Raw genomic sequence first — 56652 nt, forward strand, 5'->3', positions numbered from 1 at the left:
CCCCCCCCCCCCCCCCCCCCCCCCCCCCCCCCCCCCCCCCCCCCCCCCCCCCCCCCCCCCCCCCCCCCCCCCCCCCCCCCCCCCCCCCCCCCCCCCCCCCCCCCCCCCCCCCCCCCCCCCCCCCCCCGAGGCCGGGGTCAGGGGGTGGGGGCGAGGTGCAAGGGGCGCCAGGTCACCACGGGCACGGCGGGCCTCGGGGTGGCCTTGCGGGGCAGGATGGCGACGCTCGCGCGCACGGCCGTGTCCAGCCGCAGGTCGGCCAGGGCATAGGTCGGCGCCGCGAGGGCCTCGACGTCGGTGGCCCGGCGGGGCGCGCCGGGTGCGCTCGCGAGCGCCGGGTTCGGCGGGCCGTCGATGACCGCCGACAGCGCGCCCGCCTCGCGGCGCACCCGCACGGCCGCCGGGTCGACCCGGAGGCCGCGACCGTCGGCCTTCAGCACGGCCTCCACCCGGGTCCAGTGCTGCACGGGATCCCAGCCGGTGCCGGCCGGGCGCGAGGCCGGCGGAACCAGCGCTGCGATCGCCGCCATCGAATCCACCGGCGCATCCGCCAGCTCGACGTCGATGCCCACGATGCCCGACCAGCTGGCCGCGACCGCGACCCCCGCCCGGCAGTGGGCGATGCTGATGCTCAACGACCGGCCCTTGGGCTTTCGCACGTCGACCTGCGGGCGGCCGTGCGGCCCGCCGCAGTCGGGGCAGAGCGCCCACACCGTGACGTCGTCGGCGGTGAGCGGCTCGCCACCCGCGGCCGGCGGTGCGAGCTCGGCCGCCAGGTGCCGGACGGCGATGCGGCCGTACACGAAGCGGGCCGCTGCGGCCGGGTCGGACGTTGTCTCGGCGCGCATCCGTTCGTCGGCGGTGAGCCGGGGCAGGAGTGCCGAGAACCCGTCGTCGACGTCGTCGCCGAGGGCCAGCGGCACCCAGCGCACGTGCACCTGGGGGGTCATCGTGCCCCGTGGTTCTCGCCGCGCTCGTACACGTCGGCCGCCGAGCCCACGATCAGCGGGTCGGGCCGGCCCACGATCGACTCGTCCTTCCCGTCGTAGTCGAACAGGTCGAGCACGTACCGCATGGCCTCGAGGCGGGCGCGCTTCTTGTCGTTGCTCTTCACCACGGTCCAGCGGGCGTCGGGGGTGTCGGTGGCCGCGAACATGGCCTCCTTGGCCTCGGTGTAGCGGTTCCACTTGTCCAGCGACTCGAGGTCCATCGGAGAGAGCTTCCACTGCCGAACCGGGTCGACCATGCGGATGGCGAAGCGGGTGCGCTGCTCCTCGGCCGACACCGAGAACCACAGCTTCACCAGGTGGATGCCGTCGCCCGTGAGCATGCTCTCGAACAGCGGCGCCTGGCGCATGAACTCGTCGTACTGCTCGTCGGTGCAGAATCCCATCACGCGCTCGACGCCGGCCCGGTTGTACCAGGAGCGGTCGAACAGCACCATCTCGCCGGCGGCCGGCAGATGCTGCACGTAGCGCTGGAAGTACCACTGCCCCGACTCGCGCTCGGTGGGCTTCTCGAGTGCCACCACGCGGGCTCCGCGGGGGTTGAGGTGCTCCATGAAGCGCTTGATCGTGCCGCCCTTGCCGGCGGCGTCGCGGCCCTCGAACACGATCACGAGTCGCTCGCCGTTCTGCTTGAACCAGTTCTGCAGTTTCAGCAGCTCGATCTGCAGCAGGCGTTTGCCGGCCTCGTACTCGGCGCGGTCCATCCGCTCGTCGTAGGGGTAGCCCTCGCGCCAGGTGTCGACGGGGGCGCCGTCGGTGCGCACGAGCACCGGGTCGTCATCGTCGTCGTCGAGCACCGAGTAGCCGAGCAGGTCGTCGAGTTCGGCGGGAACGGTCCGGCCGTTGAACAGCGTCACGGTCGCCACGGTACCGCCCGGGGGAGAACGGCACGTGAACGGCGGGCATCCGGATGCGCGAGGGTGGGCGGGCGGTGCGCGCCGGCGGCGGCATGGGCGGGCGTGCATCGGCGGCGGGGGCCTGGCGGCAGCCCGGCATCCGGATGCGCGGTGTCGGCGCCGGGCGCTAGCCTCGCCTCATGCAGATCCTCCGTCGCGCCGACGTGCTCGAGGCCTGCGCCGCGCTGCCGGCCACCACCGACGAGCGCCCCTTCGGCCCCGAGACGGCCGTGGCGAAGGTGGTGGGCAAGGTGTTCGCCATCACGCCGCTGGAGTCGGAGGTCGAGAGCGTCACCCTGAAGGCCGCGCCCGACCACGGCGAGGCGCTCGTGCGCGACCACTCCTGGATCACGCCGGGGTACCACATGAACAAACGCCACTGGGTGACGGTGCTGCTCACGCCCGAGACCGACGGGGAGCTCGTGTTCGACCTCGTGGTGAACTCCTACGACCTCGTGGTCGCGGGGCTCCCGCGCGCCCGCCGCCCCTAGGGAGCTCCCGCCGCGCGCCACAGGCGTCGGCAGACCAGACCCGTCACTTTCCGCCCCAAAACGAGCCCTATAGGGCGGAAAGTGACGGATCTGGTGTTCAGAGGCGGTGGTGGGTGAGGGTGCCGGGCACAGCGCCTGCGGCGGCCAGTCGCCCGTGCGCGAAGTCGCCCCAGACCTGACGCACCCCGCGGCCGGCCTCGGCGAGCGACGACTCCGTCGCGCCCGCCACGAGCGCGGCGCGCGACCACGTCGTCCCCGTGCCGAACAGCAGGGGCAGGTCGATCGTGTGGCACGACCCGTAGGCGTTGCCCGGCGCCGCCCACGTGATGCGGTACCGGTGCGCCACCCCGCCGGCGCGCCGGTGCCGCCGGGCGAAGCGCGCCGCCGGCCGCCCGTACACGATGCCGGTGAGCGCCCGCACGAGCCCAGACACCACGGCCGCACCGAGCACAGGCACCGCCGCGAGCCGCGCCGCCGCCGGAACCCGGGCCACGAACAGTCGCGCCTCCTCGGCCGTGTTGCCGATCAGCACCTCGATCGAGGGCGCCGTGGCGTTCCACGCGGCGTCGATCTCACGCTCCGACGGCAGCGGGGCGTGGCCGTACTGGGTGCCGAAGGGCATGCCGCCGAGCAGTCCGTAGCGCTTCGCGGGCGCGGTCACCTGCTCCTGCAGCGCCACCACGTCGAGGGCGGGCATGTCGTCGGTCACCACGGTGGCGGCGCGGCCCATGGCCGCGCTCATCCGGTGCCGGCCGCGGGAGATGCCGAGCGGGGCGCTCTGGATGATGGCGCGGGTGAACAGCGCGGGCGCATCCGGGGTGGCCATGATGTGCGCCACGGCGTCGCCGCCCGCCGACTCGCCGAACGCCGTGACGCGACCGGGGTCGCCGCCGAACGCGGCGATGTTGCGCTGCACCCAGCGCAGCGCCTCGATCTGATCGAGGAGCCCCAGGTTCGCCGGCCGGTCGCCCGAGGCGAGGTAGCCGAACAGGCCCAACCGGTAGGTCACCGACACCACGATCACGCGCTGCTCCCGCACGAGCGGGGCCGGATCCATGATGGCCAGGTCGCCGGCGCCCGAGGTGTACGAGCCACCGTGGATCCACACCATCACGGGCACCGTCTCGTCCGGCGCGAGATCGCCCGGCAGCGTGATCGAGAGGTTCTGGCAGTTCTCGTCGCCCGGCAGCTCGCCGGGGCGCGTGCCGAGCACGGCGTCGAGGAAGGGCACGGGCGCCTGCGGGCAGGCCGGCGCCGGCGTCACCGCGTGCAGGATGTCGCGCCGGTCGGCTGCGGGGGCCGGCGGCTCGAACCGACGGGCGGTGGCATAGGGGATGCCGAGTGCCCGCACGACCTCGCCGTCGCGGAAGCCCTCGACCGGGCCGCTGGGCGGGGAGAACGCGGTTCTGGTCACCCGTCCATCATTCCGGATGGCCGCTGAGAGCGGGCCCCGGCCGCCGAGAGGCCGTCACCCGCCCCCGAACGCCCGGCTGGGCACTCGCCCAGCCGCATCCGGTACCCTTTCGGGCATGGACGACCCTCCCCATCACAGACCCGTGCCCCTTGCCGACCAGAACCACGGCGCCCACCACCATGCCGGTGCCGCGCGTGTGATCACTCGCAGGGGGCTCATCCTTGTATGAGTTGATCATGCTCGGCGTCGGCCTCGTGCTGACCGTCGGCACCGGGCTCTTCGTGGCGAGCGAGTTCTCGCTCGTCAACCTCGACCGGCACGATCTCGAGCAGCGCCAGGCGCGCGGCGAGAAGCGGCTCGCTCCCACCATCTCGGCCCTGCGCATCACGTCGACGCACCTCTCCGGCGCGCAGCTCGGCATCACCCTCACCACGCTGCTCACCGGCTACACCTTCGAGCCCGCCATCTCGTCGCTGCTGCGGGAGCCCCTGCTCGGCCTCGGCCTGCCGGCGGCCGTGGTGCCGGGCGTCGGCGCCGTGGTGGGCATCCTGCTCGCCACGCTGTTCTCGATGGTGATCGGCGAGCTCGTGCCCAAGAACTTCGCGCTCGCGCTGCCGCTGGCCACCGCGAAGCTCGTGGTGCCGTTCCAGATCGCCTTCACCACGGTGTTCAAACCGGTGATCGTGCTGTTCAACAACACCGCGAACGCCCTCATCCGGGCGATGGGAATCGAGCCGAAGGAGGAGCTCTCGGGTGCCCGCTCGGCCGAGGAGCTCAGCTCGCTCGTGCGCCGTTCGGCCCTGGAGGGCCTGCTCGACACCGACCACGCCACCCTGCTCGGCCGCACGCTCACCTTCTCCGAGCGCGAGGCCGCCGACGTGATCACACCGCGCGTGCGCATGGCCACCGTCACCCCGGCCGACACCGCCGCCGACGTGGTGGCGCTCGCGCAGCGCACCGGTTTCTCGCGCTTCCCCGTCGCGGGCACGAGCGTCGACGACATCGTGGGCGTCGTGCACGTGAAGCAGGGCTTCGCCATCGATCCGGATGCCCGTTCGAGCGTCTCGGTGGGCGAATTGATGGTCGATCCGCTGTTCGTTCCCGAGTCGATGGGCATCGACACCCTGCTCGGGCTCCTCCGCCGCAACGGCTACCAGATCGCGGTGGCCACGGATGAGCACGGAGGCACCGCGGGCATCGTCACCCTCGAAGACCTCGTCGAGGAGCTCGTGGGCGAGCTCGAGGACGAGCACGACCGCACCCGCGCCGGCATCGTGCGCTCGGGGCGCTCGATCACCTTCGACGCGAGCCTCCGGCCCGACGAGCTCGAGGGTCGCACCGGCATCCACGTTCCGGCGAACGACGACCACGAGACCGTGGCCGGCTACGTGATCGACGAGCTCGACCGGCTGCCCGAGCTCGGCGACGAGATCGCGATCGACGGCGGCACCCTGCGGGTGGAGCGGGTCGACGGGCTGCGGCTCGACCGGCTGCGTTTCCTGCCCGACGACAGCGCGCTGCCCCTGGGCGGCGCGGCATCCGGAGCGGGCCTGGCCGACCGAGTGGAGGAGAACCGATGAGCGACATCGTTCCCGGAATCGTGTGGCTCGTGGTGCTGCTCGTGGTCAACGCCTTCTTCGTGGGCGCGGAGTTCGCCGTGATCTCGGCCCGCCGCTCGCAGATCGAGCCGCGCGCCGAGGCGGGCAGCAAGGCAGCCAAGACCACGCTCTGGGCCATGGAGCACGCCACGCTCATGCTGGCCACCAGTCAGCTCGGCATCACCGTGTGCTCGCTGGTCATCCTGAACGTGTCGGAACCCGCCATCCACCACCTGCTGGAGTACCCGCTGGCGCTCACGCCGCTCAGCACGGAGCTCATCGGCGGGGTGGCGTTCGTGATCGCGCTGGTGCTGGTCACCTTCCTGCACGTGGTGTTCGGCGAGATGGTGCCGAAGAACCTCAGCTTCTCGGTGCCCGACCGCGCCGCGCTGCTGCTCGCGCCCCCGCTGGTGTTCGTGTCGAAGGTGGTGCGGCCGGTGATCTGGTCGCTCAACGGGCTGGCCAACCTCATTCTGCGCGCCTTCCGGGTGGAGCCGAAAGACGAGGCCACCAGCGCCTACACGCTCGACGAGGTGGCGTCGATCGTCGCCCAGTCGACCCGTGAGGGGGTGCTGACGGATGCGTCGGGCACGTTGACCGCCGCGTTCGAGTTCACCACCAAGAAGGTGCGCGACGTGGAGGTGCCGATCAGCGAGATGGTGCTGCTGGCCGCCGGATCGACGCCGCGCGACATCCAGCGGGCGGTGGCCTCGCACGGCTTCTCGCGCTACATCCTCACCGACGAGCAGGGCGAGCCCGCGGGCTACCTGCACCTGAAAGACGTGATGGACCTGGCGGGCGACGCGTTCGACGCGCCGGTGCCGGCCAAGCGCATCCGTCGGCTCACCTCGGTGGCGCGCGACGCCGACCTCGAGGACGCGCTGGAGGGCATGCGCCGCCGCGGATCGCACGTGGCGCGCTCGCTCACGACGGCGGGCGAGGTGACGGGGGTGCTCTTCCTCGAGGACATCATCGAGGAGCTCGTGGGCGAAGTGAGCGACGCCACGAGCGTGTGATGTCTCGTCCGGAATGAGAAGACGGCCTCCGACGCCATAGTGGCGGCGGAGGCCGTCGAATCATTCCGGGGGCGCGATGCGGGTCAGTGCACGGGCAGCGCGGCCTCGGCGTCGGCGCCCTGGGGCAGCAGCTCCGACTTCGAGCCGCGGATGAGCACGGCCGCGATGATCGACGCCAGCACCAGTCCGACCGCCGCCGCGAGGAACGCCGCGGAGTACCCGCTCGTGAACGCGGCCAGCTGCGACGCGCCGCCGTCGTAGCCCGCGACGGCCGAGGCGTAGAGCGCCGTGAACACCGACAGGCCGATCGACCCGCCGATCTGCATGGCCGAGTTCGCGGTGGCCGAGGCGGCGCCCGCGTCGTGCGGCGCCACGCCCGCGAGTGCGAGGTTCTGCAGGGGCACGAAGATCATCGCCATGCCGATGCCCAGCACGATCAGCGCCGGCAGCACCTGCACGAGGTACGAGCCGTCGGCCGTGATGCGGCTGAGGTACACGAGGCCGACCGCGGCGATCAGCGGCCCGCCGATCATCAGCGGACGCGGGCCGATCACGGGCAGCAGCTTCGTGGCGATCGGCGCCACCACCATGATCACGAGCGTCATCGGCAGGCTGGCGAGACCCGCGGGCAGCGGGTCCATCCCGAGCACGATCTGCAGGTGGAACGCCAGATACAGCATCGCCCCGATCATCACGCTACCCACGATGGCCTGCACGAGGAAGGCCCCGCCGCGCACCCGGTTCGTGACGATGCGCAGCGGCAGCAGCGGCTGGGCCACGCGACGCTCGATCACGACGAAGAGCACGAGCAGGCCCACACCCAGCGCGAGGAAGCCGATGGTCTGGATCTGACCCCAGCCGCCCTCGGCGAGGCTGAACCCGTACACCAGCGCGCCGAGCCCGAGGGTGACGGTGACGGCGCCGAGCAGGTCGTAGCGGTTGTCACCCTCGGCCTTGGACTCCTTCACCAGCAGCATGCCGCCGATGAGCCCCACGATCACGAAGAACACGTTCACCAGCAGGCACCAGCGCCAGTCGGCGAACTCGGTCAGCACGCCGCCGAGCACGAGACCCACGGCGGCACCGGCACCCGCGACCGTGCCGAACACGGCGAACGCGGTGTTGCGCTCGCGGCCACCGGGGAAGGTGACGGTGAGCAGGGCCAGAGCGGCCGGGGCGAGCAGGGCGGCGAACACGCCCTGCAGCCCGCGCGCGATGATGAGCTCGGTGCCGTTCTGGGCGACGCCGCCGAAGGCGGAGGCCACACCGAAACCGAGCATGCCCACGAGGTAGGTGCGCTTTCGGCCCCAGTAGTCGGCGATGCGACCGCCGAGCAGCAGCAGCGCACCGAAGGCGAGGGCGTAGGCCGTGACGACCCACTGGCGCTCGCCGTCGCTGAGGCCGAGCTCCTGCTGGGCCTGCGGCAAGGCGATGTTCACGATGGTGCCGTCGAGCACCACCACCAGCTGGGTGAGTGCGAGCACGACTAGTGCCCACCAGCGATGGGGGGAGACGGATGACGCGGGCGTGGACGGTGCGGGCGTGGACGGTGCGGGCGTGGACATAGAGGTGACCTCCGGGCTTCGATGCGGGTGCGGGATGCCGGAGGTTTCCAGCCTCGGATCGGCCGCGCCAGGGCGCAGGGCCGACCACACCGAACAGATTCGGTCAGGGAACGATCCTAACCCTCCACCGACCACGCCCGTAAGTACGCCTGCCGCACCGCTGGCTCGAGTTCCTCCTGCAGCCGCCGCCAGGCCGGCAGCTGTGCGTCGAGGTACGCGGCCGCCTCCACCCGGAACTCGGCCAGCAGCGCCCGCTCGTCCACCAGCGTGCTCCGGCCATCCCGCAGCACGCAGCGGCCCTCCACCCACACCTCGGCGATCGAGCCGCCGTTCTCGGCGAAGACCAGCTGCTGGGCGGCGTCGTTCAGGGGTGTGAAGTTCGTGGTGGCGGTGAGGTCGTACAGTACGAGGTCGGCGGCGAGCCCGGGGGTGAGGGAGCCGGCGCGGTCGCCCCAGCCGGCGGCGCGCGCTCCCGAGACGGTGGCGGCCTGCAGCACCTCGGGCACCACGGGCCAGGTGCGGTAGTCGGGGTCGGTGAGCGTGTGGGCGAGCGCCGCCTGCTTCACCACGTCGAGCATGCGCATCGAGTCGTTGCTCGACGCGCCGTCGGTGCCGAGTGCCACCCGCACCCCGGCGTCGTGCATCGCCCGCCAGGGCAGGGTTCCCGAGCCGAGCTTGAGGTTCGAGAGCGGGTTGTGCGCGATCGTCGCCCCCGAGGCCGCCAGCAGCTCGAGGTCGTGGGGCGTGAGCCACACGCCGTGTGCGGCGGTGAGGCTCGATCCGAGGATGTCGAGCACCCCGAGGTCGTCCAGGTGCTCCACGACCGTGCGTCCGGCGTAGCGGGTGCGGGCGAGGGTCTGCTGCAGCTTCGTCTCGAGCAGGTGCGTGTGCAGCACCTCGCCGTGCTCGCGGGCCGATTCGGCCGCCCGCACGAGGAAGGCGTCGGTCACCCGTTGCGGTGCGCTGGGCGAGAGCGCGTACCGGATGCGCGGATACTGCACGGCGAGCATCCGGGCGCGGTCGCTGAAGTCGAAGAACGCCTGCTGCACCACCTGGCTCCGCGGCATCGAGCCGCGGCTGGCGGCGAGCAGGGCGGCGGGCAGCACCTCGTCGGCGAAGGGCAGTCGGTCGACCAGGGCCACGTCGATGCCGGTGCCCGTGCAGGTGGCGCGGAGGCCCGTGTGGTCGTACCCGCGGAACACCGCGTCGATGGCCCCGGGTGACTGCGCCGGCAGCTCGCCGGTGTCGTCGAGCAGCGTGGTGGCACCGCCCCGCAGCGACTCGATGGCGGCGACGACGGTGCGCAGGTACACCAGCCGGTCGGATGCCGGTGCGACCCCGGTCGGCGGCCAGCTCAGCAGGGTCCAGATCTCGAGCGGGAGCGGCGCGCTCGTGCCGCGCAGCACGATCTCCCAGGAGTGCGTGTGGGCGTTCACGAGGCCGGGAGCGATGAGCAGGTGGGACGCGTCGACGACGGTCGTGCCGTCTCCGTCCGCCGCCCGGTCTCCGGGCTCACGGGCGGCGGATCGCTCGACCACCGGCGTCACCGCCACGATGTCGGGTCCGTCGATCAGCACGTCGCCGCGGAACGGGGTCGCCCCGTGTGCCTCGTCGAGGGCGATCACGAGGGCGTTCTGCCAGAGGGTGCGCATGCCGGAACGCTAGCCCGCCTGCCGGCCGAGCCGCCCGATGCGGGCGGTCAGCTCGGCGTAGAACGGCTCGGCATCCACGTCGCGGGCGTAGAACACGTTCGCGGGCAGGCCGGTGATCTGCCACCAGTCGGCCACGAGCATCCCCATCGTCAGCTCGCTGCCGGTCTCGACCCGCGCGTTGATCTCGCGGCCGTGGAAGAGCTCGGGCCGCAGCAGGTAGAGCGGCACCACCGGTCCGTGCAGGGGTGCGCCCTCCCAGCCGTACTTCTCGAGGTCGAACGTCTCTGAGAAGGTGAGCAGCTGATCGACCGCCCGACCGCACTCGGTGCCGAGCGCCGAGAACGCGTCGAGCCTCGCACGCGTGTTGCGGAGCTGATGGGTGACGTCCAGCGGCAGCATCACGATCCGGATGCCCGAGCCGAGCACGATGGCCGCCGCGTGCGGGTCGACGTAGATGTTGAACTCGGCCGCGGGCGTGATGTTGCCCACCTCGAAGTAGGCGCCGGCCATCATCACGATCTGATCGATGTGCGCGGCGATGTCGGGCGCCTCGGTGAGGGCCAGGGCGAGCGTGGTCATGCTCGAGAACTGGGCGATGGTGATGCCGCCCGGGGGAGCGGCGCGGCAGAGGCGGATGATCGCGGCCACCCCGGACTCCTCCTCGGCCCTGCCGCGCACGGGTGGGAAGTCGTAGCCGTCGAGCCCGGTCTCGCCGTGCACGTGGGCGGCGGTGACGAGCGGGCGCAGCAGCGGGCGGGGCGCGCCTTTGTACACGGGGATGTGCGGCGCATCCGTCGTCGGCCCGGCCAGTTCGAGCACCTTGAACACGTTCTCGACCGTGTGGTCGAGGGTGGTGTTGCCGGCGCTCGCCACGATGGCCTGAACGTGGAAGTCGTTCGGCGACGCGAGGATCGCGAGCAGCGCCACGGCCTGCTCCTGCCCCGGGTCGGTGATGCAGATCAGTTCGCGCACAAGCGCCTCCCTAGCGTGGAGAAAACCAGACCCGTCACTTTTGGCCCCAAAACAGCCCTTTTGGGGCCAAAAGTGACGGATCCGGTGTGGGCGGGAGGGGTTACGGGGCCGAGGGGGTCTCGATGGGGATGTCGCCCGCGATGATGCCCGCCCGGATGTCGTCGAGCTCGCCCTGCAGTGTGGGTGCCACCTTCGACTCGAAGTCGTGGAACGGGCTCATCAGCACACCGCCGTTGTCGAGCGTTCCCACGTACTCCTCGTTCGTGAAGTCACCGGCCGCCGAGGCCTGGATGACCTCGGAGATCGACTTCGGCATGTCGCGCGCGATCGAGGAGAACCAGATGTCGTCGTACTCGGGGTCGCTGAGGTACATGTCGGTGTCGACGCCCACGAGCGCCACCGGCGTCGTCGACTCGCGGATGGCCTGCGCCGCCCCCTGGTAGATCGGGCCGCCCACCGGCACGATCACGTCGACGCCCTGCTCGAGGATGCCCTGCGAGAGCACCTTGGCCGCGTTGATGTCGCTGAAGTTGCCGGTGAACTGGCCCTCCTGGGTGTCGGCGTTCCAGCCGATCACCTTCACATCGGTGCCCTTCTGGGCGTTGTGGTACTCGACACCGCGGGCGAAGCCGTCCATGTACAGGGTCACCGGCGGGATCTGGGCGCCGCCGTACGTGCCCACCTTGCCCGTGGTGGAGTAGTCGGCCGCCGCGTAACCCACGAGGAAGCCGGCCTGCGAGGTGTCCCACACCACGGGCTTCACGTTGTCGGCGGTGATGGTGTTGTCGTCCACCATGATGAAGTGCACGTCGGGGTTGGCGGTCGCGGCCTCCTCGGTGGCGGCGGCGAGCAGGTAGCCCATGGTGACGATGGTGGTGCAGCCCTGATCGACGAGGCTCGCGATGTTCGGCGCGTAGTCGCTCTCGCTCTCGGACTGGACGTCGATGTGCTCGGTGCCGAGCGTCTCGGCCGCGTCGGTGACGCCCTCGAGGCCCAGCTGGTTGAACGACTGGTCGTCGAAGCCGCCCTGGTCGCTCACGATGCAGGGCAGGAAATCGCCGGCGGCGGTTCCGGATGCGCTGCCGCTGACGTCACTCGCGTCGCTCGGAGCGGAGGCGCATCCGGCCAGAACGAGGGCGGCGAGTGCGGTGCCGGCGCCGAGGGCGCCGAGTCGGGTGGAACGGATCATGATTGCTCCCTGAATGGGTGGTGCGGGAAATAAAGACCAGATCCGTCGATTTCGGCCCCAAAAGGGTGGATTTAGGGCGGAAAGTGACGGAACCGGGGTGGGGGATCAGCGCGGGGTCTCGACCCACGCGTAGATCTCCCAGATGTAGCCGTCGGGGTCGACGAAGTACGTGGAGCGGGCGCCCCACTCGTAGACCGCGGGCGGCCCGGAGGCCTCGAGCCCCCGTGAACGCAGCTCGTCGTACAGCTCGTCGACGCGCGCCCCCGAATCGAGTTCGACGGCGAGCATCACGTGCCCGCCGTTCCGTGAGAACGACTCCGCGCGCGGTGACTCCGTCAGCGAGGCGACGGGGGTGAGGATGATCGTCACCCCGTCCCCGTCGAACCGCGACCCACCGGGCGACGTGCGCTCGAACCCGAGCCGCGCGAGGAAGTCGGCGGTGCGCTCGACGTCTCCGACGGCGAGCTCCACCTCCGACAGTCGCGAGACGCCGCCGGGTGCCGCGACCAGCTCGGTCACGAACCCGTCGGGGTCGGTGGCGAGGCGCTCGCCGTCCGGTGCATCCGCCAGTTCGATCCGCACGCGGAACGGCAGTCCCGCCGCCGTCGGGTAGGCGTCGCCCACCGTCTCGGCGATGCTCGGCCGCAGCCACATGGCCAGCCGTGGGCCGCTGTCGAACACGAAATCGGCGAACCGCACGTTGCGCATCCGTCGTTCAAGGCCGACATCGAGTCGGTAGAAGTCGTCGGATGCGGTCACGTCGCTGTTCACGATGCAGACGTCGTCGAGTCGCATGGGGGTACCCCGTCGGAAGAGTCGTTCAGTGGGCGCTCGAATCCCGCGACAGGGACAAGCCCTGCGGGGAGGGCCCTGTGCGAGAGGGGCCGCGGAGGGTCAGGCGCCCGGTGGGCGGACTGCTCCCTCGACGCGGGGCGCGATCAGGAGTTGAACGAGAAGACGGCGGTGTTGTGGTGACCGCTCTGGCGGCGCAGGCAGAACCACTGGCAGAAGCCCTGGAGTTCGTGCGCCGTGGTCATGGCTCGAATCTAGGGGCGGCGTGTGACGGCTGTGTTTCGACGCCCGAACGATTTCGTTTCGTCGGTGCCGGGGGTGGTGCGACGGCTCAGCTGTACCAGATCTTCACGCGCGCCACGACGGCGAAGAGCGCGGCGTACAGGGCCAGCAACGGCACGATGATGCGCAGGAAGTAGCTGAGGACGGTGACCTCGCCGAAGTCGCCGAGCGCGAACAGGGCCAGGGCCGCGACGCCCGCCAGGAGGCTGTTGCGCAGCGGCACCACGTGCCCCACCTGCGTGGCGGCGAAGCCGACGGAGGCGAACACGATGCCCGAGTCGATCAGGAAGGCGCCCCAGCGCGGGTCGGTCATGTGCGGGGCCACGATCCACAGGGCGAGCGCGATGATCCAGAACAGCACGAACACGACACCCTTGAGGGGCGTGGCCAGCGTCTTGCTCGGCTTCTCGGACAGCACCACGGTCGTCACGGGGGAACTCCTCATCTGGCTGCGCGAATCGGTCGGCCGCGCGTCACCAGAACTCTACCGGGTCGCACCGATGTCGGCCTCCGACCCCTGGTGGTGTGGCCGTGCAGGCCGTACCGTCCGCTAGGGGCTGAGTGCCGGGTCGGGCACGGGTGGCGGTGGCCAGGCAGAATGGGCTCACCCGACTCGATGGAGAGCCCCGATGTCCGAACCCACCCCGATCCCAGGCGCCCCCACCCCGACCACCGGCGCCACTCCCGGCCCCGCAGCCCCTCCGGCCCCCGCCGCCCTCGGCCCGCGCCTGGCCGCGCTGCACCACCGCGGCCTCCTCGCCTCGAGCACCGCCCTCGCCCGCGCCACCGAGCGCCTCGGGCTGCCGGGCGGGGCCGACCACGCCCGCGTGATCGAGACGTGGGTGGCCGGCGGCTTCGATCTCGAGGTGCTGCCGGCCCGCGGGCTCGACCTGGGGCGCGCCTCGGTGGGCGGCATCCCGGTGTCGTGGACCTCGCCCGTGACGGATGCCCGCCCGCTCGATCACCCCACGGGTGAGGCGTGGGTGCAGCGGTTCACCGGGGGCCTGCTCGTGACCTGCGGGGTCGACAACGTCGGCCCGGCCACCGACACGGCCGGGCTGCACGGCAGCTACAGCCATCGCCCCGCCGTCGACGTGCGGAGCCGTGCCCGGGCGGAGCCCCGCGCCGAGGTGCGCGTGCACGGCGCGGTCGAGGCCGTGGCGCTGTTCGGCCCGAGCCTCAGGGTCGAGCGCCGGATCGTCTCCGACGTCGACCGGGCGGGGCGGGCGCGGGTGCGCATCCGCGACGTGGTTCACAACGTCGGCCGGCTCGACGCCGCCGTGCCGATGCTCTACCACCTCAACCTCGGGGCGCCGCTCGTGGTGCCGGGGACGCGGGTGGACGTGGGGGAGGCGACCACCGTCATCCGCGAGGCCTGCGATGCCGTTCCCGACCACGCCGTGCTGCCCGAACCGTGCGACGAGGTGACCGAGGCCGTGTTCTCGCACACCGTGGCGGGCGATGAGGAGATGGCTCGCGCATCCGTCACCTCGCCCGACGGGCTGCGGGCCGAGATCGCCTGGTCGCGCGCCACCCTGCCCTACCTCTACCAGTGGGTGCTGCCCACGAAGGGGCGGTGGGCTCTCGGCATCGAGCCGGCGACCGCCCCGATCTTCGGGCCCGATCGGGATGCCCCGCACGCGGGTGCGCCCGTGCTCGCGCCGGGGGAGTCGCGTTGTCACGAGCTCAGCATCCGGGTGGGGCCGAGCTCGCTGTGGGCCTGAACCAGACGCAGGCCGCCAGGCGGCCAGGCCGCCAGGCCGCCAGGCCCCGCGCAGGCCGCCAGGCCGCCAGGCCCCGCGCAGCCCGCTCCCTCAACCCGGCGTCGGCGTCTCCCGCCCGAACCGCCGCGGCTCGGTGCTGCGCCCTTCGGCCCGCAGGCGACGGATGCGCGTGAGCGCGGCCTGCTCCGTCGACGACTCCGGCCCCATCACCCTCCGCACCAGCGCCAGCACCCGCCCGGTGGCCCAGATCACCGGCAGCGGCGACCGGCGGAGCCCGAGCAGCCGCCGGTACTCCTTCGGCAGCGAGGCCACGGCGCCCGCGAACATCACGCGGTAGGCCGGCAGCATGCCCTTCGCCAACGGCGGCCGACGGATGAAGCGCACCGCCTCGGCCACCCGCTCGTCACCCTTCAGCACGCCCGCGGCCCGGAAGCCCTCGAGCTGGTCGCGCAGCTCGGCAGCACTACGCGGCGCGTTCTGCACCCCGATCAGCTCGCCGGCCGTCGCCCACTCCTCGACATAGCGGTCTGCGCCGCCCGGCAGCGCGCCGCCCCAGAGCTGGTGGCTCGACAGGAAGGCGTCGGTGAACACCACATGCACCCAGCTCAGCAGCTCGGGATCGCCGGCCGAGTACGGCACCGTCTCGCCGCGCGCGTCGACGTACTCGCCGCGAACGCGGTCGTGGAAGTGCCCCACCCGCCCTGACTCGCGCTCGGCGACGACGGTGTCGGCGAACGTGACGGTGACGAGCCAGCGGATGGTGCCGGTCAAGCGGCCGAGCGGGTCCTCCTTGTAGCGCGACCAGTCGTGCACGCCCGCCATCGCGCCCGGGTGCAGGGTCTGCATGAGCAGCGCCCGGATGCCGGCCACCATCGTCGCCATGCCGCCGTGCACGGCCCAGGAGGCCGAACCGGGCCCGAAGAACCCCACGTCGTCGCCCTCGGCGATCGCGTCGACCCACGTCGGACGGCCGTCGCTCCGCCCCGAGAGGGTGGAGAGCAGGTGCGAACGCCATCGCTCCATAGTCGATCCGCGGTTCGGGGTGCCCATGCCTTCGAGCGTAGGCCGGGCGGATGCGCACCGCCCGATCCTGAACGCCCCCTCCGAGAGCGTCTGGCCGCCGCCATCCGGATCCCGAACCGCGCGGCGAGGACGGTTGTCGAGGTGCCCGTTCTTCGACAGAGTGTCAGCACGTGCATCCGTTCGACACGACCCCGGGGGAACTCTTGTCCGACCTACCAGTACCCGTGCCCACGCCGCTGCCCGCGGCCGACGGTGAGGCCGCCCTGCAGCTCACCGGGCTCACCAAGCGCTTCGGCGACAAGGTGGCCGTCGACAGCCTGAGTCTCACCGTTCCCACCGGTTCGTTCTACGGCCTGGTCGGCCCGAACGGCGCCGGCAAGACCACCACGCTCTCGATGGCCACCGGGCTGCTGCGGCCCGACGCCGGCCAGTCGCTGGTGCACGGCGTGGACATGTGGCGCGAGCCGCTGAAGGCGAAGGCGCTGATCGGCAACCTCAGCGACGGCGTGAAGCTGTTCGACCGGCTCACCGGTGAGCAGCTCGTCACCTACAACGGCCTGCTGTTCGGCCTCGAGCGCGCCGAGGTGGCCGAGCGGGTGGCCGACCTGCTCAAGCTGCTCGACCTCGAGCAGGCCGCGGGCACCCTCGTGGTCGACTACTCCGCGGGCATGACCAAGAAGATCGCGCTCGCCTGCGCCCTCGTGCACGCGCCCCGGCTGCTGGTGCTCGACGAGCCGTTCGAGTCGGTCGACCCCGTGTCGGCGGCGAACATCCGCGACATCCTCACCGGCTACGTGCACAACGGCGGCACCGTCATCGTCTCCAGCCACGTGATGGACCTGGTGCAACGGATGTGCGACCACGTGGCCGTGGTCGCGCACGGCACCGTGCTCGTGGCCGGCACCGTCGACGAGGTGCGCGGCGACTCGACCCTGGAGGACCGTTTCGTCGAGCTCGTCGGCGGACGCACCCACGCGGAGGGACCGGAATGGTTGCGACGCTCGTAAGGCTGCGGTTCGCGGTCCTCCGCAACTCGCTGAAGCGCAGCGCCTGGCAGCTGGTGGCCGTGATCATCGGCGGCCTCTACGGGCTGGGACTGCTCGTGGGCGTGCTCGCGGGGCTGGTGGCCCTCGGCTTCGCGCCGGTGGAGATCGCGTCGACCACGGTGGTGCTCGCGGGCGCCCTCGTGATCCTCGGCTGGATCCTCGTGCCGTTGTTCGCCTTCGGCATCGAGCAGACCCTCGACCCGGCGCGGCTGGTGGTGTTCCCGCTGCCGCTGAACACGCTGCTCGCCGGACTGACCGCCTCGGGCGTGCTGGGCGTTCCCGGAATCGTGACCGGCATCGCGGCCGTCGCCACCGCGGCCACCTGGATCCGCTCGCCGCTCGCCGCGGTCGCCGCCGTGGTCACCGGCCTGATCGGCCTGCTGATCTGCGTGGTGGGTTCGCGCACGATGGCGGCGTTGTCGACCACCCTGCAGTCGAAGCGGCGGTTCCGCGAGCTCGGGGGAGTGCTGATCTTCGTTCCGATCGTGCTGCTCGGCCCGATCATCATCGGGCTCGGCCGTTCCCTCGCGACGTCGATCGACCAACTGCCCGCCCTCGCCCGTGTGGTGGGCTGGACGCCGTTCGGTGCGCCCTGGGCCGTGCCCGCCGACATCGCCATCGGCGACTGGGGGCCGGCCCTGGCGAAGCTCGGCATCTCGCTGGCGACGCTCGCCGTGCTGCTCCTGGTGTGGCGCGCCAGCCTCGCGGCGGCCCTGGTGTCCCCGCACTCCACCAGCACCAAGCGCGTCGCGAAGGGCAAGACCGGGCTGTTCGGCGTGCTGCCGGCCACGCCGGCGGGTGCCATCGCGGCCCGGGCGCTCACCTACTGGCGTCGCGATCCCCGGTACGCCCGGCAGCTCATCACCGTTCCGCTGGTGCCGGTGCTGCTGTGGTTCTACTCGGCGAACGGGTCGAACCAGGCCGTGTTCACCCTCACGGGCCCGATCATCGCGTTCTTCCTCGGCATCGCGCTCTACGCCGACCTCTCCTACGACGGCACCGCCTTCGCCACCCACGTGGCCGACGGCGTGCGGGGCATCGACGACCGGGTGGGCCGGGTGGCGGCGCTCGCCATCATCTCGGTGCCGCTGGTGGCGGTCGGCACGATCATCCCGGTGCTGGTGACCGATTCGTGGAACCGGCTGCCGATGCTCGCGGGGCTCTCGGCGGCTGCGCTGCTCGGCGGCTTCGCGGTGGTGAGCGTGTCGTCGGCGCGGCTGGTCATCCCCGTGCCGCAGGCGGGCGACAACCCCTTCAAGTCGGCACCAGGAGCGGGCTTCACCACGGCGCTCGTGGGCTTCGCCACCTGGGGTGTCGCGCTGCTGCTCGCGCTGCCCGCGGTCATCCTGGCGGTGCTCAGCCTGGTGTTCGACTCGTCGCTGCTCGGCTGGCTCACGCTCGTGGTGGGCGTGGGGCTCGGGGGAGTGCTGCTCGTGGTGGGCCTGCGCTCGGGCGGCGCCCTGCTCGACCGCTCGGCCCCCGAGGTGCTCGCGCGCCTCAAGTCGCTCCGCAACGCCGCCTGACACCCCTCACGCGCGCCGCCCTGCGTCGAGTCGTCGCAGATCGCCCTTTGCGAGCCCCCGAAGGGCGGTTTGCGACGGCTCGCCGGGCGGGTCGGTGGGTGGGCTCGGTGGACGGCTCGCCGGGCGGGTGGGTCAGCGGTCGAGGCGGGCGAGCTTCGCGCGGGCGATCTGGAAGATGCCGTAGGCGATGAAGCCCACGCCCACCGCCACCAGGATGGCGACCCCGTAGGGCAGGTCGGCCAGACGCTTCAGCGCACCGTCGAGTCCGGAGGCCTTCTCAGGGTCGAAGGTCGCGGCGGCCACCACGAAGAGCACCCCCACCACCCCGAGCGCGATGCCCTTGGCCACATAGCCCACCACCCCCAGCGCCACCACGGCCCGGCCGGCCGACCCGGCGGGTACCGTGATCTGCTTCGTGAAGCCGCGGCGCACACCGATCGCCACGAACCCCACGCCGATCCCCAGCACCACGAGACCGAGCGCCACCAGCAGGAAGACGCCTCCCGGCGTGGCCAGCAGCTGCGCGCTGAGCGTCTGGCTCGAATCCGACGAGCTCGACGAACCCCCGAGCGCGAACGTCAGCACGGTGGCACCGATCGCCAGGTACACCACACCCTTGGCTCCCTCGACGAAGCGGCGCCCCCAGGTCTTCTTGGTGTCGCCCTTGTCGATCAGCGGAAGCTGCACGAGCTGCCAGACACCGAGCGCGAACAGCCCCACCACGGCCACCCACAGCACGAACGCGCCGCCCGGCGACCCCGACACCTGCCGCAGCGCTCCCGACTGGTCGGCCTCGCCCCCCTCTCCGCCCGCGAGGGCGACGGAGATCGCGATTCCGCCGATCAGGATGTGCAGCAGCCCGTTGATGGCGAAGCCGCTGCGGGCAAGCCCTCGGAACACGGGGTTCTTGCTGGCATCGCGGGCAGTGCTCGTGGTTGAAGGGCTCACCGTTCCACCCTGACACCACCCGGCCGGTTCGCACAGCGCGTGCAAGGCGCCGCCGGGGCCGCGCCCTCTAGAATTGCGAGGGTCATGAGCGCAACGTCACCGCATCCCCTCAGCCCGTCCGAGCATCCGTTCACCACCGCGTCGGGCTCCGACGTGCGGGTGCGGTTCTGCCCGAGCCCCACCGGCACCCCGCACGTGGGCCTCGTGCGCACGGCCCTGTTCAACTGGGCCTACGCCCGGCACACGGGCGGCAAGTTGATCTTCCGCATCGAGGACACGGATGCGAACCGCGACTCCGAGGAGAGCTACGAGCAGATCGTCGACGCGCTCACCTGGCTCGGCCTCACCTGGGACGAGGGGATCGGCATCGGCGGCCCGCACGCCCCCTACCGTCAGTCGGAGCGCTACGACATCTACCGCGGGGTGATCGCGCAGCTGCTCGAGTCGGGCCACGTCTACGAGAGCTACTCCAACGCCGAGGAGATCGACGCCCGCAACGACGCCGCCGGCCGCGCCAAGCAGCTCGGTTACGACAACTTCGACCGCGACCTCACCGAGGAGCAGAAGGCCGCCTTCCGCGCCGAGGGCCGCGAGCCCGCGCTCCGGCTGCGGGTGCCCGACACCGACCTCTCGTTCGACGACCTGGTGCGCGCCGAGATCACCTTCCCGGCCGGCTCGTTCACCGACTTCGTGATCGTGCGGCCGAACGGGCATCCGCTCTACACGCTGGTGAACCCGCTCGACGACGCCCTGATGGGCATCACCCACGTGCTGCGGGGCGAAGACCTGCTCTCGTCGACCCCGCGCCAGATCGCGCTGTACCACGCGCTGATCGACATCGGCGTCACCACCTTCGTGCCGCGCTTCGGCCACCTGCCCTACGTGATGGGCGACGGCAACAAGAAGCTCTCCAAGCGCGACCCCGAGTCGAACCTGTTCCTGCACCGCGACCGCGGCTTCATCCCCGAGGGCCTGGTGAACTACCTGGCGCTGCTCGGCTGGTCGCTCGCGCCCGACCGCGACGTGTTCTCGCTCGAGGAGATGGTGGCGGCCTTCGACGTGGTCGACGTGCTGCCGAACCCGGCCCGGTTCGACCTGAAGAAGGCCGAGTCGATCGACGGCGACCACATCCGCCTGCTCGAACCGGCCGACTTCGCCGCGCGCCTGGTGCCCTACCTCGAGGCCGCCGGCATCGTGACGGCGCCGTTGACGGATGCGCAGCAGCATGTTCTCGACGAGGTGGCGCCCCTGGTGCAGACGCGCATGCAGCTGCTCGGCGAGGCGCCGGCGCTGCTGGGGTCGTTCTTCGTCACGAGCGCCGAGCTGGAGTACGCCGACGACGCCCGGGCCACGCTGCCCGAGAACGCGGCGCTCGTGCTGAACGCGGCCATCACCGCCCTGGAATACATTCCCGAGTCGGAATGGAACCACGAGTCCATCCAGCAGGCGCTCGCCTCGGCGCTGATCGAGGGCATGGGGCTCAAGCCCCGCGTGGCCTACGGCCCGCTGCGGGTGGCCCTCTCCGGGCGGCGCATCTCGCCGCCGCTGTTCGAGTCGATGCAGATCGTGGGCAAGCAGGAGACGATCGCGCGGCTGGTCGCGCTCGTGAACGCGCTGTGAGCGGCGTCGCGCCGGGCGGGGTCGCGGGCGCCCCGGCCACCACTGCTGCCCCCGCCGAGCCGGTTCGCGGCTTCGCCGGCGACGCCTACGAGGTGGTGGTGATCGGCGGTGGCCCCGCCGGCCTCTCGGTGGGGCTCAACCTGGCCCGCGCCCGCCGGCGCGTGCTCATCCTCGACAGCAACCGCCCCCGCCACTCGGCCACCCTCATCTCGCACGGCTTCATCACGCGCGACGGGGTCGCCCCCCTCGAACTCCGGGCCCTCGGCCGCGAGGAGTTCTCGGCGTACCCGACGGCCGAGTTCCACCAGGGGCTCGTCGACTCCGTCATCCGCACGTCGGGCGGTGACTTCACCGTCACGTCGCGCGGCGTGCGCGGCTCGGCGAACCGCGTCGTCACGGCCGCCGTGGTGGTTCTCGCCCACGGCCTCACCGAGACCCTCCCGGCCCTGCCGAGCATCCGGGCCTACTACGGCACCGCGCTGCACAGCTGCATCGCCTGCGACCTGTTCGAGAAGACCGACCAGCCCCTCGCGATGATCGGCGAGACCCCGGATGTCGCGGAACGCGCCCTGCTCGTCTCGCAGATCACCGACGACCTCATCGTCTTCACCAACGGCTCCGCCGACGCCGTGACGGCCGCCGAGGAGCAGGCGCTCAGCACCCGCGGCATCGCGGTCGAACGCCGCGCCATCGCCGACCTCGACGGCGACCGCTCGGGTCTCACCGGGGTGCGCCTGGACGACGGCACCGTCATCCCACGCACCGGCGGTTTCGTGCGCCCGCTCTGGGCGGTTCCCACCGCCCACCTCGAGGCTCTCGAGCCCGCCCTCGAGCGTGACGCCGACGGCTACCTCGTGGTCGACGCCTCCGGTCAGACCTCCCAGCCGGGCCTGTTCGCCGCCGGCGACCTCACGCCCCCCGGCCCCCAGCAGCTCATCGTGGCCGCGGGAGCCGGAGCCCGAGTCGCGGCGGCCGTGAACCGCCACCTGCTCGGCCCCCTGTGATCGGGCATCCGGTCATCATGCACCCCGTGGTGCAGGACCTGTTCGGGGTGCAGGACACCATCGAGGGTGCCGGCGTCTGGGGCCTCGTCATCGTGTGCGCCATCATCTTCGCCGAGACGGGCCTGCTGATCGGGTTCTTCCTGCCGGGCGACACGCTGCTGTTCTTCACCGGGCTGCTCACGTTCACCGGCGCCATCCCGCTGCCCCTGCCGGTGGTGGTGCTCGCCGTGTTCGCGGCGGCGTTCCTCGGCGACCAGCTCGGTTACCAGATCGGCCGCCGGGCCGGTCCCGCCATCTTCGAGCGCCGTGACTCCGGGTTCTTCAGCCGCGCCCAGGTCGAACGCACCCAGCGATTCTTCGACCGTTTCGGCGGCTGGGCGGTGACCATCGCGCGCTTCATCGGCGTGGTGCGCACGTTCGCGCCGGTGGCGGCGGGCGTCGGGCACATGAAACGGTCGCACTTCTCGGCCTACAACGCGCTCGGAGCCTTGCTCTGGTCGGTGGCCATCATCGGCCTGGGCTACGCCCTCGGCGGCATCCCGGCGGTGGCCGAGGTGGTGCAGCAGTACCTCGAGTGGGTGCTGCTCGGGGTCGCCGTGCTCACGATCGGGTCGGCGCTCGTGGCCTTCTTGCGGCAGCGGCACGCGGCCCGCGCGGGCGCGAACCCGGGTTCGACTCCGAACCCGGATGCGGCGACGGATGCGGGGACCGGCACGCAGCCCGGCAGTGCGCCCGGCGCGGCATCCGGTTCTCCGGAGTAGGTTCGACGGCGAGGAGGTGCCGGTGCCTACTGTGACCCGTTCGCTGGCCTGGGTGCCTGCGTCGCACCCCGGGTTCGAGGGTGCGACCGTCACGATCTCGCCCAGGGGTTCGATCGCGGTCGGGCACATCACGGCGGAGGCCACCGCCGAGGGCGGCGCCTACGACGTCGACTACCGCATCGAGTGCGACGAGGCCTGGCGCACCCGGCACGTGCGAGTCACCGAGTCGTTCACGAGCCGCTCGGTCGAGCTCTGGTCGACCGGCGACGGCCACTGGAACGGCGACGACGGGCGCCTGCTGCTCGGGCTGATCGACGCGATCGACGTCGACCTCAGCGCCACCCCCTTCAGCAACACCCTGCCGGTGCGCCGCCTGGGGCTCGCTCTCGGGCAGAGCGCCGACATCGTCGCCGCCTACATCGACATCCCGTCGCTCCGGGTGTCGGCCGACCGCCAGCGCTACACGCGCACGGGTCCGTCGACCTATCGTTACAGTTCGATCGACGGCTCCTTCGTGAGCGACGTGGAGGTCGACGACGAGGGCTTCGTCGTGGATTACCCGGGGCTGTTCTCCCGCGTCGGGCGCTGACGGGAGACGCTCATGATCGCGCGGCTCGCGGTCAGGGGGTCTGGGCTCCTCACCCTGAAGAGCCGCGATCGTGTCGGCAGAGGTCCAGCGACGCCCGGAGCGCCCGATCTCGACGAAGTCCTCGGCGATCAGAGACGCCACGCGATCGGAGTCACGTCGCACCGCCGGTCGATGATGCGTCGTGGCCTCACCGACGACGCATGTGCAGCTCGAAGCCGTACGGCGGATCAGCGCGTCGCCGGCCGTCGAGAGCGAAGCCGTGCCGCTCGTAGAACCGCAGAGCTCGCACATTCCCGTCGAAGAGCCACAGCTGGGCGGATCGCGCCGGCAGACTCCTGGCCAGGAGTCGACTCCCGAGCCCGGAACCCCACGACCGCTGCCGGGTGTAGAGCCCGAGCAGTTTCGGCACACCGGCGAAGGCCGGTCGGGTCGAGCGAGCGAATCCCGCGAGGCCCTGGGCGTCGAAGGCCACCAGCACGTCCTCGTCGGCGATGCGCGCGGCCCAGCGGCCTTCGCGAACGCTCGCGGCCTCGTCATGCCGCCGTCGCAGCGCATCCGGGTCGAGGATGCCGCGGTAGGCCTCGTCCCAGACCACGAGACTGAAGGCCGCGAGCTGTTCGGCGTCGCCCTCGGTCGCGGCTCGGATCCCCGGCTCCATCCGCCCATCCTGGCACCGTGACCACGGCTTCGGGTCAGTGAGCGAGGTCGGCTTCGGCGCGGAGGGGGAGGGCGCGGCGGATCATGGGCGGGCCGCCGAGCGGGTGCGGCGTGGGGTCCCCTTGCGGCGTGAACCCGGCCGAGGCGTAGAGCTTCTCGGCCCGGCTGTTGCCTGCCCGCACATCGAGCTCGATCGAGGTGTGGCCGAGGCGGGTCGCCGAACGGATGGCGTCGCCGAGCAGAGCCCGCCCGGCCCCGCGCCCGGCCTCGCCCGGAGCGACCGCGAGCAGCTCGAGCAACGCCACCCGCCCATCTGCCCGGGCGCCCTCGTCGACGGTGAGGGCGAACGCCGAGGGCTCGTCGCCGACCACGGCGAACCGCACGATCGGTCGGGTGAACTTCGCCCGTGCCCGGGCGGCGACCTCCGGACCCTGTTCGACGCCGTCCCGCGCCTGCAGTGCGCCGACCCAGAGGCCCACGCAGGCCTCGATGTCGTCGGCGGTGCCGGCCCGGATGCTCACGGGTCGACGATACTGCAGCTCGCGCCCGGCACCCGTCGGCGGGCAGACGGCCGACTTTCTGACAGGTGTCGGAAAATCGGCGTACAGTCGACAGTGATCCCGACGACGCGACGCCGAACTCCTCCGACCTCGACGTGACCATGCGCCGTCCCGTGTTTGCGAGAAAGGCATCCCATGACCACCACCGCCCACGCCGCCGTGCTCCGCGGTCTCGACTCCGCATTCTCGTTCGAGGACGTGGTGCTCGACGGCATCCGCCCGAACGAACTGCTCGTCAAGATCGTCGCGACCGGCCTCTGCCACACCGACCTCGCCGTGGTGCACGGCCACATCCCGGCCGCCTTCCCCACCGTGCTCGGCCACGAGGGCGCCGGCATCGTGGAGCAGGTCGGCTCGAGCGTCACCGACTTCGCCGTGGGCGACCACGTGGCCGTGTCGTTCGCCTCGTGCGGGCACTGCGCCAACTGCCTCGCCGGCCGGGAGGCCTACTGCCTCAAGTTCATGCAGCTGAACGTGGCCGGAGTGCGCGAAGACGGCTCGGGCACCATGACTGCGCCCGACGGCGGCGAGATGCACGGAGCCTTCTTCGGTCAGTCGTCGTTCGCCTCGCACGCCATCGTCTCCGAGCGCAACGCCGTGAAGGTCTCCGACAGCATCCCGCTGGAGATCGTGGGCCCGCTCGGCTGCGGCATCCAGACCGGCGCCGGCACCGTGCTCAACTCGCTCGACGTGCCCGCCGGCTCGAGCATCGTCGTGAGCGGCACCGGTGCCGTGGGGCTCTCGGCCATCATGGCCGCCAAGGTGGCCGGCGCCACCACCATCATCGCCGTCGACGTGCTGCCCGAGCGACTCGAGTTCGCCACCAGGCTCGGCGCCACCCACACCGTCAACGGCCGCACCGACGACGTCGTGGCCCGCATCCTCGAGATCACCGACGGGCTGGGCGCCGCCTACGGGGTCGACACCACCGCGGTGCCGCAGGTGGTCGAGAACATCGTCGCCGCCACCCGCTTCGGCGCGACCGTGGCCCTCGTGGGCGTGGGAAAGCCGGATGCCGTGCTGCCGCTCGGGCTGGTCTCGGGCGCCGGCAAGACCCTGGTGGGCGCTATCGAGGGCGACTCGGTGCCGCAGATCTTCATCCCGCAGCTGCTCGCCCTGTTCGAGGCCGGACTCTTCCCCTTCGACGAGCTGATCACGCGCTATCCCTTCGACCAGATCGAGCAGGCCATCGCCGACACGCAGTCGGGTGCGGCGGTCAAGGCCGTGCTCACGATGCCGTGAGGGGCATCCTGAAGCGATGACCTCGCGCCGGGACCCCCGCACCGCTCGCACCGTGACCGCCCTCGGGCGAGCGCTGCGGGAGTCCTTGCGCGAGCTCCCGCTCGACACCATCTCGGTGAGCGCGCTCTGCCGCGCCGCGGGGGTGCAGCGCACGACGTTCTACACCCACTTCGGCACCGTCGCCGAGCTGCTGACCACCATGCTCACCGAAGACATCGACGCCCTGCTCGACGTGCCGGACCCCGACGGTTCCAGCGTCGAGGAGCTCGCGGACGAGTTCCAGGAGACGCTGGTCGCGGCGTTCCGACTGGTGCAGGCCGATCGGGCGCTGTTCCGGGCGGGCTTCGAATCGGATGCCTCGGCACCGTTGCGTCGCTCGCTGACGGCCATGTTCGACGCGCGTCTCGCCCGGGCGCTGCAGATCTGGGCGACGGTCGGGGTGGCGCGCGACGTGGACGAGCCGGTGGCGCGCTCGTTCGCGGCCGGCGGCCTGACCGCGTCGGTGGAGTCGTGGGCGCTCAGCGACGACGACGACGCGGTGGCCCGCGCCTCGGCGGTGCGCGACCAGATGGCGCCGTGGTGGCCGCGCCCCCCATGCGACGGGCCCTGACGGCACCCGTGACGTCACGACACCCGGGCGGCCGGTGCGGGCATCCGCGGATCGGGGCGTGAGCGCGGGCGGCGAAGGAGCACCACCGCGATGGCGGCCGCGAGAACCGGGGCGGCGAAGGCTGCCAGCATCGCCATCATGAAACCGACGGATGCCGCCAGTGCGACGCCGATGGCCGCGACGAGCGCGGCACGCGCCCGCGCATCCCGCGGCAGCAGCGGCCGGAACAGGAGGGCGCCGGTGACGCCGACGAGAGTCGCGGCGGCGACCAGGAGCGGCCAGCCGAGCGGCCCGTTCACGTCGGTGGCGTAGGAGATCGCGACGAGCCCCAGACCGGCGACGAGCGTCACGGTGGGCCAGACGACGGCGTTCCCGAAGCGGGGGCGCAGGGCGGCGGACGCGGTGAGCACCGTACCGACCGCGGCGATGGACCCCACGGTGATGCCGATCTGCATCGTGCGGGTCGAATCGCCCGCTGCCGGCACGAGGACGCTGCCGGCGAGTGCGAAGGCCACGCATCCGAGGCCGACCAGGCACAGGGCCGCCGACGTCGCAGCGAGCCGACGCCTGACCCGGGGCGCGAGCGGGCGCGGTCGATGCGCCGGGGTGGCCGCCGCAGGTTGGCGCGAACGAGTGTGCACCGTGCAGAGGATGAGGACGAGTGCGCTCAGGAGAACCGTCGCCGTGGGGATCAGGGTCGCCACACCGACAGTGAAGGCCGCCGGAACGGCCACCACCGCGGCCAGCGCCGACCGCCCGACCCGGTTGGACGGCCTCCTCAGGGTCGCCGCCACGACGACGGCGACGCTGATCGCCCCCAGCGCCCACGCGACCGCCGCGAACTCGAGGGTCGCGGATCCGAACCACGACCGAGCCAGTCCGGCGTCGGCCTCGTCGAATCCGATGCTCCAGGATGCTGCCGCCAGAGCGCCGGCCGTCCAGGCCGGGATGGCGACGGCTCCGGCCAGGGCCGCCGGCTCCGGCGCGAGTGCGCCCGAGCGCACGACGAGACCGCCCGCGGCGAGCGACAGCAGCAGGGCTCCGGCGTACTGGGCTCCGAGAAGCACCGCGGGCGTCCAGGAGGCTGCCGAACCGGCCGTCGACATCCCGATCAGCGGGCCGACGCTCAGGATGAGGGCCAGGGATGCGACGGCGGCGAGCAGGCCCGGTGTCGCTCGCGCGGCGAGTCCGTGTGCCCGGATGGACCAGGCCTCGCCGGCCGACAGGGGCCCCCGGCCGTCGTCGGAGTCCCGGCCGTCGTAGGAGCCCTGGGCGTCGAGGGTGTCGAGGAACACGGCGGCGTTCTCGTCCCGCCAGCGACGCGGGTACCACCGCAGGAGCCTCTGCGCGGTGGCTCGGCGCGGCGCCCTCACGCGAGAGCCGTCATCGCGGGAGCGGGGCGGCCCGCCGGTTTGGGCGCTTTCGTCTTCGGTGCGGCCATCCGCGACCGCGCGGCGGCGGCGCGCATCGCCAGCCGGTCGACCTCGTCCTCCAGGCCTCGGGAACCCTCGGGGGTGATCTCGTAGTAGCGGCGGGCCCGGCCGTCCACGACGTCTTCGCCGACGACCGCCACCTTGCCCTCGCGGGTCAGGCGCTCGAGGGAGGCGTAGAGGGTGGTGACCCGCAGGTGCACCGTCCCTCCGCTCAGCTCCGCGACATCCTGCAGCACCGCATACCCGTGACGCCGCTCGGAGGCCAAGGCCGTGAGAATCCAGAACACCGTTTCCGACATGCTCGGGAGTATACCCACATCGGGAGTATTGCTCTCCCTGACGTGAGATCGAAGCCTGGCAAACGACCCCCAAGGGGGGCACCTGCCCATTGCGGTCGGGAGCGGTGTGCCATACTCGCCCCAAGTGGGTTTCCCTCAGCTCCCAAGCTGTGACCCGTATGCAGATCATCGTCCCCTGCCTGTGCCATTTCTTTGGCATCTCAAGTGCTCCCTTCAGACGGTTTTCTCTCACCGCCCGCGATCCGAGTGACGCTCGTGCACCCTGCGCGGCGCATCCGTTCGTCTGCTGAAGGGTTCGTGGACATACACGGCGCCCGTTCTCGGGCGTTCGAAAGGACCCATCATGAACGGCATCCTCAAAGGAACCATCGCCGGTGCAGCCGGTATCGCCCTCCTCCTCGGCGGTGCGGGCACCTTCGCTCTCTGGAACTCCAGCGCGACGACCGGCGGCGGCACCATCGTGGCCGGAGACCTCTCGATCGCCCCGTCGAGCACCGAGGCGTCGTGGAGCGTGAACGGCGGAGCCCCGCTCTCGACCCTCGACGGCTACCCGATCGTTCCCGGCGACGTGATCGTGTACACCAAGGACATGGCGATCACCGCCGAGGGAGACAACCTCGTCGCGACCCTCGACGTCGACCCGGCGTCGATCACCGCATCGTCGACCACCGATCCGGCCGACGTCGCGCTCGCCGACTACCTGTCGGCCAATGCCGTGCTCAGCGCGAGCGGCGACGGCATCTCGGCCGGCTCCGCCCCGTACACCGTCACGGCCGGCGCTGCCGGGGTCTCGCAGAACGTCACCGTGAGCGTCACGGTCACGTTCCCGAAGAGCTCGACCGCCGGGTTCGAGAACTCCACCAAGCTCGGCTCGGTGAACCTGAACGCCCTGGCCGTCACCCTCACCCAGGTCTGATCCGGCCGGGCCGGCTCTGCTCGTCGGGCGCCGGCCCGCCGCCGCCGCGAGGCGGACATGACATCACAGCACCGAGAACCACACACCGAGAAGGGGTGACGGGATGAGCGGATCAGTCGAACGAACGAGCACGCGCCGCAGCGCCGCGCGTCACGCCCGCCGTCGCTCCCCGGTTCGCGGCATCCTCGTGCTCGCCGTCCTCCTCGTCGGAGGAGCCACCGTCGCGACCGCCGCCGGCTCCTCAGGCACCTTCGCCCTGTTGAACGCCAGCGAGTCGACCGCGGAGGCGCCGGCGGTGCTCACCTCGGGCACCGCCGAGCTGACGGTGTCGAGAATCTCGATGCCCACCAGTGCTCTCTACCCGGGGCTCACCGTCTCCGGCCCGGTGACCGTCACGAACACCGGCGCGGTGCCGCTCTCGATCGCCGTATCGGGACTGACCGCCTCCGGTGCGGCGCCGACCTCCCCGTTCGCCGCCGCGCTCGTCTTCGGGGTCGGCACCGCTGCTCCCGGACGCTCCTGCACCGACGGTGGCGCTCGCTCGTCGTGGACGGGGACCTTCGCGTCCGTCACCCCCGGGCCGGTCTCGGTGAGCGTCCCCGCCGGCGAGAGCCGTGTGCTCTGCGTCTCGGCGACCTTGCCTCAGGATGCGCCGGCCGCGACCCAGGGTCAGCCGGCCACCGACTTCCTCCTGCGCCTCATCGGAACCCAGATTTGACACCCCTCACGCAGTACTCCGCGGGCCTCAGGCCCCGACGGCCGCGCACCTCGCGGAGCGTGCGCAGCCGCGGGTCGGCGACCGGCCTCACCATCACCGCCCTCGTCGTGGCCCTGGCCCTGCCGCTCGGCATCGCACCCGCCGGCCCCACCTCGGCGGCGGCGAGCTGGCGTACGCCAGAGCACACCACGTCGGCGGCGATCTCGCCGGGGAGACTGGCGATCGCCCAGTCCGGTTTCGCGACCGTGGCCACGAGCTACACGTCGAGTGCCCTCACGGTCACCGCCCCGGTCGTCATCACGAACGCGGGTTCGATCCCGGCTCCCTACACTCTCCGCCTCGGTGCCCAGGCGGCCACCGCACTGGCGCAGGCCGTCGAGGTGCATGTCTGGGCCGTGCCCTCGAGTGCCGGATGCACGTCCTCCACGACCGCGTCCGGCCCGTCGGCGAACTGGACGACGGTCGGTGCTGTCACCGGCACCCTGGCACCCGCGGCGACCGCGGTGTATTGCATCCGAACGGCCGTCTCGCAGGCCCAGCGGTTCAACCAGAGCGCCGGGAGTCTTGTCGCGACCTCCGTCGTCACCGCCGCTCAGGGCTCATGGACGAGCACGGCCAGCGCCACCGCGGCCCAATCCGTGGCCGACACCGTCACGCCGGGAGCGACCACCAAGCTCAGCGAGACCGACAGCAGCATCTCGCTCACCTGGTCGGCACCGTCGGATTCGGCAGCGGTCACCGGCTACCAGATCTTCCGGGGCTCGACGCTGATCGGCACCGTGCCGGCGTCCCGCCGCCAGTTCACCGATTCGGGGCTCTCGGTCTCCACCTACTACCGCTACACGGTGCGGGCGATCAGCTCGGCCGCGCCCGGCGCCGCATCCCCGGAGTCGCAGGCCGTGCTGCACGCGACGGGATGGCTCACCTCGACGAACTGGTACACGGTCAGGAACGTGGCGACCCAGCTCTGCGTCTCGGGGGAGGCCGGCGCCTCCTCGGCGGGCGAGGCCCTCGTTCAGACGAGCTGCTCCCCGCGTGCCGACCAGCTGTGGAAGTTCGTCGTCGACGGCGCGTACCTGAAGGCCACTCCGATGTCGTCGGCGAGTCTCTTCTGGGACAGCCCGAGCGACCGAAGCGCGATCCTGCGGACCTCGAGCTCCATCAGCGCCCAGAAATGGGAGGTCGTTCCCATCGCTCCCGGCTCGGGCACCTTCCTCCTTCGCAACCGCAACAATCTCTGCCTCGACACGTCCGGCGGGCTCGCCGCCAGCGGCCGTCCGGCGCTCCGCGTCACGGAGTGCACCTCCTCGACGGCGCAGCAGTTCAGCCTTCAGAAGGGTGCCTGATCGTGGCGGCGTCTGAGGGCGGAGGACTTCTGCGGTCGATCGGGCAGTCGCTGGCAGTGGCCTTCCTCCTGCTCGTGCTGGCGCTCGGCGCCGCTGTGATCGCCGTGCCGCGACTGGCCGAGGCCATCCCGCTCACCGTGCTGACCAGCTCGATGGAGCCGGGGCTCCCGCCGGGAACGCTGCTCATCGTCAGACCGGTGGATCCCGGCGACGTGCGCGTCGGCGATGTGGTCACCTACCAGATCCGGCCCAACGTGCCCGGAGTGATCACGCATCGCGTGGTGAGCATCAACCTCGCCGCCGACGGCAGCCGAACCTTCGTCTTCAAGGGCGACAACAACAGCATCGCCGACAAAGACCCGGTGATCGAGGCACAGGTGATGGGGCGCGTGTGGTACTCCGTTCCCCTGATCGGGTTCCTCAACACGTCGACGGGGGGAACCGCGCGGGCCTGGCTCATCCCGGCCGGCGCCTCCGTGCTTTTGCTCTACTCGGCCACCACCATCGTGCGCGGCCTGTTGGCGTCCCGTCGCAGAAACCGTCGCCGCGCAGCGGCAGCCGCTGAGGCAGAAGCTGCTCCTCGCCGAGCCGGCCCCCGCCACCTCGTGAGCCAGCCCGGCCCAGGTGACCAGCCCGGCCCAGGTGACCAGCCCGGCACAGGTGACCAGCCCGGCACAGGTGGGCACGTCGATCGTGCACACGACGTGCTCGTTGCCGACGCCCCTCGGACGGGCGGACGCGACCCGGGAGAACGGGTCACAGCACGCCGCGCTGGGCCAGCCAGCGCATCGTCAGGTCGCCCTGGAGCCGTTGCATCGGTCGCAGCTGCGGGAGGCCGGGGACGGCGTCGCGGTGGCCGTCGCGCCAACAGCGCCCGGCCAGGCCAGCGAGCATCACGTTCACCTCGTGCTGGGGAGGGTCCGCACCGGTGATGCCGCCGAACACGCGCTCCGGGTCGAAACCGTCGGCCGCGACATCCGGAACCAGTCGAACCCAGTCGGCCCAGCTCGGTGCGGTCCACCGGTGTGTCCAGTCGACCAGCCGCAGCCGACCCGAGGGTTCGCGCATGACGTTGTCGCGCCGGATGTCGCCGTGCTGCAACGCGGCTCCTCCGCGGAGGGCGGTCGTCCAGTCGGCCTCGAGCTCGGCGAGGGTCTCGACTCGGAGCGCGTAGGGCAGAACCCGGCCCCGGAGGTGCGCGACGGACTCCTCTGCCGGGCCGTCATGGTCGGCCAGCGCCGCCCAGGTGCCGAGCAGGGGCGAGAAGGCGTCGGCATACGCCTCGGTGCCGAGCACCGGGCTCGGATCGAACCGCTCCCGCATGACGGAGGCGAGCGCCGCGAGACCCTCGAGATCGCTGCTCCGCCACCCCTCCACCGCGGCCCCGGCGAGCCGTTCGTAGACGGCCACGTACCAGCCGTCGCGCTCGGCCCAGCCCAGGAGCGCGGGTCCGAGATCGGAGACGATCTCGGCCAGTTCCGCTCCCACCCGAACGGCCGCACCGCCGGGGTCGGCCGTGGGCCCCGCCTTGACGAACACGTCGCGGCCGTCGTCGCTCGAGACGATCGAAGCGACGGATGCGGTGAAGCCGTCCGCGGCCGGCCGCTCGCTCAGCGAACCACCGGAGAGCAGGTCGCGAACGAACTCGACGACCGGCAGCGGGGCCACCTCCAGCAGCCGCGGTCGCGAGAAGTCACCCCCGGTTCGGCTCATCCCTAGACCGTACCGGCCGCAGCGCACGCGACCTGCTTCCGGGTTCAGAGGAGCTTGAGCTTCTTCACCAGGCGGTCGACGGTGGCCCGCGGCCCCACGATGCTGAGCGCGAGGCTCTGCAGCGCCCCCGGTTCGGTGCGGGAGAGCTCCGCGAGGTAGTCGTCGTAGACCCGCGTGGTCTGGGCGGCCAGCGGCATGTCGGAGATCCACAGCGCCTCGTCCGGATCCGTCGCCGCGTCGGCGGCCGTCACCGCCCTGGCCCGCACGGCCGCGAGCTGCTCCGCCGACGCGCCGAGCAGGGTGCACCCCGCCCACGCGAGCCCCGGATGCTCGAACCCGCTCGCATCCGCGCCCGCCGGCCCCTGCAGACCGCGCACGGCCTCGCCCGTGGCGGCCGCGACACAGGCCACGGCGTTGGTCAGCCGTCCGGCTTCGAGAGCCGAGTCGACCACCACCACCCACTTCAGGCGCGCCGACCGGGTCGACTCGTGGGTGAGGATCTCCTCGGGGCGGTAGGCGGGGGTCGCGTGCATCCGTGTTCTCGCTTCGTCTGCCGGCCCTCACGGCCGGATGCGCCGATAGTATGCACTCGCACGACACTGCTGCAACGAAGCCGTACATCGTACGGAGAGGAGGGCCGAATGGCCTCGCTGGACGCACTCGACACGGCCATCCTGCGCGAATTGCAGACGGATGCACGGCGCACCAACCGAGACCTCGCCGCCTCGGTGGGGGTGGCGCCCACCACCGCCCTCGACCGGGTGCGGAGCCTCGGCGACCGCGGAGTGATCACCGGATCGACCGTCACCGTCGACCTCGCCGCGCTGGGTCGACCGGTGCAGGCGATGATCGCCGTGCGCATCCGCCCGCCGTCGCGAAAGCACATCGAGGGGTTCCGCTCGTGGGTGAGCGGGCTGCCCGAGACCATCGGCGTGTTCGTGACGTCGGGTACGGAAGACTTCCTGGTGCACGTCGCGGTGCCCGACAACGAGGCGCTCTACGCCTTCGTGATCGACCGCCTCACCGAGCGGCCCGAAGTCGCGGATGTGCGCACGTCGGTGGTGTACGAGCACGTGCAGAGCGCGGTGATCGCGCCGTTGTGACGGCGTGGGGTCGTCGCGCGGTCTGGCCGCCCCCGGCCTGGCCTCAGACGGGCGGCTGCGGGTCGTACTGGATGCCGCGCCGAACCTCGACGGCCCGCTCCCGCCCGGCCAGCCGGTCGACGAGGTGCAGGGCCATGTCGATGCCGGCCGAGACGCCCGACGAGGTGACGACATCGCCGTCGTCGACGAAACGGTCATCGGGGCGCACCTCGATGCTCGCGTCGAGCTCACCCAGCAGCTCGAGCGAGCCCCAGTGCGTGGTGGCAGGGCGCCCGGCGAGCAGCCCCGCGGCGGCGTAGACGAGCGAGCCGGTGCATACGCTCGCCATAATCGGCACCGTCCGGCGCTGCGCCCGCACCCAGTCGAGCTCGGCCGGATCGGCCAGCCGCGGGCGCGTGCCCTTCCCTCCCGGGTAGATCAGCACCTCGAGCGGCGGCGCCTCGTCGCGCGTGAGGTGGGGGAGCACCCGCAACCCTTTGGCGCAGGTGACGGGGTCGAGGGTCTCGGCCAGCATGCGCACTTCGTACCCGTCTTCGGGGTGGTTCAGCGTCCAGTAGGCGAGCACCTCCCAGGGCCCCACAGCGTCGAGTTCTTCGACGTTCTCGAACAGCAGGATGCCGATGGTCTTCACGCTCATGGGCTCACGCTACCCGGGTACGCCGCGCCGCCCGGGGCGCTTTTGGCAGGGGGCCGCGGATAGGCTAGGGTAGACGACGGCCCGAACTCCGGTGAAGGCCATTGGGGTATGGTGTAATTGGCAACACGGCTGATTCTGGTTCAGTTGTTCTTGGTTCGAGTCCAGGTACCCCAGCCAAGGTAGTTTTACTCAAACCATGGCAAATAAAGAGTGAAGCAAGTCTGCCTTGGCTCCGCAATTCAGGCGTTTCAAGCCGTTCGTTTTCGTACGAACGGTTTTCGTTGTTTTTACGTTCTTGCTGTCTGCATAGCGCCTTCGTTGCTCCACGGATCTCCTCCAATACATCGCGGGGCTCGACATGAATCGGCGGATCTTGGTCGACGTAGATCTTCTTATAGAAGGTCTGGAGTAGTTGGCGTCGAGCCCCATCGGGCGCTCGACGAAACATGAGTCCCGGCACGACGAGGAAGTTGAGGTAGCGATTCAGTGACTGCTGCCCGCGGGTAATCTGTTCGTCCGTCTTGCCGAGCCGCTCCTTCAGTGTTCCTCGCTCCAGTTGCAGGGCTGCAAGCCGATCGCGAAGTCGCGGTGTGCTGATTGCCGCGTCGGCTGCGAGGTCGAGGAGTCTCTCCTCCTTGATGTCCAGCTGGCGAAGGTGGGCATTGATGTTGGCTCGCATGTCTCGGTCCATGACCTGGGCTTGCTCAAGTGCGGCATCGACTTCGGTTCGAATGTGATTGATGTAGGTCTCGTCGATAGCCAACGTGCCGAATTCGCGAGCGAGCTGCTCTTCTACTTCGCTCACCGCAAGGGAGCGCAGGTCGCACCATCCTTGCTGGCGTCCGCGGCAGATGAAGTATTCGTAGGTTCCGCCGTTCCCTTTCGCTTCTGAATAGATGAGTCGGCTTTCGCGTCCCGCCCTGTGGCACCGCTCGCACCACAGGAGTCCTTTCGCCCAGTGATGGTGGACGATGTCCCTCTGGCCACGTTGAACGCGTTCATTCAGAACGGCTTGGACCCGCACGAAGAGTTCCTTGCTGATGAGTGGTTCGTGACGGCCTGCGTAGAGCTTGCCTTTGTACCGGATGACACCCGCGTAGTAGGGGTCACGGAGTACGTTTGCCAGTTGGCTCAAGGAAATCGGCTGTTCCGGCCATCGCCGCGTCGGGCGGGTGGTCAAGCCCTGGCTAGCCACCTCCTCTCGCAACTGCTTGATCGAATAGTCGCCTGAGGAATAGGCCTGGAATGCCCATTGCACGATAGGTGCCCGTTCTGGGTCTATCGAGATCGTGGTGATGAGGCGTCCATCGAAGTTCTTTCTGTCGTTGAGATACCCGAGCTTGGCGCGTCCAACGGATCCGCCGCTTTCGACTTTGTGGAGCATCTTCTGTGCCACATCTCTGCCATTGGTGCGAACCTGCCAGTGGTTCATTCCGTCGGTGAAGAACTTCATCACAGCCGCTTGGATGGGGTCCGCCCCGAAGTCCTCGGTGGCCGAGAGTAGCTCTATCCCAAGCTGTTGAAACTCGGCCTCTACGGCCGTTGCGTCGTAGATGCTGCGGAAGGCTCGAGAACGTGAATATATGACGACATACTTGATGACGTCGGCATTTTCGCGAACGTACCGGAGCATCTCCTTGAATATTGGTCGCTTGTCGATGGTTTGCGCCGATTGTCCAGGTTCTACGAACTCTCGAACAATGTTCGTGCCGAGTTCTTTCGTCTTTCGCTGAGCCCACTCGCGCTGGGTTGCGATCGAGTTGCCATCGCTGTCGACGTCAGAGGCGGTGTTCAGCTGTCGCTGGCTGGAGACTCGAAGCAACACGACAGCACCTGTCTTGGAGAGCAAATTCGTAACTTCTGCGCCATCACGGTGAAGTCGCACAAAATTCTCTAGACCAGTCTGGTCTGGTGATGCGCTCGGGAATGCGTCGGTGTGTGATTCCACTAGTACCTCCATTCTGCCAAAATACCCGGTCAAACTGCTTTTTTCGGCCGAATCTGGGCATTGGCTCACTGACTGTAGCTCTCTTCGCCAGACGAGTCGAGATGTACGGAACGAGAATGTGAAGCGGAATGAACATCACCTTGTCGCTGGCCCATTGGCGGGTCCACCCGCCGGCCATCCGGCGCACTGGATGGCTGGAGATGACCGGCGGGTAGGTGTTCATTCCTCGTCGACATAGGTCCTGTCGAGACCTGCGATCTGGAAGTGCTTGTCCCAGAAGTCGGTTTCATCTGTCCTGGTTGTCAGATGGCGTCGGCTCACGAGGTAGCAGTTCTGGACGTGGGTCGTTGTCGAGAAGTCGAAGAGTGCTTCGAGCCCTGGTCTGAGTCCCTGCAGGATTCCGTAGTCGATGAACTCGGCCACGATGATCGTCTGCTCTCTGCGCGCGGCTTGAGCGATGATGTCTCGTTGCTGGTCCAATGTGTCACGACCTACCCGAAGGGGCGACCTTGGGTCGGAGCGGCTCCGCGCCCTCAGGTAGGCCACCCCTGTCCGATAGGTCGTTCCTTGGTAGTGCTCTTTGTAGATTGACGTGATGGTCATGGATGCCTCCTTTCACGAGGAATTGGTGTCCTGCGGCTGGTTGCCGCTGGATCTGTGTTTAGTTATGGTTCCCCTCTCGGGGTCTTTGTCAGCCCGCGGGATGCGAACTGAAGTCTGCGGGGTCGATCAACTGAGGAATTGGTAGATGCGGCCGTTGAACTCGACGAAGTCGTAGATTTCGTCCATACGGTTTTTGATGAGTTCGAGGTTCCAGGCGAGCATGTCGGGGGTGATGCCGTTCGCATGCATCATCTGGGTGAGGGCGTCAGCCCAGCCGAGTCCGTCGAGTTGTGCGTGGATGGCCTCGTCGAGCGTGGCGTGGCTGCCGCGGTAGGCGGCGTGGAAGTCGTCCTCGAGGTGCTCTGAGGACGGGTTGGCGTCAGGCAGCGTCAAGAAGGCAGCGAGGGCGTCACCGATCTGTCGATGAGCATGTTCGAGGCGCTCGGCGGTGCCCTGTTCTGTACGGCGAAGCGCTGCGCTGGGGGGAGCAAGTCCTCGTCGGGTTCGGCCGCGTGCCGTCCTCGGGGCGGGTGTTCGGGGTGGTTCATGATGGATCCTCCTTTCCTGGGTCGGTGGTCTGGTTGGTGATGATGGCTTCGAGTTCGGCGAAGGGTGCGACGGTGAACATGCGCGGATGCAGTGAGCGAGAACTCGCGATGGTGGCACGGAGTCTGTCGGCTCTGGTCTCGTTGGTGGTGAGCCAGAGCACCCGAGGAAAGACCCCGTAGGCAGCCTGCTCCTTGCCCGTTCGTCGGTAGAGTTCGTAGATGCCGCATTTGCTCAGGACGGTTCGCGTCGATTCGGTGCCGAGGTCGACTTCGATGTACCAGTGGTCGTTGAACTCCTGGTCGGAGATGACGGCGGCGAGGTCGGGCTTGAGCCAAGCCGGCTGGCCAGTGCTGCTGGTGAACTGCCTCCAGGCGGCATGTTCGATCTCGACGTTACTGAGGACGCGCTCGTGGGCGCGGGCGACCTCCGTGAGCCGGATTCTGGTCTCGGCAATGGCAAGCGTGTGGTCGAGGAAGGTCGTGGAGGGGTCGAGGAATCTGCGCTGGGTGTCGGTGCCTCGGCTGAGCAGGCGGTGGCCGTTGATATCCAGTGCCCAGATTTGGGAGCTGGATCCTCCTCGGGTTCCGCCAACGCGGCGAGAGAGCCGTGTCACGGTGCGGAGGCGCTGGAGCCGTTCCATGACCCGGCTGCAGGCGCGTGCTCCGGCTGGCAGTGTGGCGTGGTCGTGGAAGTGAAGGCGCACGATCTGTTGCCCGGTGAGGAAGCGGTGCTCGCCGAGAGCACGAAGGATGGCGAGGTCTCGATCAGAGAATCGTTGTCGAAAGTCCTCTAGTTGGAGATGTCCCAAGTGGTGGACACTCATGAGTGCCGCCGATCGGTTGAAGACGTGATGACGATCCCGCCGAAGCAGGGATTAGTCGTTGCAGCAGTTCGCCCTCTTGCCGCCAAAGACGGGCCAGCCGGGGGATTGTGCTCGTATGCGACCGGACGGGCGAGCAGACGGGTGCCCTGCCCTTCCTGGAGGCTCATTCTGCGCCTCGCTTCTGCCGCCCAAACGTCTCACCGGCATCGTCGACGTCACGTGCGGGTGCGCCCAGCTCTTCATCCGAGGGGCTGGCTCCGTATCTGTTCTGGCTGCGGGCCCGGAGCTCAACCTCGCTTGACGTGACTGGTGGCGGAGGCATCGTCTTGCCCGACATCCACGGGCCCGCCGCGCCGTCAACGACCAGCCGCGTGTAGATCTCGTGCTTCCCGAGAGCGTGGAAGTCGGCGGGTTCGAGCATGTCCGCGTGCTTGGCCATGGCGTTGGCGTCGTCGGGGGAGAGGCCGAAGATGATCTTGTTGCGGGCGTTGGTGTCGATGGCGGCAAGCATCGCATCGGGCATCTGTGCCCGGTACTGGTGTGCGAGTACCCAGCCGACTTTCATGGCGCGAGACCGGGCGAGGGCCTCGGGAAGGTCGACCGCGGTGAGGTGGAGAAAATCTTGGGCTTCGTCGAGGTAGATGCTCACCTGGTGGCGTCGCTTCTCCGCGACCGAGGCTTGAGCGAGCGTGTGCGACCAGAGAGACGACACCAGAAGAGACCCGAGCAGCTTGGCCGCCTCTGGCCCGAGCTGAGACTTGTTGAGCGCAACGAGAAGGATGCGTGGTTTGGCGAACAGGTCACTGATCTGAAACTTCGGATTCACCTGACCGAGTACCTGCCGAAGGTTGGGGCGGAGCAGCAGCTGCCGGAGTCGGCTGAGCGACGGGGCGATGACTTGCGCCTGTTGTGCCGCGGGAAGGGCGTCGAACTGCGCCCAGAACGGCTCGAGCCCGACAGGGTCGTTGAGGGTGCTCGTCAGGGAGCGGCGGAAGACAGGGTCGGTTAGGAGCCGGGGTAACCAGACCAGAGAAGCCTGTCCGTGGTAGGCCAGCGTGAGGAGGGAGGCGTGCATGACGTCGGTGGTGCGTGGCCCGAACGCGGAGCCGAAGAGGTCTTTGAAGGTTCCGAGGATGCTGTCTGCAACGAGCTCCGGCGGTGTGCCCGGAACAACTAGAGGGTTCAGGCCGACGGGGTTGCTGTCTGAGGGATCGAGGACCACGAGGTCATCGTGGCGATGCTCAGGGATCCGTTCGAGGAGATCGCGGATGAGGTTGGCCTGCGGGTCGAGGACGACGACGGAGCGGCCGGCGTTGAAGTCATCGAGTGCGAGCCGGATGATGACGGACGATTTCCCCACGCCGGTGGGTCCGAGGAGCACCGTGTGGAACCGGCGACCTTCCGGGGCGAGCCCGATGGGGACTTTGGTGGCGGGCGCGGCGCCGGTGGCAAAGATGCCTGCAGTAGCGGGAGCTGCGGGAAGCAGTTTCGGGTGGCCGCTGGACAGGCCAGGATAGGTGCCCTCGCCGATCGGCCAGCCGAGCAGAGGCAGCACCTCTGTCTGGGACAGGGTGAGAGGCCAGCGCAGCGGAAGAACAGCATCATCGAGGGCACCGTCGTGATCACGGGCCAGACTGATCCGTAGTCCAGGAGACTGCCTGGTGCGAAGCGCTGCCAGCACGCTGCTGAACACCAACCGTGCGACAGCCTCGTCTTCCGCACTAGTGGCCACCCGGACTTTAGCGCCGAAGGCGTGCTGGTGCTGCTTCGCAGCGAGGTCGCGCCGCTCCTCTGTCCCGGCCGAGCGGGCTCCATGGAGAGCAGTGTTGACCCAGCCCTGGCTGGGATCCGTTGGCGAGGATGCGCCACGGCGAGGCGGGATGCCGGAGCCGAGTACTACCTGGAAGGCGGTCTCAACCGACGGAGAAGCGGCGGTGAGGGCGTGAAGAAGCTGTCGGATCGACGCAGAAGGCTCTGCTGTATCGAGGCTCAGCGTGCGTGGTTTGACGGAGAGCTTGAGGGTCGTCGGCAGCGCGGTCCGTGGTCTTTCCAACTCCGTGAGAGTGGCCCCGGAGAGTAGCGACCCCAGCAGCGCGCTCAGGCCGCGGAAGGCTTGAGGGACGGCGCCAAGGAGATATTCAATGTTGCCCTCGTGGGCTCGGATCTCGAACACCACCGGGCGCCGGCCCCCTTGAGAAGCCAAGCGACGGAGTACCGCCGAAACGTGTCCCTCCTCCAGCGGCCGCGGGAGGTGGACTTGCCGCCAGCGTATGACCTCACGCATCCGGAGTCTCCTCGGCGGTGGTCGCATCCGGGTGGGGCGTTGAGTCGCTGGATGCATGCTCTTTGGCGGCGTCAGCTTCACGCTGAGCAAGCGCCAGGAGCGCGCGAGCTAACTTCGGAAGGTCGGGCTCGTCCCGGCGGACACCACGCACAATGACACGTCGCTCACGCGCCGCGTTCGATCTGCGCCGGTTTCGTTTCCCACCCGTCATGATGCGCCTCCGGCACGGACGAGCAGTCCCCGTCTTCCCGGCTTGGCATTGGTCCCCTGTTTCCCCTCATGTATGAACGACTGAAGCCAATTCGTCAAGAGTGAAATGACCCGGCTACTGGGCGAGCGGACGGGTACTCCCAGGGGTGCAGGCCGTTCTGTTGCACTGCCACGACATGCGGTCACCACCGGTTGGCGCGAATGCGCAGCCACCAGATCAAGCCCGTGATGAGGGCGGCAATGCCGAGGATGATCGCGACGGCGACCCAGATTTGCGCCAGCAGCTGGAAGGCGAGCCAGACGCAGAACACGCTGCCCAAAAGAAGCAGGCACGCGCGCCAGAGACGAGTGATCAGTGGTGGACGGTTCTCGGACATGAAGAAGCTTCTTTCTGGTCATGCGGAGGCCCTCGTTGAAAGCGCTTGCGGAACGGGGTACCCGGCCAGGTCGATGTCTGAAGGGATCTCATTGCCCCAGGCGCGGTAGCCGCGGCGCGGGCGGCGGGCGAAGAGCTCAAGACGATCGCCCTCCGGGTAGAGGCGGTCGACGATGTCGTAGAACTCCTCCGGCTTGTGTGAGTGGTCTTGCACAGGAGCGAAGAACCAGGTGCCCTGACCACGGAACGCCGGTTTCGGCGGGCGGCCCCTGATGCCGAGCAGCACGTGCTCGGTCATGTTTCGGAGCGGCTGCCCGAGCCCCATGCGGGCCTTCACCCAGGTGATCGTCCCGGAGTACTTGTAGCCCCAGGCCTCGAGCACCTCGTGGCCGGTCTTGATCGTGGCGTTGGTGACCCAGAGGAAGCAGACCGAGTCGGGCAGCATGTGCTCCGCAATCGCTGGCCCCATGGCTTTGATGGCCTCATCGGTGAGAAGGTCGTAGTGGGCTTCTGCTCCAAGGTGTCCGGTCTGGCCGGCCATCCATGGAGGGTCCGCGATGCAGACAGCGTGTTGGACGTTTGTCATTGGTGTTGTGTCTCCTTTCCGCCAGAAAGCGACCACCCCACGAACTGCAGCGCGGGTGTGAGCCGGGTTGGCGAACGTAGTGAAACTCAGTCAGTCAAGAGCGGCAACCGTCCGATCGCTCGAAGCATCGGAGCGGTCGGACGGTTGCCAATCGGGGGTGCGGCAGTGGTTTCGCCGCTCGATGAGCGCCCGTTGTAGTTCTCTCAACGGACAAGCCAGCGCGCGGACTACTTACCCGGCGGGTCCTGCTGGGAAGCCTCGAAAGACGCCTTGATCAGCGCCCTTCGCGCTTCGTGAGCATCCGCGTTGAGCTCGGTCGCGAGCTGCAGGATGGTGGCACGCATCCGGGCCTGAGCAAGGTCGAGTTCCGCCTCAATGGCCGCGCGCCTCCGCTCTCGGCGCAGCGCTATCTGCCGACTGATCCACATGACGAGCTCCACCACCCATCCGATGACCAGGAAGGGCAGAACCAGGACGATCGCCGCGAGGGCGAGGACACCTGGCAGCACATCAGTACCTCGCGATCTTCTGCGCGGAACCCATCGCGTATGCATCGACGATGTGCTTGTACCGAGCTTCGCCAAGCGGCGCGACCTGGATGAGGTGCTGCTCGAGAGCGCTCAAGGCACCGACGTTCTGCAACGAGGTGTTTGCGATCAGCGCACGCCCCTCCTCGTGCACGTTGGCGATGATGGCCTGCGCCTGGACGCGCTCCACCTCGTGCCTGGTCTGTCGAACACTGCTACTCGACATCTGCATCAATCCCTGGGAGGTGAATGCGCCTCCGAACGGAGTGATCTCTGTATTGCTCATTGGTGAGCCCTTTCTAGCTATCTGGTTCCGTCGGTGACTTTGCGTCACCTGACAACTAGTTCAGCCGTCCGGTCGTCGCGCCGTCCGGGCGCCGGTCGGGCACGACTCGGTGGAGTTCCGGCAAAATGTAGGCATGGGGGAGATCACACCGGAATACGAAGCAGTGATGGCCGATTTGCGCGCCGTCCGCGGGGTCGGCATTGGCAGGCTGCGCAAGATTCAGACGCCCGCGCTGGATCAGATTGCTCGCCTCACAGATGCAGTGAGCAAAGACGAACTGTTGGAGCCCACCTCCGTGCGGGCGCTTCTTCGAACCGCGGTAGCCGAACTCGGCGGCGGCTCTGTTCAGGAGGCGGGGGAGTACCTGCTCGGGCTATATCCCGGGACCCAGCTCTGGTCCAGCAAGATGCGACGCGAAGATGCAGCCAAGCTATTTGGTACGGAGTACGAGACATTCCGAAAAGCTCCTGAGACTGAGCTGCTCGGCATGATCGCCGACGCTGTGCTCGACCAGAAGCGAACGGCCGCTCTTCGAGAGGCGCGCGTCGAAATAGAGGCGCGGCGGCATCCCGCTGACAGCAGGCTCGCCGTTCAATGGGTCGAGCGTTTCGAGGCGTACAACCGGATGTGGACACCCGCGTGGGCGCTCGCAGCGGATCTCGAAGCTGCTCTTGCAACGTATCTGGAAAAGCCGGCACCACATCCCCCTTGGGATCCGACGCTCGACCAGCCATTCGATCCCATCGAGCAGGCTCAAATGTACGCGCGTTCGGCTTTGTACCGCCTGGCTCATTTCGAGCTGGAGCTTAAGCGATTCATGAGTCGATATGGGGGCATGTGGCTTCTGTCGGACGCAGAACGAGAAGTCGAGATTTCGGACGTGGTTTACAAAATCACGTGGCATAACAACCTCACCAGTGAGGACGAATCATTTCTGCGCAGGCTTCTCGCCGATAGCCGACATGAGGAGGCCGATCACTTTATCGCAACGCTGCTGAGCCTCAGCCAAGGGCGGCGTATCGAGAAGAAATGGCAGTACTTGGTGCGGCAAGCTGTCGGGCAGTCAGAAGAGGAAAAAGATCTAGACCAGGTTCGCCAAACCATAGCGGCGTGCCACCGGTACTGCGAACTTGTGGATCAGGAATGGTTGAAGATCGCGGATTGGTACCGTCCAGGCACCTCGCTGACACGCGGAGTCGACGCTACGGTGCTCTACACGGGTCACATCCGTGGGGTCCAGGACGTGGCCCGAGCTGGCCGCCGCTCTGACCGTAGCGAAGAGCAAAGTGGGCGTTGATACATCTCGCGGTCGAGCCGAATCATCGCCGACCTGTCGATCCCAACTTCTTCTGGGACCGTCCGCCGCAGAACACGGTTCGCCAAAAGCCGCCTGTTCAGCGCCGAATACCTGCGTCGCGGTTGCTCACCGAACATCGGGGTTGCAAAATTCCTCACTTTAGCGCATAAATAGAGTCGGCCACACCTGCCGCACGATGTGGGGGATTGTTATCCGCTTCTGGATGACGACCCCCTGCATCGTGCAGGCGCCTGAGAAATCAGGCAAAGGGAAAAGTGGTGGTCAGTTTGCCGTTCGAGGAGATGGTGGTTTCGTACTTCAATGCTTCCAAGGTCGACACCGATCTTGACCGACTCGTTGTGACCCTGAACGACGATTCGGTGGTTTCATTCAGATTGAAGGGCCAGGCGCAAGCCTCCGGCAGTCCGTTCACGCTTGTGGTGGACTGGGATCAAAGCAGTCAATCGGTGCTGGAGAAGATGGCCGTAGCAGTCGCTAACCACCTTTGGCGAACAGATCCAGATATCGTTGCGCAATTTATCGCACCCACGGTTCAGATTCTCTACGAGCCAACTCAGCGACCGCTTCTGGTTGGTGGAACGTTGCGCGTTGAGGTGCCGTACGGGATCTACTCGCTTGAGTACGTATTCGGATCTGATGTTCGCAGCATCGAACCGATCACGATCCACCCAGGTTGACGGACATGCATGCATCCACCTGTCCTGGGCCTGACTAGATAAGCCAAACGGCTCAGCCCGCACCTAAAGTAGGAAGAGAGCTCGACCCAGATGGGCGACCGGCTGACCTATGTAGGTGAGGGCTCTTTTTCTTGTCCTACAAGCACCCTGACGGGTCAGCAACCCTCCAATAGCTAGAGCTTAAAGTCTCTTTCTACCAGAACATTCATGCTCGTTAAGGACGCCTCTACGAACACGGCGAGCTACCCTCCAGCTCAGGGTCGCTCGGAAAAATGCCCGAGTAGCAAAATTGCCAGCCGGAGCCACTAAACCCTTAGGGAAGCTCAAGTTCAGTACGTACGTCCGTCCTAGGGCCGTCGGCCGCGGTTTGTGGGCTGCGGTCACTTTGTTATATCCCATCCGTCGATCAATCGGTACTCTGCAGGTGTAGGACGCTCGGTGAAAACCCTCCCGTTTCAGGCCCAAGTAGGTCTGGACCAAAGAGATCGGACTGTTATGACCGAAGAGAGAAGTAAGAAGGCCCCCGACCTCTTCGACTTTGATGAGCCCGCCGAGGAGGTTTCGCACTCAAGAGGGACTCGGTCCTCAGGGAATGCAGACCGCCATGCTCCGCTCTCGGCGTTTCACGCACTACCCGATCATGAGGTCTTCATCCCAGTCTGGGGATTGGTGAGATTGACCCCGCTCGAGATGCAGATCGTTGACCATCCAGCATTCCAACGCCTGCGAGAAATCCTTCAGCTCGGTCTGGCATATCTGGTTTTCCCGGGAGCAACGCATCGACGCTATGAACATGCCATCGGAACTCTCCATGCGGTTACGTTGATGATGGATGCGATCGACGCGAACCTTGCCATTCTGGCCGCGAAGACAACCCCGAGCACGGCCGGCAGCTGGATTCCCGACGAACAGATTCGGCCTCACGAACGAATCCTGACTCGGCTCGGCGCGTTGTTGCACGACATCGGCCATCTAGCCAACGGGCACACGTTCGAAGACGAGTTGGGGTATCTCACGCCACACGACGGCGACGAACGACTTCGATATGTATTCGACAAGACAGACTGGCGCGGCGGGAAAAATGAATCACTCCGGACGCTCGTAAATCGCCTCTATAACGACGTAGCCACACAAGCTCGTCCCGGAGCCTCGGCCGCTGACATCATTTTCGATATTGTCAGTAAGGATCGAGTGGGGGTCCTGGAATCGCCAAACTTTCGGACAGGCGTGAGTCGCGATCTCATCGGAAACACATTCTGCGCAGATCTCTTGGACTATCTACATCGAGACTGGTTGCACATCGGAAAGCTAAAGTTTCCCGACCTCCGGCTCCTCGAATATCTCGAGATCCGCATCAATGCCAGTGATGACACCGCGGGAACTAATCGATCCAGAGTTGTAATCAACCTTCGTGGTGGAGACCGGGTGCGGACCGATGCGGTTACTGCTGTTCTTGAGTTGCTGGAGAGCAGGTACCAGCTTGCAGAAATCGCTCTGTTCCATCGCGCCAAGTTGAGCGCCACGGCAATGCTCGAACGCGTAATTGCCGAGACCGCCGTGCTCTATCGGGACCCAAATGCATACATGTCCTCTTTGCTCGATGGTCTGATCGGTTGCGACGATCTAGAACTGCTCTCGCTCCTCGAAGACCAAATAGTTATAGCTCGCGCTGCTATCGGCGACGGGGATCAGCGCCTCGTGCCCCGCACAGACAGCATCAAGACGCTCGATCAGATGCTATTAGTTCTTCGGGATATGCGTACACGTAACCTTCACAAGCTTGAGGTTGCAGTGTTTTCAAAGGGCGACAGCGGGCTGGAGAATCGTATGCGCTTCTTCAGCGGCGAGCCCGACAGCGCAGCTGGAGGGGCAACGAAGAGCGATGCGCGAGGAGGACCGGCCCGCAGACAGCTGGCCCGCGATCTCGAGGAGCTGTTTGAACTGCCGCTCGGCTCAGTCGCCGTGTACTGTCCGAGGTCCAAGATGAACGCCAAGGTAGCCGAGGTGCGGATCCTCATCGGCGGTGAAGTCAAGACGCTTGCAGAGCACGAAGAAGACTCAAAGCAGAATTTGACAGGCGGACATCTGGCAGCTCAGAAAGAGCGCTTCAAGCGCCTCTGGCGACTGCATGTCGCGATATCCGCAGATGCGAGAGCACAACTTGAGGAGCGTAAGCAACGTCGGCTATTCAAGATGGTCATTGAGTATATTCTCGCCGACCCGGAGTCCGATTGGTGGGGTGCGGGCGCAGACATTGCGCGCTTGCTCGCGACAACAGACGGGCAATTTCAAGGCAGAGCCGTCCGAACCGATCAGCTCGTGGGCGCCCGGAATGATGACTCTGCTACAGAGCGAGTATTTGCGAATCGGACCATGTCGATCGCGAACTTCTTTTCGCCGTGAACATCACGGAGTCGCATTTGCGGCTCGCAAAGTCTCAACTTGATAATGCACTGCGTGGGGTTCAATTTGCGGGGCTACCGGTCGATCTCGCCACCGTCTTGCGCACGGAACGGATCACGCTAAGCGCGTCTGAGGGCAGATCGGGCACCCACGGGTTAGCCGAGCGCGGTCCGCACGGTTATCGGATAGTGGTGTTTGGAAAAGGCGAGCCGCTTCTGGATGGACGGCTCCGCTTCACGGTCGCACATGAAATCGCGCACTGCATCATTGATCGAGCAGTCGGAGTGAGCCCGACGACCAAGTCTGAGTATTGGAAGCTGGAGGAGATCTGCAATGAATATGCCGCACGGCTCCTCATGCCAGACGTTGTCATGGCGGCTGACGCGAGATTGTCGTCGTTGGATCTTCTGCGGACCACAAAGCGCCTCTCGGATTCGGCACGTGTAAGCCCTGTAGCTGCGGGCCGTCGTCTAGCAGAATGGCAGTCGGATCGTGTCGAGCCCGTCGTGATAGCCGGGCTTGTCGGTAGGTTCCCACAGAAACCAGGTTCGGCACCGGCTATCGCGAAGGTCGCATGGAGCGGGGGGTCAAAGCTGTTCAATTTGGGCACGAACAGGCTCATTCGTCCGGGTGACTTCGAGTCGCGCGTCGTGTCGGCCGCATTCGAGGAGGGCGGCATGCCTACGTCTTGGGCGATGGCCGGCGCTATGGGAAAGCTCAGAGACCATCAACTGGGCCTGCTCTCCCTCGGGCTGACGCAGGTTGGCCTTGCGATGCGCAGAGATGATTGACGATGCAATGACGAGCGATCTCGTTTGCGGTTCAGACGACGCCCTCCGTGTCACTCATCCCATTTCAGTTTCTCACTGCTCAACAGGAGATCGGAGACCTCCGTCCCGAGTGCTTGAGCCAGTCGAGCGAGCAGCCGGATCGAGGGATTGGCCGGTCTGTCTTTCTTCCAGTAGCCGCGCTCGATTTGCTGGTAATGCGTTCGGGTGAGGCCCGCTTTGTGCGCCAGCGCCTCCTGGGAAAGGCCGGCAGCAATGCGCCGCCTTTGGAGCTCAATGCCGATTTCACGCGCGTACTCATCCCACGTGGTTGGGGCGTCGGATGGCATCCGTCCACGGTTTCAGGGAGAAGGGCTCGCGTCAGCCAGATATATCCGGCATACTTCATCCAGCCAGACGAATCTGGCCTTCGAGGATGGGGTTTCAATGAGTGGCGGTTCGATCTACTTCTCTACGCTGCCCGCGCGGCAGTCGGTTCTTCGGCGGATTCTGAACGTAGCGAAGGCTCTTCGCTCGCCAGCGTCCACACGAAAGTAACCTCCGCCTGGGGGAGTAGCCAACCAGGCGCATCCACAGTGATTTGCTTGGCGGCTACTTCCTCAGGAGTCCTTGAAATGAAGGGGCGCTTAGCGCTTGAGATCAGATCCGTCACGCTCATGCGAGCGATGTCGGTGTCCGTGTAGTCCATCGTGAGCGACAGTCCGCGCGTTGGCTGCGCGATGGCGAGGAAGATCCGGTGGTTGCTCTTGTCCGTGATCGTTCGGTACATATGGCGGATGCGCACCGGCTGAGCGTTCCGAATGACGTCGGCGCCGAGACTGACGCTGTAGGTCTGGCCGGTCTTTCGTTCGCTGCGTCGGATGGCGCGGTCTTCGCCGTCGACGCTGTACTGCAGCAGTTCGAAAGCGTCTCGGGAGTTCGCTTGGAACCCGGGTCGCGGCGTCATGAACCAGGTCGAGGTTGCCGGGATATCGGCGAGAAGCTCATGGAACTCGTCGCGGTCTGACGTGCAGGCGAACTTCTGAACTGATGTGCTCGGAGTCACGGTGTACTCCCATTGCACGGTGAGATCGAACCGGGGAGTGCCCGTGTGGTCTTTCGTCGCGGCGTCTGAAAGCCGGATTGAGACTTGGACGTCGTACCAGCGCTCACGAGCACGAATCGCCTGGTCGCGCACGTCCTGATAGATCTCGCGGGCGAAGGCCTCGTCGTCAAGGCGGAGAGCGAGCGCGTTGGTGGCGATGCTGTCCAGAAGTTCCGGCGTCGCAACCCGCTTGAGGTCGGCACTGCCAACGGCGAATCCCTCAATCACAGCGTCCTTCAGTTCGGAGGAGGAGTCGGCGAGAACTCGTTTGAGTCGCTCGGTATCGCGCTCCTCTTTGTCCTTCCCATCGAAGTAGTCCCAGACGATGCCAAAGAGGCCGGCGGCGAACAGCGTTCCGCCGATGCTGCTGACCTGCCAGAAGCCCACCCAGGAAAGGTTCGGGTCGGCGACAGCGGCGCCGGCGAAGATCTGAAGGGCGAGTCCAACCCCGAACGAAACCAGGGCCACGATGGTGGTCTTCAGTTTGTAGATGCGTTGCCGAAGGTTACTGCTCATATTCTGGCGATGATTATGAACTATCGGATCGAATTTGAAAAGTCTTCGTTTTCTTACCTATTCCGTAGCAGCACCAAACTTGACGTCTGGACTACCGAGTCAATCTGGAAGGGTGAGCGCCTCCAGACGCGCAACGGCGAGGTCGGCGGTAGGGAACGGGCCGAGTTCGAACACCAGCCTTGTCAAGGCAGCACTGTCCGCATGACTGAGGCGGTAGCCGTCCGATTCGAGCTCCACTCGCCACGGAGTCTCAACGAGGATGCCCTCGATCTCCTGGGCGACCCAGAAGTGATCGTCCTCTATCCCTCGGACGCGATAGAACCTACTCACGGATCCTTTCAGCCTGCCCTGCGAAGCTGGCCATTTTCAGGTGTGTCGGGTGGTTCCGACACCACAAGAGCGAGTCAGCGGAGAGATGTTCACGTTAGGCTCTCAACCCGTGGTTCCTAGTTTGTGTGACTTGAAGCAATCTGCCCGCGTGTCTTGCGCTTGGCTTCCCATCAATCCGCACTGATCAAGAGTGGGTGTCGCGAGCTTCTCGCCTCGTGGGCGAGAAGCGGTGTTGGAGCGAGCCAGCCTGGGTCACCGAGCTCTTATCCCACTGCCACCAATGCTCCCCAGCCATTAGCGACACGTGTATAAGGGTCGGGACACTCTTCGTCGGCTACTTCGACATCCGACTGGCCGGGTTCAAGCGTGAGAACGGCACAGGCGTGAGCATACGCACTTGACATCCCTCCAAGTCCCTGCGACTGCCCGGACCCTGTAGCAAGGACGTGAACTCGAAGTTCAGCTGGCTCGATTGCATATGCCGCCGGCTGGCCGCCTCTCACCGAGTCCGGATTCAACTCTGATTCTGGAAGGGCGGACAACGAGTAGATAGTGAGGTCTCCGTCAAGGAGCGCTGCTTCCAGTGAGGCGCGGTCGGGCGCTGAAGCCGAAAGAGCTCCTGCAGACCTTTCCGCGATGGTAATAGCGTCCCTGACTTCATGTGCAGCCAGGGCCTCGGGGCCCTGCCAAACACATCCAGACAACGTCAGAAGGCACAGCACAGCGGTGACGCTTAGGGGCCACCTACGGGTTGGATAGCGCTTCATCTTGTCAGTTTCCCCGTCAACAGACCGTTGGCAGTGTCACCGCGTCGGCCACGCTGTTAGGCCCCCCAATTATCGTGACGTTAGTAGCGCCGAGCGATCGAACCCTTGAGAGCACACCGTCGGGAATACAGCCAGGCTGCACCAGGAATAGGGGGCCACCCTTTATTGCCGCCAGGGGGGCACCGGTAAGAGCATCCGCATATGACGCTCCCGTCGCTATGAACACTCTCCTTGCACTGGAGTAGATGTTTTGGTTGGCGGCGAGTGAAGCTGCGTAGCGATCTGATCCACTAACCCGCGTGGTTGGTGCAACGCTCGAAAGCGATGTCACCACACCTCCAGTCACGGAATTCGGCCCGCCCACGACTGTAATCGAAGTCGTGTGGAGTGCACTCAGTGCGGCTGTCGTCGCGGAGTCCGCGGAGTCTCCTTGTCCGTTTACAAGTATGAGCGGAACTTTCAAACCGGACGCCGCCGCACCCGCTGAGATCGCATCGGGGAAATCGACTCCTGTCGCGACGTATGCTTTGGGCGCACTAGTGCCAAACGCGTAGGTGGCTACTTTCCTGGACGCATCGTACCGATCTGTCCCACTTATACGCGTAGTCGGAGCGATGTTTGACAGGGCTGTTCGAACGGTGTCGTTTACAGTGTTCGTTCCTCCCACAAGCACAATCTTTGCCGGATGGAGGCGCCGAATTTCCGTATCAACGACGCTGGGGAGCGAGTTGGATGTGGTGAGGAGCAATGGGCCACCTTGTTTAGCCGCTGCCGGACCTGCACTAAGTGCGTCTGGGAAGCTCTCCCCGCTGGCGACCCACACAACTGGTGCACCTGCGCCGCTGTCGGGGAAGCCCGCTTGTGAGATTGCAACGCTCCCCGAATAGCGATCGGCGCCCGAGATCCGGCTAAAGGTGAAGTTGTGGTCTCCTAGAGCCTTCATCATGACCTCCGCATAGAGATCTGTTCCGATGAGGTTTGGATGGAACGACTGCTGCGATACGGGGCTACCAAAGTTCGGTCCGGCTAGAGGCCAGCTGAAGAGTGAGCCATCGCTTTCCGTCCTTTGGAAGACGACGCCGGTGTTACTCGAGATGCCAGCCGGCGTGCATAGATTCGTACCGGAAAATGTGCCCCGGGGATCTGCGAACGTCACTGGATGGCCTGAGGAGTTCGCATTAGTAGCTGCGGAAGCGAGGCCAGCGTTGAGGTCGTTCGTGACCTGGTTTAGCCATTCTCTATCTCCGTCCTTCACTCCTGCACAAGAAGAGCCGGTCTCGAATAGCCCCGGATAGCCCATCAACAAGATTCGTGCGTTTGGTGCGCGCAATTGGATCTGTTGAAGGATCGTGCCTATGGACGCCGGTATCTGAACATTGGTTCGTTGCGCGGTAGCTACCCCGAGTGGCTGGCTATCCCCGGCGATCGTCGTGTTCTTGCAGAGAAGCGGCAGGGTAGATGCGAGTATGCAGTTCTGAATTACCTTCGCGAACCCTGCATCATTTCCGCCTATCGACAAAGTGACGAGTGTCGTGTTCTCGTCCAAATAGCCCTTATCGATCTGCGTTGGCTCTTGCCATTGCCCCTCATTGGGTTCACCGAGAGCGTTTCGTGGGCCGCCGGCGGGCAGAATATGTTCGGATTCAGCACCGGAACACGCGATGAGATGGTAGTCAAGGGTCGAGTCCAGACTGTCGGCCCGAGCGCCGACAGAAGTTGGAACCGTCCCGATCGACGCCTTCCGGGACCATGCTTCTGAGGACCTATGGCACCCATTTCTGAGTTGAGCGTCGTCCCCATTCGTGTTCGAGTCTAGATAGTAGTTTGCGCCGTCTAGGGATGATGCTCCCTCTCCAGAGGAGAAGGAATCTCCCATTGAAACTACGATGTCGGTTGGCTTGGCAGCTAGGGGCTGAATAGCGATCGCATCCCACGCGATGTCGTCGACTCCAATGCCTTTCCCCGTTACGTTAGACAGCGATACACGGGGCGTTCCATTGAACTGGAATACGCCCAGAGATACCCACACGTTTCCGCCTTGCCGTTGGAGCAGCGAGCGGTTCTTGATCGTCCCGTTCCCCAAGTTCACTGAGTACATCGCGTCCTGCGCCCACGCGCCATGATCAGGTAGATGCACCATGACTCGAGCCCAGCTGTTCAGGCTTTGGCCTAACGTCCACGTCCCCGTGATGTTGAGTGACCCGCCGTGATACGTTTCGGCCGACTGTATCGACCTACTGTGTGCGAAGTAGAAGTGGCTGTCGAATCCCGCGCCCAACTGATGAAGGTCCATCTTTGAGGGGTAGTTGCCCTGGCCGTCGGAGCCGAAAGTGAATCCGAACGACCCGCTGGAGGCCACTGTGTTGGGACAAACCTCTGGTCGTTTGCTAGTCGTTCCATTCGGCAGCTCGTCGATCACGAGACTCCCGGACGGCAGGCCGTTCGTCGTGCAATTGGGCAAGAAGCTTTGAGCATCGGGCTGGTAAGGGTATTCCCCCGGGTCGAATCGGATGAACTCACGACCACAGGCCGAGTCGCAGTCAGCCTTCCATGTCGCATTTCCGTGGTACCAACATTTGAGATCGTACTTGCCTGCAGCGTCGCGGTGTAGGCAGGGACCGGGATCTTCGTCAGGGTCGGCAGGCTGCTGATGCGTGCCGGGCGAGCAGTTGTTGGAAGCCTTGCAGAAGGTGTTGATGGGGGGCTTCACGTTGAACCTGTTCGTAACCCCCTCGTTCCCATCTGTTGCAAGCCATTGAGCTGGCCTGAAGGCACTCACGATGTGGTCGGCGTCTTCGAACAAATCCGTTGAGTGGGCGGCAAATCCCATTACCTTTTCCGGGTAAGGCCAGTACTGCGGGTGCGCCGCGTCACTGGGGCTTCCATCGAGGAACGGAAGACGGCTCTGGTCGTATGCCGGGTTGGCCGGATTATTGAGCCAGCCCACGCCCCAAGGGGTCCCATCACCCTTATTGGCGTAGAAACCGGTGTTGTAGGCCCAAACAGCGAAGAACCAGTTCTCCAAGTACATGGCGTTGCCATCATTGATGGTGAGCCCGGCCTGCTTCGTCTGGTTCCATTTATCTCCAAGCATCTGAATTGTCTTGGAGATGTTCGCTGCGTAGTCGAGCGCGATCGCCCGCTGCTGAGCAGCAGGTAGTGCTGTTTCACCATCACGCTCTCGGCCCGCTAAACGCATACCGTCCGTGATCTGACCAACTCCATACCCGCAGTCGGCTTCCTTGAAGTTCGGGTCCCAGAACGTCTCTTCAGGTCCGAAGCGGTCATTTCCATAGAAGTTGCCGACAAGTGGATTACCGGTCACGCCCGGCGTCGTGTAGACGGATGCCTGCCAGAGGTTTGACTCTTGTGCAAGTACGCCGAGGACAATCTGCGCGGGGATGTTGCCTCCGCCTACGAGAGCTCGCCGGGGAAACATGGTTTGCGGTGAATAGCTCGCCATTCCCAGGCGCTTCCAGTTGGCGTCCCGAAGGAGAGTCAGCTGCCCACTCACGGCTTGATCCACGACCCATTCGACTTGGCGAGGCTTCGGCTGTAACGCCTGATTAGCCGGATCGTTCCGCGGGACTGCGCAAGATCGCTCTGACTCGGAGGGGTTTGTGGGAGACCCTGGTCCGTATGCGCCGAGCGCGTTGAAACCCGCCTCAGGCTCTACCGCTTGCTGCGAAGCGTCGTCTACCCCCAGGTCGATCTTGAACTGCAATTGTGTATTGGTGTCTGGGGTAACACCGTCTAGCTGTATGTCGCCTGCCTCCCCGGATTCGGGAACTGCTCCGGAGGATGCAGCGGGCGAGGACACCGCTGGCGCAAGGAGTAATTGGCCTTCTGAGGACGCCGTTGAGCGTGCCGGGCTTTCGGTAAGTGAGAGGTACTCAGGAAGGCTCTCGGTAGCCGGAGTCGGGCTGCCGGTTGCGAAGATGTGTCCATTTGAAGCTTGTGTCAACGTCACCTTCGTCGGTACTCCGGATGCAAGTGCAACTGGAGTCGTGGTACCTGACGCGTCACTGAGCGAGCTGACAGTTGCTGTTGAATCGTCTTGTGTCACGAAGGCGATTGAGCCTCCCTCCGTCGCGCGAAGGTCATAAGGAACCCCGTCCACCTCGGCGATGGTCGAGACGGTACCTTCCGGAGACAAGGAAACAACGGAGTCGGCCGCGCCGGCGACTATGCCGTTTGTGCTCACGGTGGCGGATGTCAATTGGCCTCTAGCTTCAACTTCTTCGAGCACCGTACCCGTGCTCGGATCGACGACTCGCACCCGGGTCCGCTCGAAGTCCTCTGAAAACGCACTCAGCGCGATCTTTCCGTCGACTCCGCATCCTGGGTTGAAATAGGCGAGGCTATAACCCGACCCGAGGTCTGTTACTGCTCCACTCGTGAGGTTCACGAGCGCTGCGTAGGCTCCTCGGTTAAAGGCCCCTTCGTGGTTGGTGAAGTCGCGCGGTCCGTAGATGACAGCAAGGGTGTGGCCATCTGTAGAGAGACAGGAGTTGCCGATCCAGCGGTCGGTTTCGACCCCTATCGCTCTCAGGGTCGCAACCGTTGACCACGCATATCCATCGCTTTCGCGAGCAGCAAGAATGTGGAACCCAGTGATGTCACCTGACGTTGACCAGGTGACATCGTTGCTGTCGGCCCAATCCTGCCCCAACTTTTCGTCGCGTTCGGATTCAGGGACCACCGGGGCCGGGGGCAGCGAATCAAGCGGTGCGGCAGCCGGCAAGTCAGCGTTTGGGTCCGGGTCGGCCAATGCCGGTTGGGCGCCCATCCCAGCGATTCCAATGACTGTGGCCAACATAAGAATCGCTGCCGGCTTAAACCTCACGTAGGACCCCCAAGAAACGGCCTTCCCCCTGAACGCCACTGAGGACCAAGCTAGTTGAGCGGCATGGGGGCGTAAACAGCTTTGCTATCGGACTCTGAAACCAGCCGTCCCAGCCCGTACTTGTGAATAGCCCAACTGTGCTGGTAAGTGTCGTGCGGCCATCACCTCGGAAGTCCATGTTCGGAGTTGGGGAACTCCCACTTGCCGCTCGCCCGCATGGCAGCACACTCGGCGCGTTCGCCGAGTTTTGATGCGCTCAGCGGTTGGTTGCGATCAAATCGCTTCCCTTTATAATCATTGCGTTGCGCCGATCCCGATAGGCGAGATTCCGAGTCTTTAGGTCAAAGGGCTGAGAATTCGATGCCTCAAGTTAATGAAGGTGCGATCTATGCGACGTCGGCAGACGTGGAGGCCTTCCAAGCATCTGCAAAGCCGATACACACACGGGCCGTTCGTGAGCGCGTTCTCGGCGCGGGAGTCGATCTAGTCGAGTCGATTGGACTCGCGCGGGCCCTTGCAGACTTGCGGCTGGAGAATGTCATTCGCACTGCCGAAGCGCCACGCAGTACCGTCTACAGAATATGGAGGACGAAGGACCAGTATCTGGCTGATCTTCTCGTTGTGATCGCACGGCGGAGCGCCGACAGGCTCAGCGAAATCGGCACCATCGAGCTCCTGCGCGGGTTGGTCAAGACAGAAGCGCTCACGCATCAGGACGGCCTTTCCACGAGGCAGCGTGTAGTCGAAATTTTGCGGCAATCCGCCGAACAGAACTACTACGCGGTCATGGATTCGGTTTCTTGGCAAAATTTCATCTTGTTGTCTGCGGCCTCAGTCGGTTCGTTGCCCAAGCCAGTTGGTCGACGCATCGAACGGGAATTGCTTGAGGGCAGCGCCAAGTTCGTCCGAGAAATGTCGGCATACTACGAACTCTTGGTCCGAAGCCTTGGCTACAAAATGAAGGCAGAGTACAAGAACAACTATGAATTATTCGCCGTACTCTGTGCGTCGATGATCGAAGGGCTAGCCCTACGCCATATAAGTAATCCGTCTGTAACCGACAACTACTTCTCCGGTCCTGCGGCTTCCGATCAAACTTCCGATGACTGGTCGGTGGCTGCGCTAGGACTGCTGGCTCTTTTTGATCAGTTTTTTGTCGAAGGGCCCTATTCGGTGGAATTCCCGCGACAAGGCGAAGCTTCTGGGGCGCATGCGACAACTCACCTATCCGCACGAGAGCTTGAAGTGTTGCGATGCATAGCGAAGGGCCACTCCAATCGAGAAGTCGCTCAACAGCTTGGCATTGCGGAGGGCACCGTAAAAAGGCATGCTAATGCGGTCTACGGAAAGTTGGAGGCTCTTTCTCGAATTGACGCCGTAAATAA

52 protein-coding genes, 1 tRNA gene and 3 pseudogenes (1 of these 56 only partly in view) are annotated in these 56652 nt (G+C 67.0%); 24 read left to right on the forward strand and 32 right to left on the reverse strand.

Annotation, left to right across the window (positions count from 1 at the left end; genetic code table 11):
• Positions 1-137: 137 nt before the first annotated feature.
• Both ACEXOR_RS13485 and ppk2 read right to left on the reverse strand, forming a co-directional pair.
• On the reverse strand, positions 138-950 hold the full coding sequence (locus ACEXOR_RS13485) for a 4'-phosphopantetheinyl transferase family protein (protein WP_374850199.1): 813 nt from the start codon (positions 948-950) through the stop codon (positions 138-140).
• On the reverse strand, positions 947-1864 hold the full coding sequence (ppk2, locus tag ACEXOR_RS13490) for a polyphosphate kinase 2 (protein ID WP_374850201.1): 918 nt from the start codon (positions 1862-1864) through the stop codon (positions 947-949). Before ppk2 ends, ACEXOR_RS13485 begins: the two co-directional genes overlap by 4 nt.
• 179 nt (positions 1865-2043) lie before the next feature.
• Between ppk2 and ACEXOR_RS13495 the strand changes: the two genes are divergently transcribed.
• Positions 2044-2394: an MmcQ/YjbR family DNA-binding protein gene (locus tag ACEXOR_RS13495; RefSeq protein ID WP_374850202.1), complete on the forward strand. Its 351-nt coding sequence runs from the start codon at positions 2044-2046 to the stop codon at positions 2392-2394.
• Positions 2395-2491: 97 nt separating this feature from the next.
• On the opposite strand, the gene ACEXOR_RS13500 is transcribed toward ACEXOR_RS13495, so the two are convergent.
• Positions 2492-3808 (reverse strand): carboxylesterase family protein, encoded by a 1317-nt coding sequence (locus ACEXOR_RS13500; protein ID WP_374850203.1) that lies wholly within the window; start codon positions 3806-3808, stop codon positions 2492-2494.
• A 221-nt stretch (positions 3809-4029) separates the two neighbouring features.
• On the opposite strand from ACEXOR_RS13500, the gene ACEXOR_RS13505 reads away from it, so the two are divergent.
• Both ACEXOR_RS13505 and ACEXOR_RS13510 read left to right on the forward strand, forming a co-directional pair.
• A complete protein-coding gene (locus ACEXOR_RS13505; protein WP_374850204.1) occupies positions 4030-5388 on the forward strand; it encodes a hemolysin family protein in 1359 nt (452 codons plus the stop codon).
• Positions 5385-6422, forward strand: coding sequence for a hemolysin family protein (locus tag ACEXOR_RS13510; protein ID WP_374850205.1), 1038 nt, complete (start codon positions 5385-5387; stop codon positions 6420-6422). Before ACEXOR_RS13505 ends, ACEXOR_RS13510 begins: the two co-directional genes overlap by 4 nt.
• Positions 6423-6505: 83 nt before the next feature.
• On the opposite strand, the gene ACEXOR_RS13515 is transcribed toward ACEXOR_RS13510, so the two are convergent.
• The 6 genes from ACEXOR_RS13515 to ACEXOR_RS13540 all read right to left on the reverse strand — a co-directional run bounded on the left by ACEXOR_RS13515 (position 6506) and on the right by ACEXOR_RS13540 (position 13304).
• Entirely contained in the window at positions 6506-7906 is a 1401-nt protein-coding gene (locus ACEXOR_RS13515) for an MFS transporter (RefSeq protein WP_374850206.1), read from the reverse strand.
• A gap of 197 nt (positions 7907-8103) precedes the next feature.
• On the reverse strand, positions 8104-9639 hold the full coding sequence (locus tag ACEXOR_RS13520) for an amidohydrolase family protein (protein ID WP_374850207.1): 1536 nt from the start codon (positions 9637-9639) through the stop codon (positions 8104-8106).
• A 9-nt stretch (positions 9640-9648) separates the two neighbouring features.
• Positions 9649-10611 carry a nucleoside hydrolase gene (locus tag ACEXOR_RS13525; RefSeq protein WP_374850208.1) on the reverse strand — a complete coding sequence of 321 codons (963 nt, stop codon included), beginning with the start codon at positions 10609-10611 and terminating at the stop codon, positions 9649-9651.
• Between the two features lie 100 nt (positions 10612-10711).
• Positions 10712-11800, reverse strand: coding sequence for a BMP family lipoprotein (locus tag ACEXOR_RS13530; RefSeq protein ID WP_374850209.1), 1089 nt, complete (start codon positions 11798-11800; stop codon positions 10712-10714).
• Positions 11801-11905: 105 nt separating this feature from the next.
• A complete protein-coding gene (locus ACEXOR_RS13535) occupies positions 11906-12595 on the reverse strand; it encodes a VOC family protein (protein ID WP_374850210.1) in 690 nt (229 codons plus the stop codon).
• Positions 12596-12923: 328 nt separating this feature from the next.
• Complete coding sequence (locus tag ACEXOR_RS13540; RefSeq protein ID WP_374850211.1) at positions 12924-13304, reverse strand: hypothetical protein; 381 nt, start codon at positions 13302-13304, stop codon at positions 12924-12926.
• A 199-nt stretch (positions 13305-13503) separates the two neighbouring features.
• Between ACEXOR_RS13540 and ACEXOR_RS13545 the strand changes: the two genes are divergently transcribed.
• Complete coding sequence (locus tag ACEXOR_RS13545) at positions 13504-14598, forward strand: DUF4432 family protein (protein WP_374850212.1); 1095 nt, start codon at positions 13504-13506, stop codon at positions 14596-14598.
• Positions 14599-14688: 90 nt separating this feature from the next.
• On the opposite strand, the gene ACEXOR_RS13550 is transcribed toward ACEXOR_RS13545, so the two are convergent.
• Complete coding sequence (locus tag ACEXOR_RS13550) at positions 14689-15648, reverse strand: oxygenase MpaB family protein (RefSeq protein ID WP_374850214.1); 960 nt, start codon at positions 15646-15648, stop codon at positions 14689-14691.
• Positions 15649-15845: 197 nt separating this feature from the next.
• Here ACEXOR_RS13550 and ACEXOR_RS13555 point away from each other — a divergent pair, with 197 nt between their 5' ends.
• Together ACEXOR_RS13555 and ACEXOR_RS13560 are read left to right on the forward strand one after the other, a co-directional pair.
• Positions 15846-16628, forward strand: a complete 783-nt coding sequence (locus tag ACEXOR_RS13555; protein ID WP_374850215.1) for an ABC transporter ATP-binding protein — start codon at positions 15846-15848, stop codon at positions 16626-16628.
• A complete protein-coding gene (locus tag ACEXOR_RS13560) occupies positions 16610-18190 on the forward strand; it encodes a transporter (protein ID WP_374850216.1) in 1581 nt (526 codons plus the stop codon). The genes ACEXOR_RS13555 and ACEXOR_RS13560 overlap by 19 nt, the downstream gene beginning before the upstream one ends.
• 132 nt (positions 18191-18322) lie before the next feature.
• Here the strand turns inward: ACEXOR_RS13560 and ACEXOR_RS13565 are convergent, their stop codons facing one another.
• A complete protein-coding gene (locus tag ACEXOR_RS13565; protein WP_374850218.1) occupies positions 18323-19138 on the reverse strand; it encodes a DUF1206 domain-containing protein in 816 nt (271 codons plus the stop codon).
• Between the two features lie 84 nt (positions 19139-19222).
• Between ACEXOR_RS13565 and gltX the strand changes: the two genes are divergently transcribed.
• The 4 genes from gltX (at position 19223) to ACEXOR_RS13585 (ending at position 23112) form a co-directional block, all read left to right on the forward strand.
• The gene (gltX, locus tag ACEXOR_RS13570) at positions 19223-20758 is read left to right on the forward strand and encodes a glutamate--tRNA ligase (protein WP_374850219.1); all 1536 of its coding nucleotides are present in this window, start codon (positions 19223-19225) and stop codon (positions 20756-20758) included.
• Between the two features lie 92 nt (positions 20759-20850).
• Entirely contained in the window at positions 20851-21762 is a 912-nt protein-coding gene (locus tag ACEXOR_RS13575; RefSeq protein WP_374850356.1) for an NAD(P)/FAD-dependent oxidoreductase, read from the forward strand.
• 17 nt (positions 21763-21779) lie between these two features.
• The gene (locus tag ACEXOR_RS13580) at positions 21780-22523 is read left to right on the forward strand and encodes a DedA family protein (RefSeq protein WP_374850220.1); all 744 of its coding nucleotides are present in this window, start codon (positions 21780-21782) and stop codon (positions 22521-22523) included.
• A gap of 22 nt (positions 22524-22545) precedes the next feature.
• Positions 22546-23112: a putative glycolipid-binding domain-containing protein gene (locus ACEXOR_RS13585; RefSeq protein WP_374850221.1), complete on the forward strand. Its 567-nt coding sequence runs from the start codon at positions 22546-22548 to the stop codon at positions 23110-23112.
• Between the two features lie 21 nt (positions 23113-23133).
• On the opposite strand, the pseudogene ACEXOR_RS13590 reads toward ACEXOR_RS13585, so the two are convergent.
• The 3 genes and pseudogenes from ACEXOR_RS13590 to ACEXOR_RS13600 form a co-directional block, all read right to left on the reverse strand.
• Positions 23134-23403 (reverse strand): annotated as a pseudogene (locus tag ACEXOR_RS13590) (DUF4440 domain-containing protein); the annotation flags it as partial.
• Positions 23300-23770 (reverse strand): GNAT family N-acetyltransferase, encoded by a 471-nt coding sequence (locus ACEXOR_RS13595; RefSeq protein ID WP_374850222.1) that lies wholly within the window; start codon positions 23768-23770, stop codon positions 23300-23302. The pseudogene ACEXOR_RS13590 and the gene ACEXOR_RS13595, both read right to left, overlap by 104 nt.
• Before the next feature lie 34 nt (positions 23771-23804).
• Complete coding sequence (locus ACEXOR_RS13600; RefSeq protein WP_374850223.1) at positions 23805-24290, reverse strand: GNAT family N-acetyltransferase; 486 nt, start codon at positions 24288-24290, stop codon at positions 23805-23807.
• A 174-nt stretch (positions 24291-24464) separates the two neighbouring features.
• Between ACEXOR_RS13600 and ACEXOR_RS13605 the strand changes: the two genes are divergently transcribed.
• Both ACEXOR_RS13605 and ACEXOR_RS13610 read left to right on the forward strand, forming a co-directional pair.
• A complete protein-coding gene (locus ACEXOR_RS13605; protein ID WP_374850224.1) occupies positions 24465-25571 on the forward strand; it encodes an NAD(P)-dependent alcohol dehydrogenase in 1107 nt (368 codons plus the stop codon).
• Between the two features lie 16 nt (positions 25572-25587).
• On the forward strand, positions 25588-26181 hold the full coding sequence (locus tag ACEXOR_RS13610; protein ID WP_374850225.1) for a TetR/AcrR family transcriptional regulator: 594 nt from the start codon (positions 25588-25590) through the stop codon (positions 26179-26181).
• Between the two features lie 14 nt (positions 26182-26195).
• On the opposite strand, the gene ACEXOR_RS13615 is transcribed toward ACEXOR_RS13610, so the two are convergent.
• Positions 26196-27476, reverse strand: coding sequence for a hypothetical protein (locus ACEXOR_RS13615; protein ID WP_374850226.1), 1281 nt, complete (start codon positions 27474-27476; stop codon positions 26196-26198).
• Between the two features lie 74 nt (positions 27477-27550).
• Positions 27551-27913, reverse strand: coding sequence for a PadR family transcriptional regulator (locus tag ACEXOR_RS13620; protein WP_374850227.1), 363 nt, complete (start codon positions 27911-27913; stop codon positions 27551-27553).
• 343 nt (positions 27914-28256) lie between these two features.
• Here ACEXOR_RS13620 and ACEXOR_RS13625 point away from each other — a divergent pair, with 343 nt between their 5' ends.
• The 4 genes and pseudogenes from ACEXOR_RS13625 to ACEXOR_RS13640 all read left to right on the forward strand — a co-directional run.
• Positions 28257-28829 (forward strand): alternate-type signal peptide domain-containing protein, encoded by a 573-nt coding sequence (locus tag ACEXOR_RS13625; RefSeq protein WP_374850228.1) that lies wholly within the window; start codon positions 28257-28259, stop codon positions 28827-28829.
• Between the two features lie 103 nt (positions 28830-28932).
• Complete coding sequence (locus tag ACEXOR_RS13630; protein ID WP_374850229.1) at positions 28933-29547, forward strand: hypothetical protein; 615 nt, start codon at positions 28933-28935, stop codon at positions 29545-29547.
• A complete protein-coding gene (locus ACEXOR_RS13635) occupies positions 29544-30893 on the forward strand; it encodes an RICIN domain-containing protein (RefSeq protein ID WP_374850230.1) in 1350 nt (449 codons plus the stop codon). The genes ACEXOR_RS13630 and ACEXOR_RS13635 overlap by 4 nt, the downstream gene beginning before the upstream one ends.
• Before the next feature lie 104 nt (positions 30894-30997).
• A pseudogene (locus ACEXOR_RS13640) lies at positions 30998-31261 on the forward strand (signal peptidase I); the annotation flags it as partial.
• Between the two features lie 388 nt (positions 31262-31649).
• Here the strand turns inward: ACEXOR_RS13640 and ACEXOR_RS13645 are convergent.
• Both ACEXOR_RS13645 and ACEXOR_RS13650 read right to left on the reverse strand, forming a co-directional pair.
• Complete coding sequence (locus ACEXOR_RS13645; RefSeq protein WP_374850231.1) at positions 31650-32606, reverse strand: phosphotransferase family protein; 957 nt, start codon at positions 32604-32606, stop codon at positions 31650-31652.
• Positions 32607-32650: 44 nt separating this feature from the next.
• Complete coding sequence (locus tag ACEXOR_RS13650; protein WP_374850232.1) at positions 32651-33139, reverse strand: DUF2000 domain-containing protein; 489 nt, start codon at positions 33137-33139, stop codon at positions 32651-32653.
• 108 nt (positions 33140-33247) lie between these two features.
• Here ACEXOR_RS13650 and ACEXOR_RS13655 point away from each other — a divergent pair, with 108 nt between their 5' ends.
• Positions 33248-33709: an Lrp/AsnC family transcriptional regulator gene (locus tag ACEXOR_RS13655; protein ID WP_374850233.1), complete on the forward strand. Its 462-nt coding sequence runs from the start codon at positions 33248-33250 to the stop codon at positions 33707-33709.
• A gap of 43 nt (positions 33710-33752) precedes the next feature.
• On the opposite strand, the gene ACEXOR_RS13660 is transcribed toward ACEXOR_RS13655, so the two are convergent.
• Positions 33753-34346: a DJ-1/PfpI family protein gene (locus tag ACEXOR_RS13660; RefSeq protein WP_374850234.1), complete on the reverse strand. Its 594-nt coding sequence runs from the start codon at positions 34344-34346 to the stop codon at positions 33753-33755.
• A gap of 102 nt (positions 34347-34448) precedes the next feature.
• On the opposite strand from ACEXOR_RS13660, the gene ACEXOR_RS13665 reads away from it, so the two are divergent.
• Positions 34449-34523, forward strand: a tRNA-Gln gene (locus tag ACEXOR_RS13665).
• 478 nt (positions 34524-35001) lie between these two features.
• Positions 35002-35238: a hypothetical protein gene (locus ACEXOR_RS13670; protein WP_374850235.1), complete on the forward strand. Its 237-nt coding sequence runs from the start codon at positions 35002-35004 to the stop codon at positions 35236-35238.
• A gap of 114 nt (positions 35239-35352) precedes the next feature.
• Here the strand turns inward: ACEXOR_RS13670 and ACEXOR_RS13675 are convergent.
• From ACEXOR_RS13675 to ACEXOR_RS13715, 9 genes and pseudogenes are all read right to left on the reverse strand, one after another.
• Positions 35353-36306: pseudogene (locus tag ACEXOR_RS13675) on the reverse strand (recombinase family protein); the annotation flags it as partial.
• A 207-nt stretch (positions 36307-36513) separates the two neighbouring features.
• A complete protein-coding gene (locus ACEXOR_RS13680; RefSeq protein WP_374850236.1) occupies positions 36514-36897 on the reverse strand; it encodes a hypothetical protein in 384 nt (127 codons plus the stop codon).
• A gap of 126 nt (positions 36898-37023) precedes the next feature.
• Positions 37024-37290 carry a hypothetical protein gene (locus tag ACEXOR_RS13685; RefSeq protein WP_374850237.1) on the reverse strand — a complete coding sequence of 89 codons (267 nt, stop codon included), beginning with the start codon at positions 37288-37290 and terminating at the stop codon, positions 37024-37026.
• 151 nt (positions 37291-37441) lie between these two features.
• Positions 37442-38269, reverse strand: a complete 828-nt coding sequence (locus ACEXOR_RS13690; RefSeq protein WP_374850238.1) for a replication-relaxation family protein — start codon at positions 38267-38269, stop codon at positions 37442-37444.
• Between the two features lie 163 nt (positions 38270-38432).
• Positions 38433-40445 (reverse strand): type IV secretory system conjugative DNA transfer family protein, encoded by a 2013-nt coding sequence (locus tag ACEXOR_RS13695; protein WP_374850239.1) that lies wholly within the window; start codon positions 40443-40445, stop codon positions 38433-38435.
• Between the two features lie 500 nt (positions 40446-40945).
• A complete protein-coding gene (locus tag ACEXOR_RS13700) occupies positions 40946-41140 on the reverse strand; it encodes a hypothetical protein (RefSeq protein WP_374850240.1) in 195 nt (64 codons plus the stop codon).
• A gap of 18 nt (positions 41141-41158) precedes the next feature.
• The gene (locus ACEXOR_RS13705; protein WP_374850241.1) at positions 41159-41725 is read right to left on the reverse strand and encodes an MT-A70 family methyltransferase; all 567 of its coding nucleotides are present in this window, start codon (positions 41723-41725) and stop codon (positions 41159-41161) included.
• Between the two features lie 227 nt (positions 41726-41952).
• On the reverse strand, positions 41953-42234 hold the full coding sequence (locus ACEXOR_RS13710; protein ID WP_374850242.1) for a hypothetical protein: 282 nt from the start codon (positions 42232-42234) through the stop codon (positions 41953-41955).
• 1 nt (position 42235) lies between these two features.
• Positions 42236-42538 carry a hypothetical protein gene (locus ACEXOR_RS13715; RefSeq protein ID WP_374850243.1) on the reverse strand — a complete coding sequence of 101 codons (303 nt, stop codon included), beginning with the start codon at positions 42536-42538 and terminating at the stop codon, positions 42236-42238.
• A gap of 133 nt (positions 42539-42671) precedes the next feature.
• Between ACEXOR_RS13715 and ACEXOR_RS13720 the strand changes: the two genes are divergently transcribed.
• The 4 genes from ACEXOR_RS13720 to ACEXOR_RS13735 all read left to right on the forward strand — a co-directional run bounded on the left by ACEXOR_RS13720 (position 42672) and on the right by ACEXOR_RS13735 (position 47727).
• The gene (locus ACEXOR_RS13720; RefSeq protein ID WP_374850244.1) at positions 42672-43835 is read left to right on the forward strand and encodes a hypothetical protein; all 1164 of its coding nucleotides are present in this window, start codon (positions 42672-42674) and stop codon (positions 43833-43835) included.
• A gap of 278 nt (positions 43836-44113) precedes the next feature.
• A complete protein-coding gene (locus ACEXOR_RS13725) occupies positions 44114-44533 on the forward strand; it encodes a hypothetical protein (protein ID WP_374850245.1) in 420 nt (139 codons plus the stop codon).
• 675 nt (positions 44534-45208) lie between these two features.
• Positions 45209-46936, forward strand: a complete 1728-nt coding sequence (locus ACEXOR_RS13730) for an HD domain-containing protein (RefSeq protein ID WP_374850246.1) — start codon at positions 45209-45211, stop codon at positions 46934-46936.
• Positions 46933-47727, forward strand: coding sequence for an ImmA/IrrE family metallo-endopeptidase (locus tag ACEXOR_RS13735; protein ID WP_374850247.1), 795 nt, complete (start codon positions 46933-46935; stop codon positions 47725-47727). The genes ACEXOR_RS13730 and ACEXOR_RS13735 overlap by 4 nt, the downstream gene beginning before the upstream one ends.
• 50 nt (positions 47728-47777) lie before the next feature.
• Here the strand turns inward: ACEXOR_RS13735 and ACEXOR_RS13740 are convergent, their stop codons facing one another.
• The 4 genes from ACEXOR_RS13740 to ACEXOR_RS13755 form a co-directional block, all read right to left on the reverse strand.
• Positions 47778-48053 (reverse strand): helix-turn-helix domain-containing protein, encoded by a 276-nt coding sequence (locus ACEXOR_RS13740; RefSeq protein WP_374850248.1) that lies wholly within the window; start codon positions 48051-48053, stop codon positions 47778-47780.
• Between the two features lie 122 nt (positions 48054-48175).
• Positions 48176-49324 (reverse strand): hypothetical protein, encoded by a 1149-nt coding sequence (locus tag ACEXOR_RS13745; RefSeq protein WP_374850249.1) that lies wholly within the window; start codon positions 49322-49324, stop codon positions 48176-48178.
• Between the two features lie 99 nt (positions 49325-49423).
• Positions 49424-49654: a hypothetical protein gene (locus ACEXOR_RS13750; RefSeq protein WP_374850250.1), complete on the reverse strand. Its 231-nt coding sequence runs from the start codon at positions 49652-49654 to the stop codon at positions 49424-49426.
• Positions 49655-50437: 783 nt separating this feature from the next.
• A complete protein-coding gene (locus tag ACEXOR_RS13755; RefSeq protein ID WP_374850251.1) occupies positions 50438-55306 on the reverse strand; it encodes a cell wall-binding repeat-containing protein in 4869 nt (1622 codons plus the stop codon).
• Positions 55307-55627: 321 nt separating this feature from the next.
• Between ACEXOR_RS13755 and ACEXOR_RS13760 the strand changes: the two genes are divergently transcribed.
• Positions 55628-56652, forward strand: partial view of a response regulator transcription factor gene (locus ACEXOR_RS13760; protein ID WP_374850252.1) — the 5' portion only. It continues 28 nt past the right edge of the window; 1025 of the gene's 1053 nt are visible here — the first part of the coding sequence; its start codon is at positions 55628-55630; the stop codon falls past the right edge of the window.

The organism is Herbiconiux liangxiaofengii (assembly GCF_041927335.1).
GTDB lineage: Bacteria > Actinomycetota > Actinomycetes > Actinomycetales > Microbacteriaceae > Herbiconiux > Herbiconiux liangxiaofengii.

Excerpts from the sequence above, each read along its gene's own strand:
- ACEXOR_RS13485 (WP_374850199.1), bottom strand. The coding sequence starts at position 950 with ATGACCCCCCAGGTGCACGTGCGCTGGGTGCCGCTGGCCCTCGGCGAC.
- ACEXOR_RS13495 (WP_374850202.1), top strand. The coding sequence starts at position 2,044 with ATGCAGATCCTCCGTCGCGCCGACGTGCTCGAGGCCTGCGCCGCGCTG.
- ACEXOR_RS13510 (WP_374850205.1), top strand. The coding sequence starts at position 5,385 with ATGAGCGACATCGTTCCCGGAATCGTGTGGCTCGTGGTGCTGCTCGTG.
- ACEXOR_RS13520 (WP_374850207.1), bottom strand. The coding sequence starts at position 9,639 with ATGCGCACCCTCTGGCAGAACGCCCTCGTGATCGCCCTCGACGAGGCA.
- ACEXOR_RS13530 (WP_374850209.1), bottom strand. The coding sequence starts at position 11,800 with ATGATCCGTTCCACCCGACTCGGCGCCCTCGGCGCCGGCACCGCACTC.
- ACEXOR_RS13535 (WP_374850210.1), bottom strand. The coding sequence starts at position 12,595 with ATGCGACTCGACGACGTCTGCATCGTGAACAGCGACGTGACCGCATCC.
- ACEXOR_RS13545 (WP_374850212.1), top strand. The coding sequence starts at position 13,504 with ATGTCCGAACCCACCCCGATCCCAGGCGCCCCCACCCCGACCACCGGC.
- ACEXOR_RS13550 (WP_374850214.1), bottom strand. The coding sequence starts at position 15,648 with ATGGGCACCCCGAACCGCGGATCGACTATGGAGCGATGGCGTTCGCAC.
- ACEXOR_RS13560 (WP_374850216.1), top strand. The coding sequence starts at position 16,610 with ATGGTTGCGACGCTCGTAAGGCTGCGGTTCGCGGTCCTCCGCAACTCG.
- gltX (WP_374850219.1), top strand. The coding sequence starts at position 19,223 with ATGAGCGCAACGTCACCGCATCCCCTCAGCCCGTCCGAGCATCCGTTC.
- ACEXOR_RS13580 (WP_374850220.1), top strand. The coding sequence starts at position 21,780 with ATGCACCCCGTGGTGCAGGACCTGTTCGGGGTGCAGGACACCATCGAG.
- ACEXOR_RS13595 (WP_374850222.1), bottom strand. The coding sequence starts at position 23,770 with ATGGAGCCGGGGATCCGAGCCGCGACCGAGGGCGACGCCGAACAGCTC.
- ACEXOR_RS13605 (WP_374850224.1), top strand. The coding sequence starts at position 24,465 with ATGACCACCACCGCCCACGCCGCCGTGCTCCGCGGTCTCGACTCCGCA.
- ACEXOR_RS13610 (WP_374850225.1), top strand. The coding sequence starts at position 25,588 with ATGACCTCGCGCCGGGACCCCCGCACCGCTCGCACCGTGACCGCCCTC.
- ACEXOR_RS13620 (WP_374850227.1), bottom strand. The coding sequence starts at position 27,913 with ATGTCGGAAACGGTGTTCTGGATTCTCACGGCCTTGGCCTCCGAGCGG.
- ACEXOR_RS13625 (WP_374850228.1), top strand. The coding sequence starts at position 28,257 with ATGAACGGCATCCTCAAAGGAACCATCGCCGGTGCAGCCGGTATCGCC.
- ACEXOR_RS13630 (WP_374850229.1), top strand. The coding sequence starts at position 28,933 with ATGAGCGGATCAGTCGAACGAACGAGCACGCGCCGCAGCGCCGCGCGT.
- ACEXOR_RS13645 (WP_374850231.1), bottom strand. The coding sequence starts at position 32,606 with ATGAGCCGAACCGGGGGTGACTTCTCGCGACCGCGGCTGCTGGAGGTG.
- ACEXOR_RS13650 (WP_374850232.1), bottom strand. The coding sequence starts at position 33,139 with ATGCACGCGACCCCCGCCTACCGCCCCGAGGAGATCCTCACCCACGAG.
- ACEXOR_RS13655 (WP_374850233.1), top strand. The coding sequence starts at position 33,248 with ATGGCCTCGCTGGACGCACTCGACACGGCCATCCTGCGCGAATTGCAG.
- ACEXOR_RS13660 (WP_374850234.1), bottom strand. The coding sequence starts at position 34,346 with ATGAGCGTGAAGACCATCGGCATCCTGCTGTTCGAGAACGTCGAAGAA.
- ACEXOR_RS13680 (WP_374850236.1), bottom strand. The coding sequence starts at position 36,897 with ATGACCATCACGTCAATCTACAAAGAGCACTACCAAGGAACGACCTAT.
- ACEXOR_RS13690 (WP_374850238.1), bottom strand. The coding sequence starts at position 38,269 with ATGAGTGTCCACCACTTGGGACATCTCCAACTAGAGGACTTTCGACAA.
- ACEXOR_RS13700 (WP_374850240.1), bottom strand. The coding sequence starts at position 41,140 with ATGTCCGAGAACCGTCCACCACTGATCACTCGTCTCTGGCGCGCGTGC.
- ACEXOR_RS13705 (WP_374850241.1), bottom strand. The coding sequence starts at position 41,725 with ATGACAAACGTCCAACACGCTGTCTGCATCGCGGACCCTCCATGGATG.
- ACEXOR_RS13715 (WP_374850243.1), bottom strand. The coding sequence starts at position 42,538 with ATGAGCAATACAGAGATCACTCCGTTCGGAGGCGCATTCACCTCCCAG.
- ACEXOR_RS13720 (WP_374850244.1), top strand. The coding sequence starts at position 42,672 with ATGGGGGAGATCACACCGGAATACGAAGCAGTGATGGCCGATTTGCGC.
- ACEXOR_RS13740 (WP_374850248.1), bottom strand. The coding sequence starts at position 48,053 with ATGCCATCCGACGCCCCAACCACGTGGGATGAGTACGCGCGTGAAATC.
- ACEXOR_RS13745 (WP_374850249.1), bottom strand. The coding sequence starts at position 49,324 with ATGAGCAGTAACCTTCGGCAACGCATCTACAAACTGAAGACCACCATC.